We start from the raw sequence: 44,460 nt of genomic DNA, 5'->3' as shown, positions 1-44,460 counted from the left end.
CGGGGCGTTCGTGATGATGCACCTGGCCAAGACCGGGCTGCTCGACCGCGTGCGCTTCCGCCCCATGGCCCTGCCCGACCGCTTCATCGACCACAACACCCAGGCCGCCCAGTACCACGAGGCAGGCCTCGATGCGCAGGCGATCACCAATACCGCGCTGGAAGCGCTGGGTGTCGGAATCAGCATGACCCAGCCCTTGCTAAAGACGGCAATCGGACCGAAATCATGATCATTATGAAACATGTCCTGAAAACAACGTCTCTGGCGCTGTGCGCCGGGCTGGTGGCAGCGTCGGCGCTCCCGGCCCTGCCTTCCTTCATTCCTTCGGCGCATGCGGCCGCGGCCGCATCCGACCCGCAGGCCCCCATCAAGGCGCTTTACGCCGAACTGACCCGCATCGAGGCCAAGAACAGCGGTTCGTTCGACCAGCGTGCGCAGGAACTCGGCCCGGTCATCGACCGCGTGTATGACCTGGAGGCGATCCTGTCCTCCTCCATCGGTCCGCACTATGCCACGCTGTCGCCGGACCAGAAGCAGGTGCTGCTGTCCACGTTCCGCCAGTTCACGATCGCCCGCAACCTTTCCAGCTTCAAGCCCGGCACCGACGCCCGCTTCACCATCAATCCCGCAGTCCGTGACGCGCCCGTGGGCGGCAACAAGATTGTCGATACCCAGATCGGATCATCGGACGACCCGTCCGGCACGGCGGTCAATTACGTCATGCACATGAACGGGGCCAAGGGATATCAGGTGGTTGACGTGCTGCTGAATGGCAATATCAGCCAGGTCGGCATGCAGCATTCCGATTTCCGTTCCGCGCTGGCTGGCGGGAATGTGCAAAACCTGATCGATCTGTTACAGAAGAAGATCAAGGTCTTTTCGGCCGGATGACCCGGGCTTCGGGTTACGGACCGGATCACCGATGTTATATCATGCACGCGCGACCCAGCCGGAAAGATGATGTCTGTTCTTAACGCCCTTGTCTCACCATCCGGTCTGGCCGCGGCAGTCGCGGTGGCCGGGTGCGTACAGGCGACGCTAGGCACTTTTCTGGTTTCACGCTTCCGCGTGCAGGAAAAACGCGCCGATCAGGCCGTGCCCATGCCCCCGGTCACGGTGCTCAAGCCACTGCATGGCGATGAACCCCTGCTGGAAGAAGCGCTCGAAAGCTTCTGCACGCAGGATTATCCCGCCATGCAGATCATCTTTGGCGTCCAGTCCGAAGATGACGCCGCCATCCCCATCGTGCGGCGCCTGTGCGAACGCCACCCGGCGCTGGATATCGAACTGGTCATCGACCCGACATTCCACGGGATCAACCGCAAGATCGGGAACCTGATCAACATGATGCCGCGCGCGCGGCATGACGTGCTGGTCATTTCCGATTCGGACATCCACGTGGCCCCGGATTACCTGCGCCATGTGGTCGGCGCACTGGTTCCCCCCAATGTCGGGCTGGTCACCACGCTTTACGCGGGGCTGCCCGCGTCCCCCACCCTGCCTCGCCTGCTGGCGGCGGGACAGATCAACCACAATTTCCTGCCCGGCGTCATGCTGTCGCGCTACCTTGGGCGGCAGGACTGCCTTGGTGCGACCATGGCGCTGCGGCGGTCCATGCTGCAGGCCATCGGCGGGCTGGAGGCGCTGGTCCCGCATGTCGCCGACGACGCGATGCTGGGCCGGTATGTGCGCGAACAGGGCAAGGACATCGCCATTGCCGCGTGCATGACATGGACCACCGTGGGGGAACGTTCCCTGCGTGAGGTGCTGGCCCATGAACTGCGCTGGGGCCGGACGGTCAAGACGCTGGAGCCCCTGGGCTATGCAGCGTCGGCCATCCAGCTACCGCTGTTCTGGGCCACGATGGTGGTGGTGTTCGCCCCCCATGCGACATGGACATGGATGTTCTTCGTGTCGGTATGGGTGGCACGCGCCATCTGCGCGTTCGTCATGGACCGTGCACTGGCGCAGCGCAGCCTTGTCCCGCTGTTCCTGCTGCCGCTGCGCGACTGGCTGTCGGCGGGCATCATGGTCGGCAGCGTCACGGGCACGCGCGTGGCGTGGCGCGGACAGACTATGCATATTTCGCCACATTCCGCTATGACACCCCGATCACAACCTGCTTCCCCCGGCGACTGACGCCGTCGGGGGCCGGGCAGGCCAAACCAAACCAGTCAAGGCAACTGCGGTCGCGCGGGGGAGTGAGCCCCTTTCAGACCCGAGGATTCGCGTAACATGATGAAGACCCTGTTTCTCCAGCCGCCTTCCTTCGACGGATTCGATGGCGGGGCCGGCTCCCGCTATCAGGCCAAGCGGGAAATCAAGTCGTTCTGGTATCCGACATGGCTGGCGCAGCCTGCCGCCATGGTCGAAGGCAGCCGCCTGATTGACGCACCGCCGGCGCGCATGGGCATGGAACCGATCCTTGAGGACGTGCGCAACCGCGACCTCGTCATCATGCACACCTCCACCCCGTCCTTTGCGTCCGACGTGCGGGTGGCGCAGATGCTCAAGGACGCGAATCCGGCGGTCAAGATCGGCATGGTCGGCGCGAAGGTCGCCGTGCAGCCGGAGGAAAGCCTGCTGAACGCACCGCCGGTCGATTTCGTGGCGCGCAACGAATTCGACTACACCATCAAGGAAATCGCCGAAGGCCGCGACTGGAAGGATGTCGATGGCATCACCTGGCGCGACCCGGATGGCAAGATCATTTCCAACCGCGACCGCGCGATGATCGAGGACATGGACAGCCTGCCGTTCGTGACCGAGGTGTACAAGCGTGACCTGAAGATCGAGGATTACTTCATCGGTTACCTGATGCACCCCTACATCTCGATCTATACGGGTCGCGGGTGCAAGTCGCGCTGCACGTTCTGCCTGTGGCCGCAGACGGTCGGTGGCCATCACTACCGCACCCGCAGCCCCGAGCACGTGGCCGCCGAAATCCGCCTGGCGAAGCAGTATTTCCCGCAGGTCAAGGAATTCTTCTTCGACGACGACACCTTCACCGATGACCTGCCGCGCGCCGAGGCGATTGCCAAGGAACTTGGCAAGCTGGGTGTGACGTGGTCGTGCAACGCAAAGGCGAACGTGCCGCGCAAGACGCTCGAGGTGCTCAAGGCCAACGGCCTGCGCCTGCTTCTGGTCGGGTACGAGAGCGGCAACCAGCAGATCCTTCACAACATCAAGAAGGGCATGCGGGTCGAGGTCGCGCGTGAGTTCACCAAGAACTGCCACGAACTCGGCATCAAGATCCATGGCACCTTCATCCTCGGCCTGCCGGGCGAGACGAAGGAGACCATTCAGGAAACCATCAAGTTCGCGACCGAAATCAACCCGCACACGCTGCAGGTTTCGCTGGCGGCACCCTATCCGGGGACGTTCCTGCACAAGCAGGCGACGGAGAATGGCTGGCTCGACGCCAGCAATGCGGAACTGATTGATGAAAACGGCGTGCAGATCGCGCCGCTGCATTACCCGCACCTGTCGCACACCGAAATCTTCAACAGTGTCGAGGATTTCTACCGGAAGTTCTATTTCCGCGCGCCCAAGATCGCCTCGATCCTGAACGAGATGGTCCGCAGCCCGCAGATGATGAAGCGCCGCCTGCGCGAAGGGGTGGAATTCTTCCAGTTCCTGCGCGAACGTCGCGCGGCCTGATCGCCATCGGGCATTTCCATGCGCCGGGGCCTTCGGGTTCCGGCGTTTTTTCTGGTATCGCTACATCCGGTTCCCTGCTGTCATGAAACGCGTCATCATATCCGCCGATGATTTCGGCCTGTCGGAAGAGGTGAACGAAGCCGTCGAGATCGCGCATCGCGATGGCCTGCTGTCCACCGCGAGCCTGATGGTCGCCGGTCCCGCGGCGGAGGATGCGATCCGCCGGGCAAAGCGCCTGCCCGACCTGCGGGTGGGGCTGCACCTTGTCGCGATCGAGGGACCGGCCACCCTGCCGCCCGCGGACATCCCGCTTCTGGTGCCGCAGGACGGGCAGTTCCCGTCCGACCAGTTGAAGCTGGGCGTGGAATATTTCTTCCGCCCCGCCGTGCGCCGCGAACTCGCCGCCGAGATCGAGGCCCAGTTCCGCGCCTTTGCCCGCACGGGGCTGGCGCTGGACCATGCCAACGCGCACAAGCACATGCACCTGCATCCCACGGTCGGGCGCTACATGATCGAAAGCGGCCTGCGTCATGGCCTGCGCGCGGTGCGCGTGCCGCTGGAACCGCCGCAGCCGCTGTTCGCGGCGGGCACCTATGCCGACACGCTGGGCGATGCGGCGCTGCGGCGCTGGACGCGGCTTTTGCGACATCAGGCGCACAAGGCGGGGCTGGTGACCAATGACTGGTGCTTTGGCCTGGCGTGGAGCGGCCACATGACGACGGAGCGTGTCTCCGCCCTGGCCGCGCACCTGCCCGACGGGCTGTCGGAAATCTATTTCCACCCGGCCACGGCAAAGAACAAACTGCTGCAGCGCCTGATGCCGACCTATGAACATGTGGCCGAATTCGAAACGCTGTGCAGTCCCGGCCTGCGCGCCGGCCTGCGCCATGCGGGCGCGACGCCGACGACATGGACCGACGTCGCACGCGCGGGGTAGCGTTGTCTCAGGGGCGTTGCTCCTGAAACCCCACCAAAGGTCGCGGACCTTTGGAAACCATGACTTCATAAACAGATCAGGGTGCAGGGAGCGCGCTCCCTGCCGGGTCCGGGCAGCGCCCGGATGGTCCATCCCTGCGACGGCATTGCGTGACGTGCCGCAGGTCTTCAGGGGCTTTGCCCCCGAACCCCCACCAAAGGTCGCGGACCTTTGGAAACCATGATTTCATAAACAGATCAGGGTGCAGGGAGCGCGCTCCCTGCCGGGTCCGGGCAGAGCCCGGGCAGGTCACGCCCGCAACAGCGGTGCATGACGGGCCGCCAGTGTTCAGGCGAGGCTGGCCTTCACCCATTCCTTAAGCTGCGTCTTGGGGGCCGCGCCGACCTTGTCCGCGACGACCTTGCCGCCCTTGAAGATCAGCATGGTCGGGATGCCACGCACGCCATAGGTGTTGGGCGTTTCGGGGTTTTCGTCGATATTGACCTTCACCACCTTGAGCTTGCCCTTGAACTCCGCGCCGATTTCTTCCAGCGCCGGGGCGACCATCTTGCACGGCCCGCACCATTCGGCCCAGAAATCGACCAGAACGGGTTCGCTGGATTCCAGTACCTGCTTCTGGAATTCGGCGTCCTTTACGGCGACGGTGTTCTCGCTCATTGCATCACTCCTGTTGATCGCGGCACGGGCCGCGACATGATCGGTCCATCCGACATGGCGACCCTTTGGCGCGGGGTCAAGACATCACTGCGATGCAATCCGCGCTGGCGCATTGGCCGCGACCAGCGCATCGGGCAGGACACTGACGCGCACATCCTCGGTCCAGACAAGGATGCACGTCACCTTCCGCCCCGGATAGAGCATGCGCAGCAGCGCACGGTACGACGCCATCTGCCGCAGGTACAGCACCGGCGTGTCCTCAACGCGGGCGGGGGGCTGGCGGTTGGTCTTGAAATCACACAGCAGCACCTCGTCGTCGGTCACGGCCATGCGATCGACCTGCCCCACGACCACCGTCTCCCCCACGACACCGGCCAGTGGCTGCTCCGCACGGCTGCCGGGCGCGAACAGGGGCGCCATCTCCGGCATTTCCATCACCGCCATCACCTGGCGCGCGACCTGTTCGCACTGCGCCGCCGACAGGCCGCTACCCCGGCGCGACAGCCACCGGCGCGCCACCTCCGCCCGTTCGGAGGGCGCGCAGTCGGGCAGGTACTGCAACAGCGCATGCACCATCTGCCCGCGCCGCAGCGCATTCATCCGGCGTGTGCCCGCACTGCGTCCCCCTGCCCCGGCCTGCGCGATCTCCAGCGGGGAACGCACGGCAGGCTGCGGGCCAAGGGCGATGTCATCGGGACGGCTGGGCGCCAGCGGGCGCGCCAGCGGCCCTTCCACTGGCGGCGGCACGGGCGTCCAGTCCGGCGCCGTGCCCATCCAGCGCGGCGGGGGCACATCCACGCGCGGCGGGGGCGGCGGGGCGGCTTCGGGACACGGGGCATAGGCCTCCTCGATCACCAGCGCCTCCCCGGACCAGCCAAGCGCGAAGTCCTCGGCCTTTGCGCCCTCGGCCTCCAGCGCCTTGCGGCACAGATCGTACCAGCAGTCCTCGGGCACGCCCCGGCGTGGCTCCCACCCGCAGACCACCAGACGCTCGCTCGCCCGGGTCAGGGCGACATACAGCAGGCGGTTATATTCCTCCGCCGCCGCAAGCTTCAGCCGGTCCTGCAGCGCCTGCGTCACCCCGGTGCCCAGTTCGCTGCGCGGAATCCACAGCGGGATATCCAGCCTGCTTTGCGGGTCATGCGCCCACAGCAGGCCACGGTCGAAACGCGGCGTGCCCACCGTGTCGGGCAGGATGACAAGCCGCGCCTGCAATCCCTTGGCCCCGTGGGCGGTCATGACGCGCACCATGTCGGCCGATGCGTCGGGTTCGTGCTTGACCGTTTCCTCCGACGCGTGAAGCCAGTGCAGGAATCCCTGCAGCGACACGGCATGCGCCTCCTCGAAGCGCAGGGCGGCGGAGAGCAGTTCGCCCACAGGCTCCACCGCCTCCGGCCCCAGCCGTGCAAGCAGACGCGCGCGACCGCCCAGCGGGCCGAGCGCCTCCGACAGCAGGGCATAGGGCGAGGCGTAGTCAACCTTGCCAAACAGGGTGTCGAGCATCCGCCACGCCGCCGCCCATTCGGGCCGTTCGCCATGGCGTTCACGCAGGACCGCCCACAGTGGCCGCCGCTGCCGCCCCATGCACAGGTGCATCAGGCTGTCATCATCCAGCCCGCCAAGTGGCGAGGTCAGGACACAGGCCAGCGTCAGGTCGTCCTGCGGCAGCAGCAGCGCCGCGCACAGCGCCATGAGGTCCTGCACCGCCAACTGGTCCGTCAGCACCGTGCGCACCAGTGTCGCCACCGGCACGTCCTGCGTCTTGAGCGCACGGATCAGCGCGCGGGCAAAGGCAGAGCGGCGCGGCACGAGGATCAGCACGTCACCGGGCGCAAGCGGCGCCTGCCCCGGCGGCGGCACGCGGCGCAGTTCACCCGCGATCCATGCCGCCAGCGTATCGGCCAACTGCTGCTGCGCCGTGGACTGTCCCGCATTGCTGGTGGGGGCATCCCACGGGTCCGGATCCTCCCCATCCTCGCCCTTGGGCGTGACGGGCCACAGTTCGACGCGCCCGCCGCCGCCGGGACGCGCGGTGACATGGGTGGGGATGCCGCTGTCGGGTTCGGCCACGCCACGGGCGGCGGCGGGGATGGAAAACACCCGGTCCACCAGCGCCAGCACCGGCGTGGTGGAGCGGAACGACACCGTCAGCGCCGGTTCACGCCAGCGCGCCTCCGCCTCCCGCGCCTTGTGGCGGAAGCGTTCGCGCCAGTAACGGAAGGCCTCCGGGTCCGCGCCCTGAAAGGAGTAGATCGACTGCTTGTAATCCCCCACGGCAAAGATCGTGCGCGGCGGACCGTCATGTTCGCGCGCACCCGTTCCCGCAAAGAACTCCGCCGTCAGGCCACCGGCGATCGCCCATTGCTGGGGCGAGGTATCCTGCACCTCGTCGAGCAGGAGGTGGTCGATCCCGCCATCAAGCTTGTACAGCACCCATGCCGCCCCCGGATCATCCAGCAGGCCAAGCGTGCGTTCGATCAGGTCATCATAATCGACCAGCCCCTGCCCGGTCTTGCGTGCGGCATATCCCTCCACCACCGGGGCCGCGACCGACAGCAGCGCGCGGCTGAGGTCACGCACCGTCAGCGCGCGCAACTGCGCCTCCACATCGATGATGCGCTGCGCCTCCGCCATCAGGGCGTCACCGATTTCCGGGTGGTTCCTGTCCAGCGCCGCGTTCACGCCTCCGCGCTTGCGCGGTTCGCCATCCTGTTTCACCAGCGCCCTGCGCCAGTCGTCCCACTGCGCGGCCCGCGCCTGCGCATCCTGCCCCAGCCACGCCAGCATCCCGGCCGCCGTCGTGCGCACCTTGGGCGATCCCTGCTCCGCCACCATGCGCAGGCCGTCACGCAATGCGTCCTCGTCCGGGATGTCGGCGCAGGCATCGCGCAGGATGGCCTGCGCGTTATCGCCACGCACGCCCAGGACCCGGCGCAGCGCCGCATCCACCACCGCGGGTTCGGTGCGCCAGCGTTCGGCAACGGTGCGGAACTGCCGCAGTCGCGCCTGGATCCGTGTAATCAGCGCGGTAAACTCGCCAATGCCCACCTGCCCCGCAAGCGCGGTGACGGCGTCCCCGCCGCGCCCGACCACCTCCTCCACCGCGCCCTGCAGGGCAAGGCGCGCATCGGTTTCCTCCACCAGCGTGAAATGCGGGCTGATCGCCGCCTCCACCGGGAAACGCCGCAGCAGCGACTGGCAGAAGGCGTGGATCGTGCCGATGCGCATGCCGCCGGGCAGGTCGAGCACGCGGGCGAACAGTTCGCGCGCCACCTGCCGGGTGCGGGCCTCCGCCGGGACGAACAGGCCACGCAGTTCCGCGTCAAGTTCACGGTCCGGCAGCGTCACCCACCGGCCCAGCCGTTTCTGCAGCCGCACGGCCATTTCCGCCGCCGCCGCCTTGGTAAAGGTCAGGCACAGGATGCGCGACGGGTCCGACCCCGGCAGCAGCACCGCATGCCCCTGCGCATCATGGCCCGGACGCGGCAGCATCAGCCGCAGGAGACGGTCGATCAGCAGCTTTGTCTTGCCACTCCCGGCGGAGGCGGAGACGAAGACCGAGGCCTGCGGGTCGGACGCCTGCGCCTGGCTTTCGTTCGCAAGCGTGATGGCATCGGGCGCATGGGCGGCGGAGGCGGCCCCGTCGGGTGTCATCGTCATGCCATGTCCTCCTCTCGCGCAGCGCTCCATTCCGCGACCCGCGCCAGATGGGCGTAATCGGCAAAGCGCGGTTCCTGCCCCGGATGGGGATGCGACAGATAGGGCATCTGCGCGGTGTCATAGGCCGCGACACGCCTGCGCAGGCCATCCCGGCACTGCGCGATCAGGTCCGACAGTTCCTCGCCACGCGCGATGTCGAGCACCTGCGCCGGGACGTGGCCGCCCGTCAGACGCCAGTACACCAGTTCCGTCACATGCCCCACCGCATCAGGGGCGAAGCCGCCCGCCTCGATCATCGCGGCCTCCAGCACCAGTTGCGACTGCCATCCCGCCAGCACGCTGGCGCGCGTGGGCAGGGTTCCGGTCTTGTAATCGAACAGGCTCAGGCCCCCTTCGGCGTCGCGGTCGATCCGGTCGGCCCGGCCGCGCAGCACGAACGTGCCGAAGGAAAAGCCCGACAGTTCCATCCGCCCCGAAAGCTCGGTCAAGACGGTGCGCGGCGCGCCATCGCCACGGCGCCCGGATTCCGTCGCGGCGCACCAGCGCGCGATGCGCTCCAGCCGTGGCGCCCACCATGCCGCCAGCGCCGGGCGCAGGCGCGCCGCCTCCAGCACTTCGGCGAACACGCGTACCATCCGTGCCTCCCCATCCGCGGGCCAGCGGTCGGGATAGCGCGTGAACCACTGGTCCAGCGCGTCATGGACGATTTCCCCGTAATCGGCGGCGTCAGCCATTTCCTCCAGATCGGCAAGGCGTTTCAGCCCGAGGATCCGCCGGGCATAGATGGCATAGGGGTCGCGCATCCATGTCTCGATCTCCGTCACCGACAGGCTGCGCGGGCGCATCGACACCGGCGGGCACGGGCGCGGCGGGGCGACGGGCGCGGGCGCGCCGGAGGGACGGTCAAGCTGTTCCAGCCATGACAGCGCCGGATGTTCGGCGATACCCGCCCCACGCCCCGAAAGATAGGCATCGAGCCGCACCAGCCACCGCGCGGCGACCGCGGGCGCGCCCTGCCTGCGTCCCGGCACCGACAGCACCACGTTGGGCGCGGCACAGGCGCAGGCGATGAAATCATGCGCCGCCTGCCCGATGACGCATTCGGGCGACGGCAGGCAGATGCGCGTGCGCATCGGGCGGCTCATCCACGGTCCCGGATCGGTGGCAGGCGGCCAGACGGTTTCCACCAGCCCGCCCAGCACGATGGTCCCCGCCGTCTGCAACCGGGCCTCCAGCAGGCCCCAGATGAAGACGCGCGGATGCACCGCCACCTGTTCACGCCCGCGCAGGGCGCGGCGGCCACGCACCGTCACCCCCGCCAGCGACGAGGCCAGCAGACCATCCAGCGCGCCGACCCGCTGCGCCGGCAGCACGTCGCACCATGTCAGCAGTTCCGCCAGGTGCGCACCCAGCGCATTGCCTTCCTCCCCCGACCACAGGCGCGCGGCCCCGTCTTCGGTATCGGTCGCCGCCAGCGCCTGCGCCGCCTCCACAAGGGCGGAAAGCAGGTCCACCACCTCCGCCCCGCCGGACGCGCACGACAGCAGCGGGTCGAGCGCGCGTTCCAGCCGGTCAAGGAAGGCGGAAAGTTCCTGCGGCGCATCCGGCGCATCGGCCAGCGCGCCATGTTCATCCTGTGTCGTGCGCGACAGGGCGGCGCGCAGGCCCGCGATCCCCGGTGGCGGCGCAGGCCCGCGCAGGACCGCGCGTTCCAGCAGGCGGGCCGACGCACGGCAGTTCCCCGGCGACAGCCCGCAGGCCGCCAGCGGATGCTTGAGCATCGACAGGAGGGCGACCGGCGACAGCCCGGCATCGACGGCCTGCACGATCAGGCGCAGGAACGTGGCCTGCGGCGTGGTCGCCAGCCCCTCCCCCGCGCTGTCATCGGCAATGACGCCCCAGCGCGCCAGTTCGGTCGCCACACGTCCCGCCAGTGCCCGGTCCGGCGTGACAAGGGCGGCGGGCTGTCCCGGCCGTTCGATCGCCTGGCGCAGGATCAGCGCGATGGCGGCCGCTTCCTCCTGCTGGTCCGCCGCGTGCAGGACCGACAGGCCCCGCAGTTCCGGCGGGGGCGCGGGGTCCAGCCACTGCCCCAGCGCCGGGGCCGGCAGCAGCGCGTTCGACAGCAGTGTCGCGCGTCCCGGTGGCGCGGCGGCCACGCAGCCTGCGGGCAGGTCGTCCCAGACCTCCAGTTCCTCGCGCATGACGCCGAGGTCGGCCAGCATGCGCGCGGTCCCTGCCTGCGGATGGCCCGGCGGCAGGGCGGCCCATGTGTCCGCGTCCATGTCCATGTCCACCGGCGTCAGCACCAGCCGCCCGCCGGGCATGTCCAGCACCGTGCGCAGCACCGCCACCGTGGAGGGCACGGCGTCCGAAAACCCCGCCGCCCACAGGCGCTGGCCCTTGGGCAGGGGGGTTTCGCGCCAGTGCGCGGCCTGCGCATGCAACAGCGCGACCTGCCGGGCGACAGGGTTCATCACCCCCTGCTCCTCCAGCCATGTCGGCCAGATACCGGTCACGATCGACAGGAATTTCAGCGTCAGGTCCCAGTGCTGCGCGAAATCGCCATCGGCGGCTTCGGGCAGGCGTTCGCGCAGGTCACATTCCGCCCATTCCGCCTCGTCCATCAGGTCGGCCAGCGCGCGCGCCAGCGGCCAGGCCTGGTCCACGGTGCGCACGTCACCAAACGCCGTCCCCGCCTGCAGCACCAGCAGCGTCAGCGTCGCAAGGCGGCGCATGGGCTCCACGGCGGGCGGCAGTTCCAGTGCGGCCTCCCCCGACAGGGCAAGTGCGGCCTCGTCCAGCGCCGCGATCGGCGCGATGCGCGGCAGCAGCAGCGCACGGCCATCGGCACGGCGCAGGAACGCCTCCGTCAACGCACGCGCGGCACGCCTGCTGGGCAGCAGGATCAGCCCCGCGCCGGTGCGCTGCGGGTCATTGTCCACCTCCGCCATCCAGCGCGCCGCAAGCTGGTCGAGGAAGGGAACGTGATGGGCGATGGTGACGACGCGGGACGCGCCGGGACGCGCGCCGGGGGTGGCCTGCGCCATCAGCCGTGCACCCCGCTATCGTCATGGTCGGGGTCGAGCGTGCTGCGCAACGTGGCCTCCGCCGCCGCGATGTCCTGCGGGCGCGACAGGTGGAACCACAGCGAATCATGGACGATCATGCCCAGCCGCCCGCGCGCCATCGCCCGGTCCCACAGCAGGTTCAGGCTGAACGCCCCATCCGGCGCGTCCTCGAACAAGGCGGGGGAGACGATCTGCACCCCGGTATAGACATAGGGCGTCAGTTCCCCGCCCTTTGGCCGGCGCGGCCTGCCCTGCGCGTCCACGGCGAAGTCGCCACGCCCGACCTCCCCCACCGCGCGCGTCATCGCACCCAGCAGCAGCATCGCATCCATCTTCGCCGGGTCGAACGCCGCCGCCAGCCGCCGCAGCGCCGCCTGCGGGCCGTTGAGCCACATCGCATCGCCATTGAGCAGGAAGAACGGCCCCGGCCCGATCTGCCCCGCGCGCAGGGCGGCCGCCGCGCTGCCCCCCGTCTCCAGCAGTTCGTCCTCCCGCCGCAGCACGGTGCGCGGGCCATCGCCGGCCGCGCGCCGGGCCTCCAGCGCCGCGGCCACCATGTCGGCGTGCCAGTGGGCGTTGACCACCACGCGCCCCACGCCCGCACGGTCCAGCCGGTCAAGCGCATGGCACAGGATCGCCTGTCCCCCGACCTTCAGCAGGGGCTTGGGGGTCGTCTCGCTCAGCGGGCGCATCCGCCGCCCCATCCCGGCGGCGAAGATCATCGCCGTTTCGGGCATGTCCACACTCATGCCTGCTCTCCTGCCTGTTTCATCGCGTCTTCGACCAGCCGCGCCACGGCCCCTGCCTGTGCCCCCCATCCGCGCAGCACGGCGTCGCGCCCGCCATCGGCCCGCACCAGCAGATCGACATGCCGCGCGCCGGGCGGGGTAAGTTCGCCCAGGCGTTCGGGCCATTCCACCAGCACGATCCCCTCGCACGCATCATCCCAGCCCAGTTCGACCAGCGCGCCCGGACCATCGAGGCGCCACAGGTCGAAATGCGACACCTCCACGCCCGGGGCATCATAGGTCTGCACCAGCGTATAGGACGGGCTTGGCACCTCCATCGCCGGGTCGTGGCACAGCGTCCGCAGCAGCGCGCGCGCCAGCGTCGTCTTCCCCGCGCCAAGGTCCCCGCGCAGCAGCACCGCATCCCCCGCATGCAGCAGGGGCGCCAGCGCCCGGCCCAGCGCCATCGTCGCCGCGTCATCGGGCAGGAAGATGCGCGCCACGTCCGGGGCGGGCGAAGGTGTCATGTCCGTCTGCGTCATGAGGGTATTGTGCGCCCATGACACATGCGCAGACAAGACGAAGCCGCATGCCCGCACGCCTGTTCCGCACGCGCACCATTTACCCCGCGCCACACGGTCCGCAGGGGGGCGTTTTCGCGGGGTTTGTGCCATTTTTGTGGGTTGCGCTGGCGCGTCATGCGACGCACAACGCAGCAGGACACCGAACAGACACGGATTGCAGGACATAACAGCAATGACCGACACCGCCAGCCTTACCACCGATGTCGCCATTATCGGCGCGGGGCCTGCCGGCCTGTTCGCCGCGTTCGAATGCGCCATGCTCAAGCTGGGCTGCGTGCTGATCGACGCGCTTGATGAAATCGGCGGGCAGTGCACCGCGCTGTATCCCGAAAAGCCGATCTATGACATTCCCGCCCATCCCGCCATCGCGGGCGGCGACCTGATCGCGGCACTTGACCGGCAGATCGCGCCGTTCGACATCCCGCGCCTGCTGGGCCGCCGGGTGGAGGAACTGTCGGGCACGCGCGGGGCGTTCACCCTGCGTACCAGCCGTGGCGACACGATTCGCGCCCATGCCGTCATCATCGCCGCCGGTGCTGGCGCATTCGGCCCCAACCGCCCGCCGCTCGAGGGGCTGGAGGCGTTCGAGAAAAGCGGCGCCGTGCGGTACTATGTCCGCCGCCGCGCCGATTTCGCGGGCCAGCATGTCCTGATCGCCGGTGGCGGGGATTCGGCGGTGGACTGGGCGCTGTCGCTGCGTGACGTGGCCGCGCGCGTGACCATCGTCCACCGCCGCAACCGCTTCCGCGCCGCCCCCGAAAGCCTGCGCCAGATGGACGAGGCCGTGGAACGCGGCGAGATCGAAAAGCTGGTCGGCTACCAGCTTCACGGCCTGCACGGGAATGACGGCGTGCTCGATGGTGTGGACCTCATCACCCTTGATGGCGAGGTACTGCATGTCCCGTGCCAGACGCTGCTGCCGTTCTTCGGGCTGGCGACCGATCTTGGCCCCATCGCGCAATGGGGGCTGGACACCGTCCGGGGCACCATTCCCGTCACGCCGTCCACCTGCGAAAGCAGCATGCCCGGCATCTTTGCCGTGGGGGATGTCGCGTCCTATCCGGGGAAGCTGAAGCTGATCCTGCAGGGGTTCAGCGAATGCGCCATGGCCGCGCACGCCATCCATCCCATCGTCCATCCCGACACGGCGCTGCATTTCGAATATTCCACCAGCAGGGGCGTGCCAACGGCCTGAAAACACCGCATACATATTTCGACACATAATGTTATGACGCCGTGCCACGGATCGGCCGCGCGGTGCTTGACCCCGTGGGCGCGGGCGATAGCATCGCGCGCAGATCATGCGATGTAACAGGAAGGGGCAGCGGGTGAAGGTTATTATTCTGGGCTCGGGCGTGATTGGTGTGACGGCCGCATGGTACCTCGCCAAACAGGGGCACGAGGTCGAGGTGATCGACCGCCAGCCCGCCGCCGCGATGGAAACCTCCTTCGCCAATGCGGGACAGGTCTCCCCCGGCTATTCCGCGCCATGGGCCGGGCCGGGCCTGCCGTTGCAGGTCCTGAAATGGATGTGCAGCACCGCCAGCCCCATGATCATCCGCCCGCGCATCGATTTCGCGATGTTCGGCTGGATGATGCAGGTCCTGCGCAACTGCAACGCCCATGCCTATGACATCAACAAGTCACGCATGCTGCGCGTTGCGACCTACAGCCGCGACTGCCTTGACGCGCTGCGTGCGGAGACCGGCATCACCTATGACGACCGCCAGCGCGGCCTGATCCAGTTGTTCCGCACCGACCGCGACGTCGCCAAGGCGCACAAGGACATGCAGGTCCTGTCACAGCATGGGGTGGAACACGAACTGCTCAACCCCGACCAGATCGCGCAGTACGAACCCGGCCTGTCGGGGTCGCGCCACCTGCTGCGCGCGGGGCTGCGCCTGCCGGGTGACGAATCGGGGGATGCGCACATGTTCACCCAGCGCCTGGCGCAGAAGGCGGCCGAACTGGGGGTGACGTTCCGGTATGAAACCACAATCCAGGCGCTCGACGCCTCGGCTGACGAAATCCTCGGTGTGCGGACCTCCGCCGGGCGCATCACGGGCGATGCCTATGTCGTCGCCCTTGGCAGTTATGCGCCGCGCCTTGTCCGCCCGCTGGGGCTGAAGCTGCCGGTCTATCCGGTCAAGGGATATTCGCTGACGCTGCCGGTGACGGATGAAAGCCGCGCGCCGACCTCCACCGTCAACGATGACCGCTACAAGGTCGCGATCACGCGGCTTGGCGATCGCATCCGCATTGGCGGGACGGCGGAACTGGCGGGGTATAACACCCGCCTCAGCCGTGACCGGCGCGCGGGGCTGGAGGAATGTTTCTCCGAACTGTTTGGCGGCGGCGACCTGTCGCAGGCGGTGTACTGGACCGGCCTGCGCCCGAACACGCCCGACGGGACACCCGTCATCGGCGGGTCGAAACGGTTTGGCAACCTGTGGTTCAATACCGGCCACGGGACGCTGGGATGGACGATGGCCTGCGGGTCGGGAAAGCTGCTGTCCGACATGATCAGCCAGCGCCCGACCGAAATCCCCAGCCTCGACCTGTCGATCGACCGTTACGCGCAGTAAGCGCCTGCCGGATGACCTGAGTCATAAAAGTTTTTGGTGAAGCTTTTTGCAAAAAGCTTCGAAGAACGCCGCCTTTTTGGAAAAAGGCGGCACCCAAAAACTTTTATTCCTTACATTTACCCATATCCCACGCAGGCAACAAAAAACGGGGCCGGATAAATCCGGGCCCCGTTTTCGTGCATCATGCAGACATGGCGCGCCGGCCCGGGGGCCGACGCTCATGCGACATTACTGCGCAGCGGCAGGCGCTTCGGCCTCGGCGGCCTTCTTCTTGCCGTGGTGCTTGCCACCGTGGTGGTGACCACCATGATGGACCTTCTTTTCGCCAGCGGCGGCCGCGTCGCCGGCAGCGGCGTCGGGCGCATGCTCCGGGCCGGACACTGCCGGGGCGGTCGGTTCAGCAGGGGTGGTCTGCGCCATCAGGGGGGACGCAACGCCCATCACGGCGACTGCGGACAGGGCGGCCAGGAAACGGCGGGTCGAAACGATCATGAACTCTTATCTCCAACAATCGGGATAAAATCCCAATGCCTGCGCCGGACCGGCAACGACACCAGCCCGATTCGACAGTCATGGATTTAACATGCGCCGTGAGCCCACGTCTCGAATTAAAAATTTTAAATTTTCGGAGCGAAACCCATAATTGCCGCATTCCCACCGCAATCACAATGCCAGAAACATTACGAATGGTTGCGGTGGATGCAGGCAACGATGGGCTGGGTCGCGCTACCGGTCTATGTCAGTCCACGGTGCCCGAACGCTCGCGCTTCTTGCGCTCATGCGGGTCGAGGTAACGCTTGCGGATACGCACGGCCGACGGCGTGACCTCCACCAGTTCGTCATCCTCGATATAGGCGATGGCCTGCTCAAGGTTCATCTTGCGCGGCGGGATCAGCAGCAGGGCCTCGTCCTTGCCGGCGGCACGGATGTTGGTCAGCTTCTTTTCACGGATCGGGTTCACCTCGAGGTCATTCTCACGCGAATGTTCCCCGATGATCATGCCGACATAGACCTTCTCGCCCGCATCGACGAACAGCGTGCCGCGATCCTGCAGCGAGAACAGCGAATACTGCGTCGTCGTACCATCTTCGGAGGAGATCAGCGAACCGTTGCGACGCCCCGCGATCGGCCCGACATAGGGCTGGTAGCCGGAGAACAGGCGGTTCATGATGCCCGAACCGCGCGTGTCGGTCAGGAATTCGCCGTGATAGCCGATCAGCCCGCGTGAGGGGATCTGGAACGTCAGGCGCACCTTGCCGCCGCCGGACGGCTGCATGTCCTGCATGATGCCCTTGCGCAGGGCCATCTTCTCGACCACGACGCCGGAATACGGCTCGTCCACGTCGATCAGGACTTCCTCGAACGGTTCCTCGCGCTCACCGGTTTCCTCGTTCGTGCGGAACAGCACGCGGGGGCGGCCGATGGTCAGTTCGAAGCCTTCGCGGCGCATCTGCTCGATCAGGACGCCAAGCTGCAGTTCGCCACGGCCCGCAACCTCGAACGCCTCGCTCTCGGGGCTTTCGGACACGCGGATGGCGATGTTGCCTTCGGTTTCCTTGAACAGGCGGTCGCGGATCTGGCGCGACGTGACCTTCTTGCCTTCGCGCCCGCCCAGCGGACCGTCATTGAGGCGGAAGGTCATCGACAGCGTCGGCGGATCGACGGGGGTGGAGGGCAGCGGCTCCTTCACCTCGAGGGCGGCGATGGTTTCGGGGATCGTCGCCTCGGACAGGCCGGCCACGGCCACGATGTCACCGGCCTCGACCTCTTCCACCGGCACGCGGTCCAGCCCGCGGAAGGACAGCAGCTTCGTCAGGCGGCCGGTTTCGACGACCGAACCGTCGGGACGCAGCACATGCACCGGCATGTTCATCTTTGCGGTGCCCTGCTCCACACGCCCGGTCAGCACGCGGCCAAGGAAGTTGTCGTTCTCCAGGATGGTCGCGACCATCGCGAACGGCGCATCCTTGTTGACCTTCGGCGGCGGGACGTGACGCAGGATCAGGTCGAACAGCGGCGACAGGTCCTTGCGCGGGCCGTCGATCTCCAGATCCGCCCAGCCCTGGCGGCCGGAGGCGTAGAGCATCGGGAAGTCAAGCTGTTCGTCATTCGCGCCAAGGGCGGCGAACAGGTCGAAGATCTCGTTATGCACTTCGTCGGGGCGGGCGTCGCCACGGTCGATCTTGTTGACGACCACGATCGGCTTCAGCCCGCGGGCCAGCGCCTTGCCGACGACGAACTTCGTCTGCGGCAGCGCGCCTTCGGCGGAATCGACCAGCACGACCGCGCCGTCCACCATGCTCAGGATACGCTCCACCTCGCCGCCGAAGTCGGCATGGCCCGGGGTGTCGATGATGTTGATGCGGGTGTCCTTCCACACGACGGACGTGCACTTCGCCAGGATCGTGATGCCGCGCTCACGCTCCAGGTCGTTGCTGTCCATCGCGCGTTCGGCGACATGCTGGTTGTCGCGGAACGAGCCCGACTGTTTCAGAAGCTGGTCAACCAGCGTGGTCTTGCCATGATCGACGTGCGCGATGATGGCGATATTACGGATATCCATAACGGTTGTAACCTGACTTTCCTTGCGGGGGCGCCAAGAGGGCGCGCCGCCCGTGCGGGCAGTTCAGGCCCGAGCGACATGGCGGCATTGTTGGGTGCTGTGGCGTAGATAAAGGGGACTGGCGCGGATTGCACGCGAAACTTCACGCCATCCGCGCATCCCGGTGATGAATTCTGTCCTGCCCGCGATCAGAACCCCATGTCCTGGCGCATGTTGATCAGCGGCCGCGCGCCATAGTGGGAGATCACTTCGGACGCAGCCACACTGCCGAGGCGGCCGCATTCGGCCAGTTCGCGCCCCGACGTCCACCCCGCGAGGAAGCCCGCGGCATAGGCGTCGCCCGCGCCCGTGGTGTCCACGACCTGCGTGCGCACGCTTTCGATGACGATCTGCTGCTGGTCCTGCACGATGACGCTGCCCTTCTCGCTGCGGGTCAGGACGGCGAAATGCGTATCGGCGGAGACCTGGCGCAGCGCGTCGTCGAATTCCTTGACCTGGTAGAGCGAGAGGATCTCCATCTCGTTGGCGAACAGGATATCGACATGCCCGCGCACGAGGTCGAGGAACGCGTCACGGTGGCGGTCCACGCAGAACGCATCCGACAGCGACAGCGCAACCCGGCGGCCCGCCGCGTGCGCGATTTCCGCGGCCCGGCGGAAGGCGGCCTGCGCCTCCGGCCGGTCGAACAGGTAGCCCTCCATATAGGTCACCTTCGACGCCGTCACCACGTCGGGCAGCACGTCGTCCGGCCCGAACGACACGCATGCGCCAAGGTAGGTGTTCATCGTGCGCTGCCCGTCGGGGGTGACAAGGATCAGGCAGCTTGCGGTTGGCTGCTGCTGCGCGTCCTTGCCCTTGAGCGGGACGGACGGGAAATACACGCCCGCCGCCTGCATGTCGGCGGCAAAGGTACGGCCGGTCGCGTCATCGGCCACCTTGCCCAGATAGGCGACGCGCGCGCCCATGTTCGACGCCACGACGCAGGTATTGGCCGCCGACCCGCCGCCCATTTCCTTTTCACGCCGGATCTCGCGGCCGAGTTCCTGCGCACGGATGGCGTCGATCAGCATCATGCCACCCGGCGTCATGTCATTGGCGGCCAGGAAGGAAGGGGCGACAGGGGCCAGGATATCGACGATCGCATTGCCGATCCCGAGGATATCGAACCTGCATTCCGTGGCCTGTCCCGAATTTTCCGTGTTCTTTTCCAACTCTCCGTCCCCTCTTTGCACATCGCATGGCATCATCGCACAAACGTCGCCATGAAATGACCAATATTACGTATGACTAAGTTGCGCATTCGCTATCACCGGGGCAGGCAAACCGCAATGCCAGCACGTTTTTCACAATCGCCACGCGACGTTCGCCCTTGTCGCGGGGTCATGCGCGCGTATAACCGAAACAAGAGCAGGGACCTGCCTGTCCGGCACGAGAGCGAAGATCGATCCGGACTATTCCCAGCACCGGATACAGCCAGATGAAGCGGGGTAATATTGTTCAGACGTCGTAAGCCAGAACCGGCCAAGCCAGCCGCCAAGCCTCAGGCAGCCACTCCGCAATCCGCGCGCCCAGCGCCTTCTTCCACACCAGCCAACAAGGAAAACGCGCCGATGGCCCGTCCGCCCTTCCCCCAGAGCCCCAACGCCACGCCCGCAGGCGCCACGCGTCCGGGCATGCCCACGACCGGCGCGAAAAAGGAAAATGACCGCCGCACGCTGGTCGTTGGCCGTGGCATCAGCGTCCAGGGCACCATCAAGGACGCCGAACGCCTGGTCGTGGAGGGGATGGTCGAATCCTCCATGATCAACGCCACCGAACTGCTGATCGCCGATGGCGGTGTCTTCAAGGGTGAGGTCGAGGTGGAAGACGCCGAACTGGCCGGCACCATCGACGGCACGCTGACGGTGCAGGGCGGTCTTACGATCCGTTCCACCGGCCGCCTGCTGGGCACGGCGAAGTGCCGCCGCCTGAAGGTCGAGGATGGTGGCCAGGTTTCGGGGCAGCTTGAAATGATCACCTCCCCCAAGCCCGAGGCCCCGGCCGCAGCACCGGCCGCCGCCCCCGCCGAGAAGCCGCAGACCCCCTGAGGGCCGGTCGCAGCGCGCCCACGGCCATGACGCCCGCCCGCCGCGCCATGCGGCATCGCGCGGGTGTTGCGGCCATGTGGCGCAGCGACCCACCCGGCAGGGTGCGCGCGCCTTGCGGATATCCATGAAAAAAGCCGCCGGAACGTCATGTTCCCGGCGGCTTTTTCATATCCGTCACAGGCGCGGCGCCCGGGGATATCCCCTCAGGACGCGCGCCGCTCAGGCGACATTGTCGCGGCGGTCACGCAGCTTCACATAGGCAAGCTGCGCATGTTCGGCGCAGTAGGGCTTACCCGGCAGCGGGGTCGCGCCACAGAAATGGAAACCCGGCGTGCCCGGATCGCCCAGCGGCCAGCAGCAGGACTGGCTGCTGCGACGGCGCGGCGGGGTTACGGCGGCCCGGGCGGCGGCGGCACGTTCGGCACGCGTGGGTGTTGCCTTGCGCGGGGCCTTGGCCGCGGGACGTGCCGCGGCTTCCTCCGCCGCGGCGGCGGGCGCGGCCTTGGGGGCCGGGGCGGCAGCAGGCTTTGGCGATACGGTGTCGGCGGCGCTGTCAGCAACAGTCGGCGCGGCGGCCGGGGCAGGCATGGATGGCGGGGGTGCGGCCACGGCGGCGGCCGGTGCCGGGGCGGAAACGGTGTTTTCTTCCACAACGGGGGCGACAGGGGCCGCCACCGCTGCGGGTGCCGCCGGGGCAGCGGCAGTGGGTTCGGGGGCCGGAGTCGCCACCACCGCCACGGAAACTTCCGTGACCGTCACATCCGCCGCAGGGGCTGGTGTCGCGGGCGTCCGGGCCGCCGCGTCCTGTGCCGCCGGGGCCGGTGTCGCCTTGTCCACGGATTTGTCCGCCTTCGCCCCCCGGCGGATAGGCGACGGGCGTGGCTTCAGACCCAGCCGATGTGCCTTTCCGACGACCGCGTTCTTGGTCACTGACAACTGGCGGCCAATTTCCGCCGTTGACAATCCCTGCTGCCACAGGTCGCGAAGACGCGCGATCGTCTCCTCGGTCCATTCCATCGCCATCGCTCACACTCCATTACGCGGAATTGAGGGCAAAATAGGCTTATATTGTAGGTGACTCAACCAGCGTACCACAAAATCTTGTGGACAAGGGTGGAGATAACCTGTTCGCAACCATGGTAAAACCTGCGGAGTACGCACCGCCCCTCAGGCGCGGATCAGCCGGATCGCGCCGTCGGCCACCCCCAGCGTCAGTTCCCCCGACTTCAGCGCCAGCGCCTGCGTGCCGAACACCTCCCGCCGCCAGCCCTGCAACGCGGGGATTTCGGGCGCGTCCTCCAGCGCGAGGCGGTCGATATCCTCGGCCGAGGCCACAAGCTTCGGCGCAACGCGATGGCGTTCACAGCACGCCGCCAGCAGCACCTTGAGCATCGCCACCAGCGCGGCCGACGGGCGCGCCGCATCCTTGCCCCGGCCCTTTGGCGGGCGTGGCAGGGAGGCATCGGGTTCGCGCCGTGCGGTCGCGATCGTCTCCAGCAGGGCCTGCCCGCTGCGCCCCTCGGCAAAGCCGCGCGAAATGCCACGCACCCGCGCCAGCGCATCGACATCGCCGGGCGCGGTGGCGGCGATTTCCATCAGGCTCTCATCCTTCACCAGGCGCTGGCGCGGGACATTGACGCGCTGGGCCTCCAGTTCCCGCCACGCCGCGATGGCACGCAGCATGCCCAGCATCCGGCGGTTGCTGGTGCGCGGGCGCATGCGTTCCCACAGCGTCTGCGGATCGGGGCGGAAGGTGGCGGGGGAATTGAGGACATCCATCTCCGCCGTCATCCACTCCAGCCGCCCTTCACGCTCCAGTTGCGCGACAAGGCGCTGGTACACCTCGCGCAGGTAGGTCACATCGGCGGCGGCGTAATTGATCTGCGCCGCCGAAAGCGGGCGCGCGGCCCAGTCGGAAAAACGGTGCGACTTGTCGATCTGCGCCCCCACGACCGAGGCGACGAGGTTGTCATACCCCACCTGGTCCCCGTATCCCGCCACCATCGCCGCGACCTGCGTATCGAACAGTGGCTGCGGCAGGCGGTCGAACAGGTGCAGGAAAATCTCCAGATCCTGCCGCGCGGCATGAAACACCTTGATAACCCCTTCGTCGGCAAGGAGTTCGCCAAGGGATGTCAGGTCCATGCCCGGCGCCAGCGTATCGACGACCACGACCTCGTCCGCGCCGGCAAGCTGCACCAGGCACAGTTCCGGCCAGTAGGTGCGTTCGCGCACGAATTCCGTGTCGATCGTGATGAAGGGTTCGCGACGCAGCCGCGCGGTCACCGCGTCCAGCTCTGCCGTTGTGGTCACAAGGACCGGATCGGGGAATTCGGTTCGGGATGCAGGTGCCATGACTGCTGTGTTATCATGACGCACACAGGTTGCAACAGCGGGCAAAATGGCATGGCAATCCATTGACGTCGCCATATCCCGTCCGGCATCACCCGCCCATCAGGCAAACCGTGGAAAGAAAACACCCATGTCCTCCTCTACCCCGTCCCCTGCGCGGCCGGACGATGGCAGCCAGACGCTGACGCAGCTTGGCTGCAACACCACCCAGCCCACCAGCCCCGAGGAAGCCATCCTCGAACGTGTGCCCGCGCCCGACGCGGACAGGCGTTACGTGGTGCGCTTCACCGCGCCCGAATTCACCTCGCTATGTCCCGTGACGGGACAGCCGGATTTCGCGCATATCGTCATCGACTACATCCCGCGCCAGTGGATCGTGGAGAGCAAGTCGCTCAAGCTGTTCCTGACCAGCTTTCGCAACCATGGCGCCTTCCACGAAAAATGCTCCATGCAGATCGCGACCACGCTGGTGGACCTGCTCGATCCCGTATGGCTGCGGATCGGGGCGTACTGGTATCCGCGTGGCGGCATGCCGATCGACATCTTCTGGCAGACGGGCGCCCCGCCCGAAGGCGCATGGATCCCGCCGCAGGATGTGTCCGGATATCGCGGACGCGGCTGACGGGCATGTAACATACTGATGAATTGGTAAAAGTTTCCGGGTGCCGCCTTTTTACAAAGGCGGCGTTCTTTGAAGCTTCTTGGACAAAGCGTCACCAAAAACTTTTGAAACTGACGTCCCAACAAAAAACGGCACCTGCGATGAGGTGCCGTTTTTCCTGATGGTCCGGTCAGGCCCCGATGTCAGATGGACATCTCTGGCGTGGCGCTTTTTGCGGCCTCGATTTCCGCGCGGGCGGACTGCATCTTGTCCATCAGGATATCCAGTGCCGGGACGTTCATCTTGTCCGCCTCGTCATAGGATTTTTCCAGTCCGGTCAGACGGGACTGCGCATCGGTGGCGGACAGGTCCGCAACCGGCGTCGCATGATCCGCCAGAATGGTGCAGTGGTCCGGCGTCATGTCGGCAAACCCGCCGGACACGAAGAAACGATGGGCGATGGTGTCGCCCTCGTAAATCTCGACAACGCCACCGCGCAGCATCAGCATCAGCGGCGCATGCTCCGGCATCGCGGCGATATCGCCCTCGGACCCGGGCATGACCACCATGTCAGCCGTGTGGGAGAAGAGGGTCTTCTCCGGGCTGACAATCTCGACCTTAATCGGCATGGTCTGTCTTCCTTGCGTCAGGGGCCAGTAATCAGGCCGATTCCTTCATCTTCTCGGCCTTCGCCACCGCTTCCTCGATCGCGCCAACCATGTAGAACGCGCCTTCGGGCAGGTGGTCATATTCGCCCGCGACAATCGCCTTGAACGAACGCACCGTATCGGCCAGCGCAACCAGCTTGCCCGGCGCACCGGTAAAGACTTCGGCCACGTGGAACGGCTGCGACAGGAAGCGCTGGATACGACGCGCACGCGCCACCACCAGCTTGTCGTCTTCCGACAGTTCATCCATGCCAAGGATGGCGATGATGTCCTGCAGCGACTTGTAGGTCTGCAGGATACGCTGCACATCGCGCGCCACCTGGTAGTGTTCGTCACCCACGATCTTGGGGTCGAGCGAGCGCGAGGTGGAATCCAGCGGGTCAACGGCGGGATAGATGCCCATTTCCGCGATGGAACGGTTCAGCACCGTCGTCGCGTCAAGGTGGGCGAAGGTCGCGGCAGGCGCCGGGTCGGTCAGGTCATCGGCAGGGACGTAAACGGCCTGTACCGAGGTGATCGACCCCTTCTTGGTGGAGGTGATGCGTTCCTGCAGCGCGCCCATCTCGGTCGCCAGCGTCGGCTGGTAACCCACGGCGGACGGGATACGGCCCAGCAGCGCGGACACTTCGGCGCCGGCCTGCGTGAAGCGGAAGATGTTGTCCACGAAGAACAGCACGTCCTGGCCTTCGACGTCGCGGAAATATTCCGCAACCGTCACGCCCGACAGTGCGACACGGGCACGCGCGCCCGGCGGTTCGTTCATCTGGCCATAGACCAGCGCCACCTTGGAGCCTTCGGTGGAGTCACCGTCGATCTTGATGACGCCCGCGTCCTGCATTTCGTAATACAGGTCGTTACCTTCACGGGTACGTTCACCGACACCGGCGAACACGGACACGCCGCCATGCGCCTTGGCGATGTTGTTGATCAGTTCCTGGATGATGACCGTCTTGCCGACGCCCGCACCACCGAACAGGCCGACCTTACCACCCTTCAGGTAGGGGCACAGCAGATCGACGACCTTGATGCCCGTGGGCAGGATCTCGGTCGCGGCCGCCTGCTCGTCAAAGGCGGGGGCGGCGCGATGGATCGGCGAACGGCCCTTCGCCTGGATCGGGCCGCGATCGTCGATCGGCTCCCCGATGACGTTGAGGATACGGCCCAGCGTGCCCGGACCGACCGGCACGGTGATCTGCGCGCCGGTGGCGACGACTTCGGTGCCGCGGCTCAGCCCGTCGGTCGTGTCCATCGCGATGCAGCGGACTTCATGCTCGCCGATTTCCTGCGCGACTTCGAGGACCAGCGTCTGGCCGTTGAGCGAGACATGCAGCGCATCGAGGATGTGCGGCAGCGTGCCTTCGAACTGGACATCGACGACGGCGCCGCGGATCTGCGTCACACGGCCGACGACGTTGCTTTTCTGCGACTGCCCCTGTGTGGAGACAGGAGCCTCGTGAGTTGTGGTTTCCGACATGGGACAGCTCCTGGAGCGTGGAGACCGATCTTCAGACTGCCTGGGCGCCCGAAATGATCTCGATCAGTTCATTGGTGATGTTGGTCTGGCGGGTGCGGTTATAGGTCAGCGTCAGGCGGTCGATGGCTTTGCCCGCGTTACGCGTGGCACTGTCCATCGCCGTCATCCGCGCGCCGTTTTCACCCGCGGCGGTTTCAAGCATGGTCGCATAGAGCTGGACCTGCAGGTTGCGCGGCAGCAGGCGCGACAGCAGCGCACCCTCGTCCGGCTCGAACTCATAGGCGGCGGTCTCGCCAGCCGCCTGGTTGTCGTTGCCCGGAAGCGCCAGCGGAATCAATTGCATTTCCGTGGGAACCTGCGACATGACGTTCTGGAAGCGGTTGTAGACCAGCGTGCAGACATCGAACTCGTCACGGTCGAGCATGCCGGAAATCTTCTCGCCCAGGTCGGCTGCGACCTTGAACGACACCTCCTTGCCCGACGACATGTGGATATGATCGACGATCAGGTCCGAAAAGTCGCGCGACAGGTATTCGAACGTCTTGCGCCCGATCGGCAGCAGACGGACGGTCTTTCCCTCGGCCTGCAGCTTCAGGATCATGTCGCGCGTCTTGCGGTTGATGTTCGAGTTGAAGGCCCCCGCAAGACCGCGGTCACTCGACATCGGCACCAGCAGGTGGGTGCTGCTGCCACCCGTGCCGACGAGCAGCTTGGGCTGCCCGCCCTCACCGCCCATGCTGCGGGCGACCTCGGCGAGCATGCGGCGCATCGCGTCGGCATAGGGACGCGCCGCCGCCGCGCGGGTTTCAGCCCGGCGCAGCTTGGCCGCGGCGACCATTTTCATCGCGCTGGTGATCTTTCGCGTCGATTTGACGCTGCCGATCCGTGCGCGCAGTTCCTTCAGGGAAGCCATGGATGCGCGTTCTTCCTCAGTTGACGAACTGACGGCCGAACGTCGTCAGGAAATCGTTCAGTCGGCTTTCGATATCCTTGGTCAGCTGACGCTGGGTCCGGATGGATTCAAGGATGTCCTTGCCTGCCGAACGCACTTCCTCAAGCAGGCGCTTCTCGTACGTCGTGACCTGGTTCACCGGCACGGTGTCGATATAGCCACGGGTGCCGGCATACAGCACGACAACCTGTTCCTCGACCGACAGCGGGGAGGTTTCGGGCTGCTTGAGCAGTTCGACAAGGCGCGCGCCACGGGCAAGCTGCTTCTGCGTCGCGGGATCGAGGTCCGATGCGAACTGCGAGAAAGCGGCCATTTCACGATACTGCGCCAGTTCCAGCTTGATCTTGCCGGCAACCTGCTTCATCGCCTTGATCTGTGCGGCCGAACCGACACGCGACACGGAACCACCAACGTTCACCGCCGGGCGGATGCCGCGATAGAACAGGTCGGTTTCAAGGAAGACCTGACCGTCGGTGATGGAGATCACGTTGGTCGGGATGTAGGCGGACACGTCACCGGCCTGCGTCTCGATCACCGGCAGGGCCGTCAGCGAACCTGCGCCGTACTTGTCGGACATCTTCGCCGCGCGTTCCAGCAGGCGCGAATGCAGGTAGAACACGTCACCCGGATATGCTTCACGCCCCGGCGGACGACGCAGCAGCAGCGACATCTGGCGGTAGGCGACGGCCTGCTTCGACAGGTCATCATACACGATCAGGGCATGCATGCCGTTGTCGCGGAAATATTCACCCATGGAGCATGCGGCATACGGCGCCAGGTACTGCATCGGGGCCGGGTCGGACGCGGTGGCGGCGACGACGATGGAATATTCCATCGCGCCGGTTTCCTCCAGCGTGCGGACCAGCTGCGCCACGGTGGAGCGCTTCTGCCCGATCGCGACATAGATGCAGTAGAGCGACTTGGACTCGTCACCCAGGGCGTTGACGCCCTTCTGGTTGACGATGGTGTCGATCAGGATCGCGGTCTTGCCGGTCTGGCGGTCACCGATGATCAGTTCACGCTGGCCACGCCCGATGGGCACCAGCGCGTCGATCGCCTTGATGCCGGTCTGCATCGGCTCGCTCACGGACTGGCGGGGCATGATGCCCGGCGCCTTGATTTCCGCGCGCTTGCTGATGACTTCGCCAACCAGCGGACCCTTGCCGTCGATCGGGTTGCCAAGGCCATCGACCACGCGGCCCAGCAGGGCCTTGCCGGTCGGGACCTCGACCACCTTGCCGGTGCGCGCGACGGTGTCGCCTTCGCGCATCGCCGTGTCATCACCGAAGATGACGACGCCGACATTGTCGTTTTCAAGGTTCAGCGCCATGCCATGCTGGCCGCTGGCGGGGAAGACCAGCATTTCGCCGGCTTCGACATTCTGCAGCCCGTAGACACGGGCGATGCCGTCACCAACCGACAGGATGGTGCCGGTTTCGGCAACATCGACGGGCTGGTCGAACGTGGCGATCTGCTGCTTGAGGATATCCGAAATCTCGGAGGGGCGGATTTCCATCACGCGGCTCCCTTCATGGCATGATGCAGGCGGGTAAGGCGGGATCTGAGGCTGGTATCATACAGGCGGGCGCCTACGCGCACGACCAGACCGCCCAGCAGCGCCGCGTCAACACGCTCCTGGATATTGACTTTGGAATAGCCGGCCTCGGCGAGGCGGCCGCGAAGCTGTGCACGCTGCACGTCGTTGAGGGGGTGGGCGGACACGACGTCCGCCACCACCTCGCCCCGGCGGGCAGCGGCGATTGCCGCCAGGGCGGCAAGAATTTCACGAAGGTACGGCAGGCGGCGGTTTGTCGCCACCACGCCGACGAAATCACGGATCAGGGGGTCGAACCCCTCCTTGTCCAGCACCGCCACCATCGCGCGGGTGGCCTGGCGGATGTCAAGGGTACGGTCAACCAGCACGGCGGACAGGTCCGCGCTCTGGTCCAGCATGGAGGACAGGGCCTTCGCCTGGTCAAACACGAGGTCGAGCTTCTGCCTGTCGGAGGCGAGGTCATAGAGCGCCGTCGCATAACGGCCCGCAAGGCCATTGGCAATGGAGGCGATTGGTATTGAGGTCGTTCCAGTCGAATCCACTGTCCGCTTTTCCAATCCAGAATCGTGGGTCACACAAACAAGCTGCAGGCCCCGGAACACGACAGGCCCCAAGTCTGCTGGCGCGGCTCTAGCACGCTGCATCGACCCACGCAACCGACACTGCCCTGCCCCGCGCCAGATTGTTCCACCGCGTGCGCAGGCCGGTCGTCAGGCGGGTCAGGCCACCGTCCCATAGCGAGGCGTAGCATACATACCTGCCCCCCGTTCGGGAATAGAGTTCATGAACGATTCGTCATGATATGGCCGATAGGAGGTGCACGACCCGCATATCAATCATGCGGGAACCGCATCACCCCCGCCGGGAAGCCGCCACGGGCACCGCGGCCCCCTCCCCCGCCGCCATCAGCGCCGCCACCGCCTGCGTGCTGGCGCGGGCGCGGGCACTGGTCACGATGATGCCGATGACCCCGATCAGGATCGCCGCGGCAAACATCCCCCACCACATGCGATGCGTCGCCTGCGCGAACAGCGCCCAGCGGATCGTCCCGGCCTGTCCCGCCGCCCCGCCCGTCAGCGTGCCGCACAGCGCGATCCCCAGCAGCACGCCCACCTGCCTGCTGGTGGAGGCCAGGGCCGCCGCGACGCCCGCCTGGCTGCGCGGCATGCCGGCCACGGCGGCGTTGGTGATGGGCGCGTTACACAGCCCGAAGCCACACCCGCACAGCCCGTACGCCACCACCAGCAGCGCAAGCGGCGTCGTGGCGGACAGTCCCGTCAGCAAAAGCGCGCTGCCCCCGAATCCCAGCGCGGACAGCAACAGCGGCACCCGCGCGCCGATCCGCCCGACAAGGCGCCCCGACAGCGGCGCGCAGATGCTGCTGCACACCGCGAACGGCAGCGTGCACAGCCCCGCATGCAGGGCCGACATCCCGCGCGCGCCCTGAAGGTAGAGTGTATTGAGGAACAGGAACGCGCTGAACACCGCAAAGGCGAGGATCGCGGTCACGATCGCCCCCGAAAATGGCAGGGCATGGAAAAAGCGCAGGTCAACAAGGGGCGCGGCGCTGCGCTGCTCCACGATCACGAAGCCGATCATCGCCAGCACGCCCAGCGACAGGAAGCCGGAGATGACCGGATCGCCCCAGCCGAAATCCCGCACCTCGATCAGCGCCGCCGTCAGCATCGCCAGCGTCACCATCACCAGCAACTGTCCCGGCGCGTCGAACGGGCGTGTATGCGGGGCACGGGATTCGGGGATGAAACGCAGGGAAAGGAAGATCGCCACGATCCCGATCGGCACGTTCACCCAGAACACCGCCTGCCAGTTGACCCAGTGGACCAGGATCCCGCCCACCACCGGCCCCAGCGCGAGCGCCACGCCCGAGGCCCCGCCCCACACGCCGATGGCCTGCGCGCGGGCGCGCGGTTCGGTAAAGACATTGGCGATGATCGACAGCGCCACGGGATTGAGCATCGCGCCACCGATTCCCTGTAACATGCGCGCCCCCACCAGGAACGGGATCGACCCCGACAGCGCGCACAGCATCGAACCGAGGCAGAAGACGGCAATCCCGGCGACGAACACCCGCCGCCGCCCCAGACGGTCCGCGATCGCACCCATCAGCACCAGCAGGCTGGCGACCATCAGGGTATAGCCATCGACCACCCATTGCAGGGTGGAGAAACTGCCATGCAGGGCGGTGCGGATCGACGGCAGCGCCACATTGACGATGGTCACGTCCATCATCACCAGCAGCAGGCTGAGGCAGCATGTCACCAGCACGATGGTCGAATGTACCGGGGACTGTACCGTGGCAGGGCGGGATGGCGGGATGGGGGCGGTCATGGCGCTCTGGTTTCCGTCGGTCGGAAGCACCCGCAGGCCGCGATGCCCTGAGGACCCGCCGGACAGGCCCGACACGAAAACCCGTTCCGTGCGAAGCGGGAGCCACAATCATCATGAATGGGGGGAATGGAGCGGGCGAAGGGAATCGAACCCTCCTCAGAAGCTTGGAAGGCTACTGCATTACCACTATGCTACGCCCGCCCATTTCGGGGCATGTATAATGCGGCGCGGGGACGGGTTGCAAGCCCCCTTGCGCAGGGCCGCGCACTTTCGTCGCGCACGCACACGTTTTTTACGCCCATGTGCATGAAATCGCACACGCCCCCTTGACTTTCACCGCCAGACGTATTCTTTTCCGCCTCACTGTGCCGGGTACGCATGGGCAGGCCGGATGGCGGGATCACCTCCCGTTCCCAGATGGCGGGTCGATAGCGGCTTTGCAGGGGTGTAGCTCAATTGGCTAGAGCGCCGGTCTCCAAAACCGGAGGTTGCGGGTTCGAGACCCTCCACCCCTGCCATTCTCCGGTCGGGATAATTCCCCCCCTTCCGGCTTGGCATGTTTTGGTCAGGACAACGCCGTGCTGACCGGATTTCAGGCCCCCGCGCCAGCCGGGCATCCCGGTCAGGCGCGTCGGGTGTTGCAGGAAGGATGTTTCGTGTCGGTCAGTCCCGCGAAATTTGTAGAAGAAGTCCGCGCCGAGGCGAAAAAGGTCACATGGCCCACCCGTCGCGCGACACTGATGACGACGGGCGCGGTCCTGGCGATGGCCGGGCTGGCATCGGTATTTTTCTTCCTCGTCGACGAGGTGATCGGCCTTGGCGTGCGTAAATTATTTGGACTGGGAGGCTGAGTTCAGCCATGGCCAAGCGGTGGTATGTCATCCACGTCTATTCGGGCTTTGAAAAGAAGATCGCCCAGCACATCAAGGAACAGGCCGCCCAGAAGGGGCTGGCCGACCATTTCGGTGAAATCCTGGTCCCGTCCGAGGAAGTGACCGAGGTCCGTCGCGGGCAGAAGGTCAATTCCGAGCGCAAGTTCTTCCCCGGCTACGTGCTGGTCAACATGGAACTGACGGACGAGGCGTGGCACCTGGTCAAGGACACGCCGAAGGTGACCGGCTTCCTGGGCAGCAAGACCAAGCCGTCGCCCATCCCCAAGGTCGAGGCCGAGCGGATCATGAAGCAGGCGCAGGAAGGCGTCGAGCGCGTGCGTCCCTCCGTCACGTTCGAAGTGGGCGAACAGATCCGCGTGGCCGATGGCCCGTTCACGTCCTTCAACGGCACGATCGAGGAAGTGGACGAGGAAAAGGGCCGCCTGACCGTCAGCGTCTCCATCTTCGGCCGTTCCACGCCGGTGGACCTCGAATACAACCAGGTCGAGAAGGTCTGATCCTTCCCGCACCTGCGGATCACGGCAAAGGCACCCCCGGCGGGTGCCTTTTTTCGTTGGGGCGCCATGGACGCCATGGGCCGTGCCCCCGCCCCGCGTTACACTGCCGCGCCAGCATACGGGAGGACGCACGATGAACGAACGCTACAGATTCGCGGATTTCGACGAGATCATAAAGCTGTTCCCCGATCAGGCCGACACGCTGATCGTGGATGCCTACCTGACCGATTCGGCGGAGGCGAGCATGCGGCTGTTCCGCATCTATCACCCCCTGCCCCGCCATTATCATACGCAGTGCGACGAACACCTGCTGCTGCTGCGTGGCGAACTGGAATTCCTGATCGAGGACGAACCACCCCGCAAGCTGCGGGCCGGGCAGATGGTGTCCTTCCTGCGCAATGTCGTGCATGGCGTCCGGCCGATCGGGACCGACCCGGTCGTGTTCTTTGCCGCCGATACCCCCCGCCGCGCGCCCGATGACGTGCATTTCGTGGACCCCGAGGCCGCAAAGGGGCTGAAATTCGTCAGCCACCTGAAGGATTACGCCAACACGCTGGCCTGAATTCAGGGGCTTTGCCCTTTGGAAACCACGACTTTAAAAACGAATCAGGGTGCAGGGATCGTGATCCCTGCCGGATCCGGGCAGCGCCCGGGTGTTTCATGTGCCGACGGCCTCAGGGGCTTTGCCCCTGAAACCCCACCAAAGGGCATTGCCCTTTGGAAACCATGACTTCTAAGCGAATCAGGGTGCAGGGAGCGCGCTCCCTGCCGGGTCCGGGCAGAGCCCGGATGTCACCACACACCGACGCCCCTGCACGCCGGCACACAGCACCCTACCGCGCGTGATGCGGCGCTTCCTCGGCAGGCAGGGTCTGTAGCCGCTGCGCTGCGCTATCGGCCACCTGTCCCAGAAGCTGGCTCAGCCCCGCGACCATGGCCGTGGCCCCGCTGCCAGACGCCGTCGCCAGCGAGAAGGCCTGCGCCGTGCCGGCTTCCGGGTCGCCCGCGCGATGGACCGACAGGGTGCCCGACAGGCGCACCTGCCCCGTCGCGTCACGGGCGAACTGCGTCACGTCGAGTTCGACGAACGCCTTGGCCGGCATGCTCGTCGCATTGTTCTGCGCGAAGATGGAGCTACCGGGCAGGCGCTGCTGCAGGTCGCTGGTCAGGGTGTCGCCGATCATCTGCGCCAGCGGTTCGCTCCACGCCGCACCCGGCAGGGTGGTCAGGCTGTAATTCGCCTGCTGGCCGACGATATGGTCGCGATCCAGCGCGGGCGGCACGCCGGGGGTGCGGACCTCGATCACGGCGGGGGCCTGCCCCATGGGGCTGCCCTGCGTGGGGGCGAGGCTGTAGAGCGTCGGGTCCGCCGAACCGCAGCCCGCCAGCAGCGGGGTCGCCGCCGCCAGCGCCAGTGCCGCGCGGCGCAGGGCGCGCGCGGGGGTGAGGATGCTCAAGGACTGGGTCATCGGATTATCGTCCCGTAATCAGCGCCGAGGGATGGCGGGTAAGGAAGTCGGACAGGAACCGCAGCGACCGCGCCGCCTCGTTAAGCTGTACGACCATCTGTTGCAGGTTGCGGTGGAAATCCGTATCGCCGCCATAGCTGGACAGCAGCGAGTTCGCGTTCTTCAGCGTGGAATCCAGCCCCGCCAGCAGTTGCGGCATACGCGCGCGCGCATCGTGGGAGATGACCTGCAGGTTCTCCATCGACGCCCGCAGCGACGACAGCCCCTGCCGCATGTCGGCACTGTTGATGCGGGCATCCGCATGGGCCAGCAGGTTGTTCAGGTTCTCGCCCACCTGCGTCAGCGGCATCGCCGCGACCTTGTCCGTGATGGTGGACACCGAATCCATGATGCCCGCCATGCCGCCCGCCTGTCCCGGCAGGACCAGCGCGTCGCCTTCCTGCGTGAGCGTGGCGGGACGCGCATTCTTGACAAAGGTCAGCGCGATTTCGGATTCGCCGGTCAGGAAGCTCGCACTCTGGACCGAGGCGCGCAGTCCGTTCGCCACCTGCGTATGCAGCAGGGCGCGCAGGGCGTCGGCGGGCACTTCCTGGTCGTTCAGCACACGTTCGGGCTGAAGCTCCATGGCCACGCGCACGCGCGCCTGCCCGGTATGCGGGTCCACCAGCAGCTTCACATCGTCGATCGTGCCGACCTGGATGCCGAACATGGTCATCCGCCCGCCCTTCGTCAGGCCCGCAACGGGACTGGTGAGGTAGGTGACAAGCGGGATGCGTTCGCGATACCCGGCGGCGTCGGCTTCCTCCTGACTGTCATACAGGCGGAAGACGGTGTCGGAATTGGGCTGCACCAGATGTTCGTCGCGCGCATCGGGCGGGGCGAATGCGATGCCACCGGACAGCAGCGCCTGCAGCGACTGCAGCTTCACCTTCAGGCCACCGGCCCCAAGCCCGACCTGCACGCCCGAGACGTTCCAGAAGCGCGTATCGGTGCGCAGGTACTGGTCATAGGGCGCCTGCACGAAGATCTGCACCTTGATCGGCCCGCGCCCGCCCGGCGGCAGGGTATAGCCCAGCACCTCGCCCGCGACGACATCGCGGAAGAAGATCGGCGCGCCCTGCCCGATGGAGCCGAGGCTGGGCGTCATCAGGGTATAGGTATGGCCCGGCTGGTCCGAACGCACGCCCGGCGGGGATTCCAGCCCCTTGAAGAAGGTCGTGTGGCGGCCGCCCGGCTCGCCGGGGTCCATGGCGATGTAGGCCCCGGACATCACGGTTTCCAGCCCGGTGATGCTGGCGCCGTTGATACGCGGGCGCACCACCCAGAACCGCGCGTTGCTGGTCATCATCCGCGATGCGGCGGACGTCATGCGCACGCCGACCTCCACATGATGCAGGTCATCGCTCAGCCTGATCGATTCGACCGTGCCGAGGGAGACGGACTTGCTCTTCACCTCGGTCTGGCCACTTGTCAGGCCATCGGCGGTGTCGAACGTGATGGTGATGACCGGGCCGCGCGTCGTCAGCCCCCGCCAGCCAAGGTAGCCCGCAATCAGCAGGGCGACGATGGGCACCAGCCATATGACGGAAAACCGGTATGTGCGCGTATCGGACTGCGGGATGGAAGTGGGCGATCGCCCGTTGCGGGGATCGTTCGGGGAATCGTTCACGCCTGGTTCGGCTCCATGTTGGCAGCGGGGCGGGGAGCCGCCGCGGATGTGTGTGCGGGACGCGACGGCCCCTGCGGAGTGTTGTCGGTGTCCTGGCGTTTCAGCACGGCGCGGGGAAGGCCATCGACCAGTTCACCGTTCATGCCGGCCGCATCCCACATGATGCGCGGGTCGAAGCTCCATGCCGCGAACAGCGTCAGCACCACGACGGCGGCGAACGCCACCATCCCGGCATTGGCGGTGACGGTGGCCATCGCGTTGAAACGCACCACCGCCACCAGAATGGAAATCATGAATACGTCGATCATCGACCACCGGCCCACCATATCGACCACGCGGAACAGGCGCGTACGCCGCACCAGGCCACGACGCGACCCGCGCCACGTCATGACGACCATGGTGGCGAGGCTGATGATCTTGAGCATCGGGACCGTGATGCTGGCGAAGAAGACCAGCAGCGACAGCGGGATCATCCCGTCGCTCCACAACTCGAGCGCCCCTTCGATGATGGTGTGGCCGCCGCCGCCGCCCATGCGCATGAAGGTCATGACAGGATACAGGTTGGCCGGGATGTAGAAGGTGACCGCCGCGATCAGGTAGGCCGTCGTGCGCGTCAGGGATTCGGGCGCGCGCCGCCAGACACTGTGGCCGCAGCGCGGGCAGGCGCCGACGCAGTGCAGGTTGCTGACGGGGTGTTCCATCTCCCCCACCAGCCCGCATGACGGGCACGCGACAAGGCGTTCGACGGGGGGCATACCGACATCGTCCACATGGACATAGTCGATTTCCACCACGTCCCCGTCGTCAAGGCGGGTCAGCGCATCCACCCTGCGGTGTCGCCAGATCCGTTCGGTGTCCAGCGTCGAATCCGTCACCGCCATCGTCAGCATCAGCCCGCCGATCAGGTACACCGCCGGGCCGACATCGACATGCGCCATGTCCGTCAGCTTGGTATAGGCGACGAAGATGCCAAGGATATAGACCTCCACCATCGACCATGGCCGCAGCTTCTCGTACCAGATCAAGATGCCCGGCGCCCAGTTCGGCAGGGTCGGGCGCGTGCCGGCATACAGGATGGCGAACATCAGGCCGATGGCCACGGCCGGCGCCATGATGGTCACCGCGCCGACCAGCAGCCCTGCCTCCCCCCAGCCTTCGTGCAGCAGTTCCATCGGCCCGGTCAGCAGATCCACCGTGCGTTCGCGCCCATACACATTGAGCGTCATGAGCGAGGACGCCAGCGCCGCGAGGTAGAACGCCGCCGAACTGATGCAGAACGCCAGGGGGGCCGCCACCGGCGCGGTGCGCCTGCGCTTCTGCAGGTGCTGCCCGCAGCGTGGGCAGGCCGCAAGCTGCCCGGGCTGGAGTTCGGGGACATGCTGGTACAGCCCGCAGCCCGGACATTCTGCCAGTCCGCCGATGACACGCAGGTGCTCGACCGGGGCTGGGGCGACGCCAAGCGACTGACAGCCGAGCCGGGCGGGAAGGGTCTTGATGAATGTTCTCATGCCGGCCCCACCATACAACGCGAATTAAATTGAGGAATGGCGCATTTGGCATATTGCATCCGCGTCCAACGTCGGATATCAAGCGCTCAACTTTCGCCGACATAGCTCAGGGGTAGAGCAACTGATTCGTAATCAGTAGGCCCTCGGTTCAATTCCGAGTGTCGGCACCATTTTTCTCTTGTTTTTTCAAGAGTCTGGGCACAACAGCCCAAGGTCCGGACAACCTGCCCCACCGTGGGCGACAGTCCCCCCCGACATCCCTTCCCTGCCGATTCCCCAGCCGAAATCAGGGCTTTAGCTGCATGCCGGTTCTGCCTGCGCATGACGTGGGCCGGACATCCGTACTGGTGCCCCGCCACTGGGGGCATGGCTGCCATGCATCGACGCGCAGGGGGCCTTACGTAATATTATGTAACCATTTTTACGTAAAAAGACCGGCCGGGACTCCGTGCGCGCACACGACACGGGCACGGAGACTCCGCAACAGCGGTTTCAGGTCCCGGAATGTTTGCGCAGGAGCGAGACCGCATGCGGCCCGTCCTCAAGCGCTGCGTCGAGCAGGTCACGCCCAAGCGCGCGGAGCGTCAGGGGATGCATCCCGTCGAGCGCCCCATGCAGTTCATGCCGTTTTTCTTCCGACAGGGTGGGATCACTGGCGACACGCTGGCGCAGGGCTGCGAGCATGTCGGGGCTTTTCATCGTGATCTGCACATTTTCCGGCCGGGCAAGGAACTGGCGGCCCGCATCGGTAATGGTGCTTTCGCCCTGCACGCGAAATCCCTGCGCCGTGGCGGACACGCCGCCGGTACAGAAACCCTGCAGTTCGAGGTCGAGCAGGTTGCGCGCATATTTCTGTTCATCCGCGCCATCGGGGATCTGCAACGCGACCGTCCCACCCGCCGCCTGCATGGACAGCAGCATTTCAACCTGCAGATCACGATCAATCACGCCCTGAACTCCTCCGGCCATCATGTTATAACAATGGATATGGGCCTGATGTCCCTGTATTGCAATCCGGCATGCATGGCAGGCGCAACAGTTCCGGCAGTTTTCGTTGCCCCACGACCCCTGAATTTGATTTAAAAATCATGGTTTCCAAAGGGTAATACCCTTTGGTGGGGGTTCGGGGGCAAAGCCCCTGAGGGACATGTACCAAACGTTCAAATGACGCACGAAAAAGCCTCACCAGACACCACCTTTCCCAGGAAAAGGCGGCATCCGGAAGCTTTCACAAGGTCAGGCCCGCGCCCAATGACGCACCTGTTCACGCAGGACAACCTCCACGCAGCGGCGCAGCATGCGCATGTCGCCGGTAAAGACTTCCTGCAGCTTCGTCATCTCATAGCCGGACAGGTCGAACCAGCCGGGCTGCAGGTTCCGTTCCACCTCGATTTCGCGGATGATGTTCCACGCAAGGGCGGGCACATGTTCGACCGTGGGCGCAGGCACATGCACCACCGTGCAGCGCGAACGCAGCGGCGCGCTGACCATGCCCAGGTCGTTGGCCGTCAGGACCCAGCGCACGTGGCTGACATCGACGGAGGTGTTCAGGTACACATCGCGAAAGGCCCGGGCCTCCGTCAGGTCGAGGAACTGCAGCAGCGCATCCTGTACCGTCCCGTTACGGCTTTCACGCGGGGCCTTTTCCACCTCGTCCATGATCATGCAGACATTGGCCATGCCGCTGTGGGCGATGGCCTCCGTCACGATCGACGGCTTGGAATCGCCATAGGTCTGGTGCGTCCCCACCAGCGACAGGGCATCGGACATGCCGGCCACGTTCTGCTTCTGCACGGCATAGCCCAGCGCCTCGTGATAATGGCGCGCGACGGTGGATTTCCCCGATCCCGGCGGCCCGACCAGCAGTACCGGACGCATCCGCCCCGGCGTGCCCCAGGCCATCAGGTCACGTTCGGCATGGGCCATCGCCTCCACCGCGTCCGCCGCGTGGGGGCAGGCCTCCAGCGCAAGGCCGATGCGCGATTCCACGAAATCCGGGACATGCAGATGCACCGGCTTTTCCAGCCGCCGCACGCTGGCGAAACGGTCGGGCGTGCGCGTGCCTGTCTTCACCTGCGGAAATTTGAAATTCGCAGGCAGGATATGGATGCCTTCATCCCCGGACTCCCCGTCCCCCGCAAACTCTGCGGGTTCTACGGCGTCAGGCGGGATGACGGGTTCAGGCTGCCGTGACGGGGCATCATCCTCATCATCAAGGCTGTCGGCCCCAAGGATGAAGGGGCCGCATTCCCCGTCCTCTTCCTCGCTCGAATCAGGTTCCTGCGCATTCCATAATGCCATCAGCTCGTCAAAGGAGCCGTCATCATCATCGGAAGAATTCATTTTGCTCATGTCGTGGTGCCCTGATGTTGGAGATCATGGAGTTTTGCGGCCCGGGAGGAGGGCAAAACGTATGAGCTTCAACATCGGCAATGACATGGGCAGGTCCTGACCTGGACAGAGTCCGCACGGTATACCCGGCGCATACAGGGATGCACCTGGCCATAATATGCAGTCATGTTGGGGAAAGACGGTGGCGACCAATGGCGTGTTGCTGTGGTCACGAAGCAATCAGAGTGCTATTCGCTGGAACGTCATACTTGGGATATGACAGATTTAGGTTCTTTTTTCAAGGGAAATTCTTTCCTGCCAAAGAAAAAACCACCCCTCAATACAGAAGGCGACACCCCCGAAGGAATGCCGCCAACCTGAGAACAGTCACAACCGTCTGGAAAAACAGCGTTCCTGTTTCTTATTAATGACACATCTGAATAACGATACAACACGGTTGTGGTAACAACGTGCTGAGGTCACGGCGATGTAATGATACAGCCGCGGGATTGCAGGCGCCGTCGGGTTCAGGCCTGGTCCAGCGGATCTTCATCGCCATCATTTTCGCGCACGCTCCACCATCCTGCGGACCATTGCGCGAATTCGGGCGTGTCTTCCTTGAACGGGTTTTCAATCAGGGGTTCGCCCCGGACGGCGGCGGCCTTGCCCTGGGCCGTGGGATCGTCGGTGGCGGGGGTGGTCGGGGTCTGCTGGGTCATTGCGCTTCCTTGTACTCTGGTCTGTGTCGGCCGTACCTGCGCGTGATACCGCATGCCCCCACCCCGCGTCAGCCCCATCCTCCGCCCGTGCGCCCCGTGCGGCACGCATGCCACGACCTGCCCCGACGGGACGACAGGTGGCACGGGCGCGACATGGGAAATGCGATGCACAGTATATGGCGGACCTCCGCCCGGTGGCATGCGGTGCCGGATTCGCATTTCCGCCCTGTGGGGCCCTGCATGTTCCACGACTCCCGCCTGCCTGTGCGCCGTCCATGTGAAATTATGGCACCGGGGCGCAGATTCCCCCGTCCCGCCCGTTGCCGTTTTATGCAACTGCTCTTTCATCATGTTTCATTTATTGAAATCCTGAAAAATCTCATCAGGATACCACATTGTAATATAAGTATTTTTATGGATCATATTGTGACATTGAGTGTCGATATCACGGATACGTGATCGCGATTATGCTTGCGGATCACAATTTATCTATATACCAATGGATACAGACATTCCGCTGTATCCGGCGGTTTTGTTCTTTCCTCGCCGATCCCTGATACCGGCAGACCGGGGTGGAAAATGCGCGAATATTTCATCCCGGCACAGAAGTTCAAGAAACGAATGCCATAACAGCAAGAACAACATGGGTTCTGCATATGATCGCCCTCATCGCATTCCCTTGTCGGAATACGGGCTTCAGGCGGAACCTGCCCCCGGGATCGGCAACGCCGGACGATTTGATAACCACGGAACTGTATTTCATATTTCCATGGAATACATGCCCGGTCACAATAAAACCACAAGGGAACATGACTCATGTCTTCCGATTACACGACCGAGAAGCCGCCGTTCAAGGCTCGCTATGAAAACTACATCGGGGGCAAGTGGCTGCCGCCGATCGCAGGCCATTACCTGACGAACACCTCGCCGGTCGATGGTCGCGTGCTCTGCGAAGTTCCCGCCTCCACCGCCGCCGACGTGGAACTGGCGCTCGATGCCGCGCACAAGGCGAAGACCGCCTGGGCCCACACCTCCCCCGCCGATCGCGCGCTGATCCTGCTCAAGGCCGCGGACAAGATGGAGCAGAACCTCGACCTGCTCGCCCGTGCGGAAACGTGGGACAACGGCAAGCCCATCCGTGAAACCCTGACCGCCGACATCCCGCTGGCGATCGACCATTTCCGTTACTTCGCTGGCTGCATCCGTGCGCAGGAAGGCTCGCTGAGCGAAATCACGGACACGACCATCGCGTATCACTTCCACGAACCGCTGGGCGTTGTCGCGCAGATCATTCCGTGGAACTTCCCGCTGCTGATGGGTTCGTGGAAGCTGGCGCCCGCGCTTGCCGCCGGCAACTGCGTCGTCATGAAGCCCGCCGAAAGCACGCCCGCCAGCATCCTCGTGATGATGGAACTGATCGGGGACCTGTTCCCGCCCGGCACGCTGAACATCGTCAACGGCCTGGGCAAGGACGTGGGTGCTGCCCTGTCCAACAGCGACCGCATCGCGAAGATCGCGTTCACGGGTTCCACGCCGACGGGCAAGATGATCGCCCACGCTGCGGCCGAACACCTGATCCCCGCGACGCTGGAACTGGGTGGCAAGTCGCCCAACATCTTCTTCGCCGACATCATGGAGAAGGACGACGATTACCTGGACAAGGCGATCGAAGGCTTCACGATGTTCGCCCTGAACCAGGGTCAGATCTGTTCGTGCCCCAGCCGTGCGCTGGTCCAGGAATCGATCTATGAGAAGTTCATCGAACGTGCCCTGCCGCGCATCAAGGCGATCCGCCAGGGCAACCCGCTGGATCCCAACACCATGATGGGTGCGCAGAACTCGCACGGGCATCAGGAAAAGATCCTGTCCTACATCGACATCGGCAAGGGCGAAGGCGCCCAGCTTCTGACCGGTGGCGGCCGTCCGGACCTGGGTGGTGACCTGAACAAGGGATGCTATGTGCAGCCGACCGTGTTCAAGGGCAACAACAAGATGCGCATCTTCCAGGAGGAAATCTTTGGCCCCGTGCTGGCCGTGACGACCTTCAAGACGGAAGAAGAAGCGCTGGCCATCGCCAACGACACCCCGTTCGGTCTGGGTTCGGGCGTGTGGAGCCGCGACGCCAACACCTGCTTCCGCATGGGTCGCGGGCTGGAAGCGGGCCGCGTGTGGATCAACTGCTATCACGTCTATCCCGCGCATGCGGCGTTCGGCGGATACAAGAAGTCCGGCATCGGCCGTGAGACCCACAAGATGGTTCTCGAACACTACCAGCAGACCAAGAACATGCTGGTCAGCTACAGCGAAAAGAAGCTCGGCTTCTTCTGATCGCAGGTCGTGGCGGCGAAGGCCGCCACGGCATGATGCGCAGGCGGTGCGGCCGGGCCGGTTATTTTGCCGGGTCGGCCGTTGCCGTCTTCCGTCCCCGCATACGGGCGTGGATGGCACACGACATGAACAGTTTTTGAAATATCAGGAATGCGACAGGGTTTTTCCCACGGGGGCCGGGACACTGTGCGGCAGGGGTGAAAGAGGCATAGGATGGCACAAAAGTTTCGGGTGGTGATTGTCGGCGGTGGTATCGCGGGCCTGGCGCTGGCGACGCGTCTGGGTGATTCCATCGGCAAGTCGGGACGCGCGGAAATCACGCTGGTCGACAAGAGCTTCGCCCATGTGTGGAAGCCGATGCTGCACTGCTTCGCCGCCGGCACGGCCGCGAACGAGAACGACCGCATCAGTTTCCTGTCACAGGCCAGCCGCCACCATTTCGAGTTCTGGCCCGGCGAGATCTCGGACCTGGACCGCACGGCCAAGTCCATCACGCTCGCCCCCGTGGTCGAACCCACCGGCGAGGTCATCCTGGATGAACGCAAGCTGGAATATGATGCGCTGGTGCTGTCGATCGGCAGCCGCGCCAATGATTTCGGCACCCCCGGCGTGGCCCAGCATTGCCTGTTCATCGACAACCTCGTCGATGCCAACGGCTTCAACGACCGTTTCCGCATGGAACTGCTCAAGGCGTTCGGCAATAACGAGGAACTCGACATCGCCATCGTCGGCGGGGGTGCCACCGGCACGCAGCTTGCCGCCGAACTGCACAAGGCGCTGGACCTCGCGGCCCTTTACAGCTTTGGCAAGAAGCCGCCCAAGCTGAAGATCACGCTGCTGGAGGCCGGGCCGCGCATCCTGCCGGCCTTCCCTGAATCCGTCTCCGCCGCAGCGCAGAAGCAGCTTGAGGCGATCGGCGTGACGGTCATGACTTCGGCCATGGTCAGCGGCGCGGACGAAAAGGGCTACATGCTCAAGGACGGGACGCGCATTCCCGCCACCCTGCGCGTCTGGGCCGCAGGGGTGAAGGCGCCGGACGTGACGCGCAAGTTCGCCGGGCTGAAACTGTCACGCTCCGGACAGCTTGAGGTGCGCCCGACGCTGCAGCTTCTGGAAGATGACAACATCTTTGCCATGGGCGACTGCGCCTTCATCGCGGAAAAGCCGGTGGCCCCCACGGCACAGGTCGCCCGCCAGCAGGCGCACCACCTGGCGCGCTACCTGCCGCGCTGGATCAATGGCGGGCAGTTGCAGCCGTTTGCGTTCCATAACAAGGGCGCGGTCGTCGCCCTTGGCGATTACAATGGCTGGGGCACCTTCCCCGGCGGCAAGGTGTTCGGTGGCGGGTGGCTCAGGGGCATTACCGCGCGCATGGTCCACCTGATGCTGTATCGCCAGCACCAGTTCGAACTTTACGGCACGTTCCGCGGCCTTGTTTCGTGCCTTGTGGACTGGCTCGATGTGTTCGTGCGGCCGTCGGTCCGGCTGGACTGACAAATCCCGCAGCAATTTAAGGGAGCCGCCTTCTGATCGAAAAAGGCGGCGTTCTTTCAAGGCTTTTTCAAGAAATCTTCAGCAAAGACTTCTGATCCTTTCCTTTTCAGCCGCGTCCTGTCGCCGGGTCCACTTCATCGTGGGTCCGGCGATTTTTTTTGGCGTCGCGGCATACGGAACCGGTCGTGGTGATCCCCGTTGCCCCCTTGTACGCAAGGGAGACACGGACATGCGCTTTGCCCCCGTATCACACCATTTCCTGGACCAGCCCCCCTGCCCCGCGCCGGTGCCGCCCATGCCGCCCGGAACGCCGGTGCCACCCACGCACCCACCGGAACCCGGCGAGGATCCCCAGCCAATCGACGACCCGCAACCCATCCCGCCGCCCATGCTGGCCTGCTGGACGGCGCGGTATTTCCGGAACTCCGCCGCAACCATGCTGTTGAGGGAGTCCGCACCATGGAAAGGGAACACCCCCATGTCGAACACAGCCTACGATCCCGAAAAACCCGTCCCCAAGCCGGACAGCGAAAAAGACCATGATCGTGACGAGGCGCTTGAAGAGAGTTTCCCCGCCAGCGATCCGCCCTCCAAGGGAGAGACAACCGGCCCGGATGAATGAAACCGTCATAAAGGTTTTTGGTGAAGCTTTTTCCAAAAAGCTTCGAGGAGGCCGCCTTTTTGGAAAAAGGCGGCACCCGAAAACTTTTGACCATTATATCAGGACATTAACCGGAGAGGGTCATTCGTCCATGACGGTACGGCGCGCGGTGTCGCCCGTGGGTGTCCGTACCGATCGGTCAAAGCGGCGCACCCTCCGCCCCGTCCGCCATGACACATGCCCGCGCGTGGCGCATGTGGACGTCTGCGCAACCTTTTTGCACGCAGCCTGTTGGGATTCGTATCTGTCGGTATTCCGCAAGAAAGGAAACATCATGAAAATCCATTTCAGTTCCATCTGCGTGCTGGCGACATTGGCCGGTGTTCCGACGCTGGCGGCCGCGCAAACGGCCACCCCGCCCGCCCCCACGGCGAATTCCGCCGCATCGGAAGTGGGCCGCAACCCGCC

Annotated in this window: 37 protein-coding genes, 3 tRNA genes and 1 pseudogene; 18 read left to right on the top strand and 23 right to left on the bottom strand. The window is 65.4% G+C overall.

What is annotated here, in order from left to right:
- The 5 genes and pseudogenes from HNH97_RS14820 to hpnK form a co-directional block, all read left to right on the top strand.
- Nucleotides 1–229 (top strand): annotated as a pseudogene (locus tag HNH97_RS14820) (1-deoxy-D-xylulose-5-phosphate synthase); the annotation flags it as partial.
- Nucleotides 226–891 (top strand): ABC transporter substrate-binding protein, encoded by a 666-nt coding sequence (locus HNH97_RS14815; protein ID WP_171791379.1) that lies wholly within the window; start codon nt 226–228, stop codon nt 889–891. The pseudogene HNH97_RS14820 and the gene HNH97_RS14815, both read left to right, overlap by 4 nt.
- Nucleotides 892–960: 69 nt before the next feature.
- On the top strand, nt 961–2,139 hold the full coding sequence (gene hpnI, locus HNH97_RS14810) for a bacteriohopanetetrol glucosamine biosynthesis glycosyltransferase HpnI (RefSeq protein WP_171791384.1): 1,179 nt from the start codon (nt 961–963) through the stop codon (nt 2,137–2,139).
- Nucleotides 2,140–2,235: 96 nt separating this feature from the next.
- Nucleotides 2,236–3,660, top strand: coding sequence for a hopanoid biosynthesis associated radical SAM protein HpnJ (gene hpnJ / locus HNH97_RS14805; RefSeq protein ID WP_003622006.1), 1,425 nt, complete (start codon nt 2,236–2,238; stop codon nt 3,658–3,660).
- An 82-nt stretch (nt 3,661–3,742) separates the two neighbouring features.
- A complete protein-coding gene (hpnK, locus tag HNH97_RS14800) occupies nt 3,743–4,597 on the top strand; it encodes a hopanoid biosynthesis-associated protein HpnK (RefSeq protein WP_110912968.1) in 855 nt (284 codons plus the stop codon).
- Nucleotides 4,598–4,924: 327 nt separating this feature from the next.
- Here hpnK and trxA read toward each other — a convergent pair whose 3' ends face one another.
- The 5 genes from trxA to tsaE all read right to left on the bottom strand — a co-directional run bounded on the left by trxA (nt 4,925) and on the right by tsaE (nt 13,240).
- Nucleotides 4,925–5,254: a thioredoxin TrxA gene (gene trxA / locus HNH97_RS14795; protein ID WP_110912967.1), complete on the bottom strand. Its 330-nt coding sequence runs from the start codon at nt 5,252–5,254 to the stop codon at nt 4,925–4,927.
- An 84-nt stretch (nt 5,255–5,338) separates the two neighbouring features.
- Complete coding sequence (gene addA / locus HNH97_RS14790) at nt 5,339–8,914, bottom strand: double-strand break repair helicase AddA (RefSeq protein ID WP_244949482.1); 3,576 nt, start codon at nt 8,912–8,914, stop codon at nt 5,339–5,341.
- Nucleotides 8,911–11,964: a double-strand break repair protein AddB gene (gene addB / locus HNH97_RS14785; RefSeq protein ID WP_171791378.1), complete on the bottom strand. Its 3,054-nt coding sequence runs from the start codon at nt 11,962–11,964 to the stop codon at nt 8,911–8,913. Before addB ends, addA begins: the two co-directional genes overlap by 4 nt.
- Nucleotides 11,964–12,734: a nucleotidyltransferase family protein gene (locus HNH97_RS14780; protein ID WP_110912964.1), complete on the bottom strand. Its 771-nt coding sequence runs from the start codon at nt 12,732–12,734 to the stop codon at nt 11,964–11,966. Before HNH97_RS14780 ends, addB begins: the two co-directional genes overlap by 1 nt.
- Nucleotides 12,731–13,240, bottom strand: a complete 510-nt coding sequence (tsaE, locus tag HNH97_RS14775; RefSeq protein WP_171791377.1) for a tRNA (adenosine(37)-N6)-threonylcarbamoyltransferase complex ATPase subunit type 1 TsaE — start codon at nt 13,238–13,240, stop codon at nt 12,731–12,733. The genes HNH97_RS14780 and tsaE overlap by 4 nt, the downstream gene beginning before the upstream one ends.
- A gap of 229 nt (nt 13,241–13,469) precedes the next feature.
- On the opposite strand from tsaE, the gene HNH97_RS14770 reads away from it, so the two are divergent.
- Both HNH97_RS14770 and HNH97_RS14765 read left to right on the top strand, forming a co-directional pair.
- Nucleotides 13,470–14,492, top strand: coding sequence for an NAD(P)/FAD-dependent oxidoreductase (locus HNH97_RS14770; protein WP_171791376.1), 1,023 nt, complete (start codon nt 13,470–13,472; stop codon nt 14,490–14,492).
- A 133-nt stretch (nt 14,493–14,625) separates the two neighbouring features.
- Nucleotides 14,626–15,882 carry a D-amino acid dehydrogenase gene (locus HNH97_RS14765; protein WP_171791375.1) on the top strand — a complete coding sequence of 419 codons (1,257 nt, stop codon included), beginning with the start codon at nt 14,626–14,628 and terminating at the stop codon, nt 15,880–15,882.
- A 228-nt stretch (nt 15,883–16,110) separates the two neighbouring features.
- Here HNH97_RS14765 and HNH97_RS14760 read toward each other — a convergent pair whose 3' ends face one another.
- From HNH97_RS14760 to HNH97_RS14750, 3 genes are all read right to left on the bottom strand, one after another.
- A complete protein-coding gene (locus HNH97_RS14760; protein ID WP_110094698.1) occupies nt 16,111–16,374 on the bottom strand; it encodes a hypothetical protein in 264 nt (87 codons plus the stop codon).
- A 247-nt stretch (nt 16,375–16,621) separates the two neighbouring features.
- Nucleotides 16,622–18,445, bottom strand: coding sequence for a translational GTPase TypA (gene typA / locus HNH97_RS14755; protein ID WP_110094699.1), 1,824 nt, complete (start codon nt 18,443–18,445; stop codon nt 16,622–16,624).
- 188 nt (nt 18,446–18,633) lie between these two features.
- A complete protein-coding gene (locus tag HNH97_RS14750) occupies nt 18,634–19,689 on the bottom strand; it encodes an adenosine kinase (protein ID WP_244949483.1) in 1,056 nt (351 codons plus the stop codon).
- Between the two features lie 366 nt (nt 19,690–20,055).
- Between HNH97_RS14750 and HNH97_RS14745 the strand changes: the two genes are divergently transcribed.
- Nucleotides 20,056–20,532 (top strand): bactofilin family protein, encoded by a 477-nt coding sequence (locus tag HNH97_RS14745; RefSeq protein ID WP_110912960.1) that lies wholly within the window; start codon nt 20,056–20,058, stop codon nt 20,530–20,532.
- A 219-nt stretch (nt 20,533–20,751) separates the two neighbouring features.
- Here the strand turns inward: HNH97_RS14745 and HNH97_RS14740 are convergent, their stop codons facing one another.
- Together HNH97_RS14740 and rnd are read right to left on the bottom strand one after the other, a co-directional pair.
- Complete coding sequence (locus HNH97_RS14740; RefSeq protein WP_408870069.1) at nt 20,752–21,549, bottom strand: GcrA family cell cycle regulator; 798 nt, start codon at nt 21,547–21,549, stop codon at nt 20,752–20,754.
- A 150-nt stretch (nt 21,550–21,699) separates the two neighbouring features.
- Nucleotides 21,700–22,887, bottom strand: a complete 1,188-nt coding sequence (rnd, locus tag HNH97_RS14735; protein WP_171791372.1) for a ribonuclease D — start codon at nt 22,885–22,887, stop codon at nt 21,700–21,702.
- A 127-nt stretch (nt 22,888–23,014) separates the two neighbouring features.
- Here rnd and queF point away from each other — a divergent pair, with 127 nt between their 5' ends.
- Nucleotides 23,015–23,506 carry a preQ(1) synthase gene (queF, locus tag HNH97_RS14730; RefSeq protein ID WP_171791371.1) on the top strand — a complete coding sequence of 164 codons (492 nt, stop codon included), beginning with the start codon at nt 23,015–23,017 and terminating at the stop codon, nt 23,504–23,506.
- A 182-nt stretch (nt 23,507–23,688) separates the two neighbouring features.
- On the opposite strand, the gene atpC is transcribed toward queF, so the two are convergent.
- The 7 genes from atpC to HNH97_RS14695 form a co-directional block, all read right to left on the bottom strand.
- Nucleotides 23,689–24,114 carry an ATP synthase F1 subunit epsilon gene (gene atpC / locus HNH97_RS14725; protein WP_110912957.1) on the bottom strand — a complete coding sequence of 142 codons (426 nt, stop codon included), beginning with the start codon at nt 24,112–24,114 and terminating at the stop codon, nt 23,689–23,691.
- A 31-nt stretch (nt 24,115–24,145) separates the two neighbouring features.
- Nucleotides 24,146–25,627, bottom strand: coding sequence for a F0F1 ATP synthase subunit beta (gene atpD / locus HNH97_RS14720; protein WP_110912956.1), 1,482 nt, complete (start codon nt 25,625–25,627; stop codon nt 24,146–24,148).
- Nucleotides 25,628–25,658: 31 nt separating this feature from the next.
- Nucleotides 25,659–26,540 (bottom strand): F0F1 ATP synthase subunit gamma, encoded by an 882-nt coding sequence (locus HNH97_RS14715; protein ID WP_110912955.1) that lies wholly within the window; start codon nt 26,538–26,540, stop codon nt 25,659–25,661.
- A 16-nt stretch (nt 26,541–26,556) separates the two neighbouring features.
- A complete protein-coding gene (gene atpA / locus HNH97_RS14710; protein WP_171791370.1) occupies nt 26,557–28,095 on the bottom strand; it encodes a F0F1 ATP synthase subunit alpha in 1,539 nt (512 codons plus the stop codon).
- Nucleotides 28,095–28,691 carry a F0F1 ATP synthase subunit delta gene (locus HNH97_RS14705; protein ID WP_171791382.1) on the bottom strand — a complete coding sequence of 199 codons (597 nt, stop codon included), beginning with the start codon at nt 28,689–28,691 and terminating at the stop codon, nt 28,095–28,097. Before HNH97_RS14705 ends, atpA begins: the two co-directional genes overlap by 1 nt.
- 295 nt (nt 28,692–28,986) lie before the next feature.
- Nucleotides 28,987–30,483 (bottom strand): MFS transporter, encoded by a 1,497-nt coding sequence (locus tag HNH97_RS14700; RefSeq protein ID WP_171791381.1) that lies wholly within the window; start codon nt 30,481–30,483, stop codon nt 28,987–28,989.
- A gap of 127 nt (nt 30,484–30,610) precedes the next feature.
- Nucleotides 30,611–30,684: transfer RNA gene (locus HNH97_RS14695), tRNA-Gly, on the bottom strand.
- Between the two features lie 240 nt (nt 30,685–30,924).
- Between HNH97_RS14695 and HNH97_RS14690 the strand changes: the two genes are divergently transcribed.
- The 4 genes from HNH97_RS14690 (at nt 30,925) to HNH97_RS14675 (ending at nt 32,435) form a co-directional block, all read left to right on the top strand.
- A tRNA-Trp gene (locus HNH97_RS14690) sits at nt 30,925–31,001 on the top strand.
- Nucleotides 31,002–31,139: 138 nt separating this feature from the next.
- Nucleotides 31,140–31,334: a preprotein translocase subunit SecE gene (gene secE, locus HNH97_RS14685; protein WP_040512887.1), complete on the top strand. Its 195-nt coding sequence runs from the start codon at nt 31,140–31,142 to the stop codon at nt 31,332–31,334.
- 8 nt (nt 31,335–31,342) lie between these two features.
- Nucleotides 31,343–31,873, top strand: coding sequence for a transcription termination/antitermination protein NusG (nusG, locus tag HNH97_RS14680; RefSeq protein WP_110094708.1), 531 nt, complete (start codon nt 31,343–31,345; stop codon nt 31,871–31,873).
- 82 nt (nt 31,874–31,955) lie between these two features.
- Entirely contained in the window at nt 31,956–32,435 is a 480-nt protein-coding gene (locus tag HNH97_RS14675; RefSeq protein WP_233044205.1) for a cupin domain-containing protein, read from the top strand.
- 271 nt (nt 32,436–32,706) lie between these two features.
- Here the strand turns inward: HNH97_RS14675 and HNH97_RS14670 are convergent, their stop codons facing one another.
- From HNH97_RS14670 to HNH97_RS14660, 3 genes are read right to left on the bottom strand one after another with little or no spacing between them, the layout of a single operon-like run.
- Entirely contained in the window at nt 32,707–33,342 is a 636-nt protein-coding gene (locus HNH97_RS14670) for a PqiC family protein (RefSeq protein ID WP_171791369.1), read from the bottom strand.
- A 4-nt stretch (nt 33,343–33,346) separates the two neighbouring features.
- Nucleotides 33,347–35,011, bottom strand: a complete 1,665-nt coding sequence (locus tag HNH97_RS14665) for a PqiB family protein (protein ID WP_171791368.1) — start codon at nt 35,009–35,011, stop codon at nt 33,347–33,349.
- Nucleotides 35,008–36,519, bottom strand: a complete 1,512-nt coding sequence (locus HNH97_RS14660) for a paraquat-inducible protein A (protein ID WP_171791367.1) — start codon at nt 36,517–36,519, stop codon at nt 35,008–35,010. The genes HNH97_RS14665 and HNH97_RS14660 overlap by 4 nt, the downstream gene beginning before the upstream one ends.
- A 95-nt stretch (nt 36,520–36,614) precedes the next feature.
- Here HNH97_RS14660 and HNH97_RS14655 point away from each other — a divergent pair.
- Nucleotides 36,615–36,689 (top strand) — tRNA-Thr (locus HNH97_RS14655).
- 322 nt (nt 36,690–37,011) lie between these two features.
- Here HNH97_RS14655 and HNH97_RS14650 read toward each other — a convergent pair.
- Both HNH97_RS14650 and HNH97_RS14645 read right to left on the bottom strand, forming a co-directional pair.
- Complete coding sequence (locus HNH97_RS14650; RefSeq protein WP_110912948.1) at nt 37,012–37,467, bottom strand: hypothetical protein; 456 nt, start codon at nt 37,465–37,467, stop codon at nt 37,012–37,014.
- 288 nt (nt 37,468–37,755) lie between these two features.
- On the bottom strand, nt 37,756–38,871 hold the full coding sequence (locus tag HNH97_RS14645; RefSeq protein WP_110912947.1) for an AAA family ATPase: 1,116 nt from the start codon (nt 38,869–38,871) through the stop codon (nt 37,756–37,758).
- A 165-nt stretch (nt 38,872–39,036) separates the two neighbouring features.
- On the opposite strand from HNH97_RS14645, the gene HNH97_RS14640 reads away from it, so the two are divergent.
- Nucleotides 39,037–39,231, top strand: coding sequence for a hypothetical protein (locus tag HNH97_RS14640; protein ID WP_146220652.1), 195 nt, complete (start codon nt 39,037–39,039; stop codon nt 39,229–39,231).
- Nucleotides 39,232–39,377: 146 nt separating this feature from the next.
- On the opposite strand, the gene HNH97_RS14635 is transcribed toward HNH97_RS14640, so the two are convergent.
- On the bottom strand, nt 39,378–39,569 hold the full coding sequence (locus HNH97_RS14635) for a hypothetical protein (RefSeq protein WP_110912946.1): 192 nt from the start codon (nt 39,567–39,569) through the stop codon (nt 39,378–39,380).
- Between the two features lie 816 nt (nt 39,570–40,385).
- Between HNH97_RS14635 and HNH97_RS14630 the strand changes: the two genes are divergently transcribed.
- The 3 genes from HNH97_RS14630 to HNH97_RS14620 all read left to right on the top strand — a co-directional run bounded on the left by HNH97_RS14630 (nt 40,386) and on the right by HNH97_RS14620 (nt 44,013).
- Nucleotides 40,386–41,897 (top strand): aldehyde dehydrogenase family protein, encoded by a 1,512-nt coding sequence (locus HNH97_RS14630; RefSeq protein WP_171791366.1) that lies wholly within the window; start codon nt 40,386–40,388, stop codon nt 41,895–41,897.
- Nucleotides 41,898–42,110: 213 nt separating this feature from the next.
- A complete protein-coding gene (locus HNH97_RS14625; RefSeq protein WP_110912944.1) occupies nt 42,111–43,391 on the top strand; it encodes an NAD(P)/FAD-dependent oxidoreductase in 1,281 nt (426 codons plus the stop codon).
- Between the two features lie 229 nt (nt 43,392–43,620).
- Complete coding sequence (locus HNH97_RS14620; RefSeq protein WP_110912943.1) at nt 43,621–44,013, top strand: hypothetical protein; 393 nt, start codon at nt 43,621–43,623, stop codon at nt 44,011–44,013.
- Nucleotides 44,014–44,460 lie beyond the last annotated feature (447 nt).

The sequence above is a fragment of the Gluconacetobacter entanii genome (genome assembly GCF_013155425.1).
Lineage (GTDB): Bacteria > Pseudomonadota > Alphaproteobacteria > Acetobacterales > Acetobacteraceae > Novacetimonas > Novacetimonas entanii.
Note: the sequence above shows the minus strand (reverse complement) of the source record. Positions and strands in the feature narration are given on the sequence as shown.

Coding starts and splice junctions, on each gene's coding strand:
- HNH97_RS14815 (WP_171791379.1), top strand. CDS start 226: ATGATCATTATGAAACATGTCCTGAAAACAACGTCTCTGGCGCTGTGC.
- hpnI (WP_171791384.1), top strand. CDS start 961: ATGTCTGTTCTTAACGCCCTTGTCTCACCATCCGGTCTGGCCGCGGCA.
- hpnJ (WP_003622006.1), top strand. CDS start 2,236: ATGATGAAGACCCTGTTTCTCCAGCCGCCTTCCTTCGACGGATTCGAT.
- hpnK (WP_110912968.1), top strand. CDS start 3,743: ATGAAACGCGTCATCATATCCGCCGATGATTTCGGCCTGTCGGAAGAG.
- trxA (WP_110912967.1), bottom strand. CDS start 5,254: ATGAGCGAGAACACCGTCGCCGTAAAGGACGCCGAATTCCAGAAGCAG.
- addA (WP_244949482.1), bottom strand. CDS start 8,914: ATGACGATGACACCCGACGGGGCCGCCTCCGCCGCCCATGCGCCCGAT.
- addB (WP_171791378.1), bottom strand. CDS start 11,964: ATGGCGCAGGCCACCCCCGGCGCGCGTCCCGGCGCGTCCCGCGTCGTC.
- HNH97_RS14780 (WP_110912964.1), bottom strand. CDS start 12,734: ATGAGTGTGGACATGCCCGAAACGGCGATGATCTTCGCCGCCGGGATG.
- tsaE (WP_171791377.1), bottom strand. CDS start 13,240: ATGACACCTTCGCCCGCCCCGGACGTGGCGCGCATCTTCCTGCCCGAT.
- HNH97_RS14770 (WP_171791376.1), top strand. CDS start 13,470: ATGACCGACACCGCCAGCCTTACCACCGATGTCGCCATTATCGGCGCG.
- HNH97_RS14760 (WP_110094698.1), bottom strand. CDS start 16,374: ATGATCGTTTCGACCCGCCGTTTCCTGGCCGCCCTGTCCGCAGTCGCC.
- typA (WP_110094699.1), bottom strand. CDS start 18,445: ATGGATATCCGTAATATCGCCATCATCGCGCACGTCGATCATGGCAAG.
- HNH97_RS14750 (WP_244949483.1), bottom strand. CDS start 19,689: ATGCCATGCGATGTGCAAAGAGGGGACGGAGAGTTGGAAAAGAACACG.
- HNH97_RS14745 (WP_110912960.1), top strand. CDS start 20,056: ATGGCCCGTCCGCCCTTCCCCCAGAGCCCCAACGCCACGCCCGCAGGC.
- HNH97_RS14740 (WP_408870069.1), bottom strand. CDS start 21,549: ATGGAATGGACCGAGGAGACGATCGCGCGTCTTCGCGACCTGTGGCAG.
- rnd (WP_171791372.1), bottom strand. CDS start 22,887: ATGGCACCTGCATCCCGAACCGAATTCCCCGATCCGGTCCTTGTGACC.
- queF (WP_171791371.1), top strand. CDS start 23,015: ATGTCCTCCTCTACCCCGTCCCCTGCGCGGCCGGACGATGGCAGCCAG.
- atpC (WP_110912957.1), bottom strand. CDS start 24,114: ATGCCGATTAAGGTCGAGATTGTCAGCCCGGAGAAGACCCTCTTCTCC.
- atpD (WP_110912956.1), bottom strand. CDS start 25,627: ATGTCGGAAACCACAACTCACGAGGCTCCTGTCTCCACACAGGGGCAG.
- HNH97_RS14715 (WP_110912955.1), bottom strand. CDS start 26,540: ATGGCTTCCCTGAAGGAACTGCGCGCACGGATCGGCAGCGTCAAATCG.
- atpA (WP_171791370.1), bottom strand. CDS start 28,095: ATGGAAATCCGCCCCTCCGAGATTTCGGATATCCTCAAGCAGCAGATC.
- HNH97_RS14700 (WP_171791381.1), bottom strand. CDS start 30,483: ATGACCGCCCCCATCCCGCCATCCCGCCCTGCCACGGTACAGTCCCCG.
- nusG (WP_110094708.1), top strand. CDS start 31,343: ATGGCCAAGCGGTGGTATGTCATCCACGTCTATTCGGGCTTTGAAAAG.
- HNH97_RS14670 (WP_171791369.1), bottom strand. CDS start 33,342: ATGACCCAGTCCTTGAGCATCCTCACCCCCGCGCGCGCCCTGCGCCGC.
- HNH97_RS14660 (WP_171791367.1), bottom strand. CDS start 36,519: ATGAGAACATTCATCAAGACCCTTCCCGCCCGGCTCGGCTGTCAGTCG.
- HNH97_RS14645 (WP_110912947.1), bottom strand. CDS start 38,871: ATGAGCAAAATGAATTCTTCCGATGATGATGACGGCTCCTTTGACGAG.
- HNH97_RS14640 (WP_146220652.1), top strand. CDS start 39,037: ATGTTGGGGAAAGACGGTGGCGACCAATGGCGTGTTGCTGTGGTCACG.
- HNH97_RS14635 (WP_110912946.1), bottom strand. CDS start 39,569: ATGACCCAGCAGACCCCGACCACCCCCGCCACCGACGATCCCACGGCC.
- HNH97_RS14630 (WP_171791366.1), top strand. CDS start 40,386: ATGTCTTCCGATTACACGACCGAGAAGCCGCCGTTCAAGGCTCGCTAT.
- HNH97_RS14625 (WP_110912944.1), top strand. CDS start 42,111: ATGGCACAAAAGTTTCGGGTGGTGATTGTCGGCGGTGGTATCGCGGGC.
- HNH97_RS14620 (WP_110912943.1), top strand. CDS start 43,621: ATGCGCTTTGCCCCCGTATCACACCATTTCCTGGACCAGCCCCCCTGC.